This window comes from Paenibacillus sp. 2003 (assembly GCF_031455635.1).
Lineage (GTDB): Bacteria > Bacillota > Bacilli > Paenibacillales > Paenibacillaceae > Paenibacillus > Paenibacillus amylolyticus_B.
In genome coordinates this window covers 1-49414 of the sequence record NZ_JAVDTB010000016.1, presented here as the reverse complement: position 1 = coordinate 49414, position 49414 = coordinate 1, and the positions used below count along the sequence as shown (strand labels likewise).

The following is a 49414-nucleotide window of genomic DNA, read 5'->3' as shown; positions in this document are numbered from 1 at the left end:
CAGTTGATCCAAGCCAAGGCTCGTTTCAAACTTTCGCGTTCATTCTGCAAGCAGAATGTTTACTCACTCGTTGTTCAGTTTTCAAAGATCAAACTCGTTTTTTCGTCACCATTTTCTCTCAGCGGCGACTTTTATAATATATCATACTTCGTTTGTTTTGGTCAAGTGTTTTTTTGAAATTCTTTTTCGAAGTTCGTAATGAACTCCTTCATTTCATCTAAAGCATCTAACCAAGCAAGCAAAGCAACGAGATATAATGTACCATATAAATATCCCGCGAGTCAACTATCCGAACAAAGAAATTTTCAACCCTAATAATAGCCCCACACCTGGCAATCCCAAAACAGTTACAGTCCCTATCGTTGCTGGGTTCAGTGGGATGTAGGTTCCTGTAATCCAGCCCGAATAATTCACTATATATATCCCTACTGCAGCCAGCACCAGATGAATTCCGAATGACGTAAAAAACGATAAGCCTATCCGCTTTCTGAATAAAACAACGATAAGCCCAAGTAATGATATAACCAATACACTTCCTAGTATGATACTCTTCATATGTTACACCTCCGTGTTTAATGTAAACATGACTACATACTAATCCCTCGCTGTGATGTAACATCATCATTCGCTCTGGCTCGCTTTGCTCTTCTCAAGTGGATCTGGTACTTCCGCTCAGCTGCCTCTAATACATAAATGGCATAATCAATCTCATCCTGCCCCTGTGCATCTTCGAACTGTCTCATAGCCCGCTCCCATTCCTGCTTAGCCATCTGAATATCTGCATAGATCTGATCCGCCTCAAGTTCCTTCAACATTCTGTTGTGTTTCTCTACCGAGTTCCGTGTATTTCGCCACAAAAACATAAACTCTCCCCCTCCTGATCAGCACAGCATATTCTCATACTTATCAGGGAAAGGACAAACTTAGAACTCAGGCGTTCATTTTCTTCACAAAAAAAAGAGAGCCCTAAGGCTCTCTTTGCACATCGAAACTTATTTAGCATCCGAAGTTTCCAAGGAAGTTCGCTGCGTAATACAAATTGATCACACTAACGCATCTCCCTGCGCCCTTCCAACGCTTTGGAAAGGGTCACTTCATCCGCATACTCAAGATCGCCGCCTACAGGCAATCCATGCGCAATCCGGGTCACACTGATCTCAAACGGACGCACCAAGCGGGAGATATACATCGCTGTAGCCTCCCCCTCAATATTGGGGTTTGTCGCCAAGATGATCTCTTTTATACGTTCATCACTTAATCGAATCAGGAGTTCCTTCAACCGAATATCGTCCGGGCCAATTCCCTCCATAGGTGAAATCGCACCCTGTAACACATGATAGTATCCATCAAATTCCTTGGTGCGCTCCATGGCCACCAGATCTTTCGAATCCTGAACTACACAGATTACAGAGACATCCCTGGACTTATCCTGACAGATGCGACACGGGTCCGTATCAGTGATATTACAACATACAGAACAGTAATGAAGATTACGCTTCACACTTACGAGCGCTTTGGCAAAATCGATAACGTCATCTTCCTTCATGTTAAGCACATGAAAAGCTAAACGCGCTGCCGTCTTGGGACCTACACCCGGCAACCGGGTGAAGGCATCAATCAGCTTGGCTATCGGTTCGGGATAATACAATCGATTGTGTCTCCTTTGACAGGATCAATTTTTAATTAAAATAATCCCGGAATATTCATGCCGCCTGTGAACTTGCCCATATCCTTGTTGGCAATCTCATCAGCTTTGGCCATTGCATCATTAACAGCTGTCATAACGAGATCCTGCAACATTTCAACATCTTCCGGATCTACAGCTTCAGGTTTGATCGTGATAGCAAGCAATTTCTTGTGTCCGTTAACTTCAGCCGTCACTACACCGCCACCGGATGTACCTTGGACTGTTTTGTCCGCCAGTTCCTCTTGTGCTTTCAGCATTTGCTCCTGCATTTTCTTCACTTGTTTCATCATTTGGTTCATGTTGTTCATAATTGTTCATCTCCTTTGATATGGTTATCGCGCTATGCGCATTATTCTTTGATCACTACAAGGTCCTCACCAAAGAGCTGGATGGCTTCATCAATCCATGGCTGCTTGTTGCTTGAACCGCCGTCTTCATGCTCAGGTTCAAGCTTAAAGTCCTCCTTTGGCGTTTCAGAAGCTCCCTCCGTTGCTCCGGTCCAATCTTTGAGCATCATCGTCACCAATCGCGCAGGACGCCCAAGCTGCTCGGACAACACCCGCTCAATGACTTCACGGTTAGCCTGCTTCTCCGTTGTTTCACGGTGAATGTTGTTTTTAAAAGCAACCAACACATTGTCTTCAAGCAATGATACCGGCTCACCATCCACAAACCAGGCGTGAACGGTAACCCTCTCTTCCTTCACTCGTTGCAGGATCTGACTCCATTTTTTGCTAATTTCTGCGAACTCAGGGGCTCCCTTGCGCGCAACATACTGATCCAACTGTGCAGGAAGCTTCGCAGGTGAGTTGCCTCTCGATACAGGGGCTCTTGTTGCCGGACGAGAAGGAGCGCTCGATGCACCTTCTCCACCAGACAACCCACTCTTTAGTGCACGATCCAACTTCTTCTCCAACTCAGCAAGCTGCTGCTTCAAACGGTTGATCTCTCCCCCATCAGCAGGTGCTGCATGAGCTGAAGCTCCCACCTGAACAGAAGCCTCACCTTGAGCTGGAATACTACACAGTTTAAGCAATGCAACTTCGAATAATGTCTGTGGTTGTACTGCATATTTCATTTCACTCTGGTACCGATTAAGGGTGTCAATCATGTGGAACAGTTGTTCCCTGGTGAATGACTCCGCCATATCACGGAAAGCTTCCGGATTAAGTACCCGGTCCGTCAATTTGTCTGCATCAGGTACCATCTTAATCATAAGCAAATCACGGAAATAATACAGTAAATTCTCCATGCACTTGTCTGCACTCTTTCCTTCATGCATGAAACCTTCAATCATCTGCAAAATATGACCAACGTCACCCTTGAGCAGCGAAGCAGCCAGTTTGGCAAATTGCTCTGAAGCAATTCCACCCGTCATGTCCATGACCTGCTGGTACGTTACTCGTCCATCTGTAAATGAAGAGATCTGATCCAGCACACTAAGTGCATCCCTCATTCCACCGTCCGATAAACGGGCAATGTATTGGAGTGCATCCTGGTCAGCCTCCATACCTTCCTGTTCACAGATCAGTGTAAGTCTTGCTGTCTGCTCTTCCAGGGATACCCGGCGAAAATCAAATCGCTGACAGCGCGATATAATGGTAGCCGGAAGGCGGTGTGGTTCCGTTGTTGCCAAAATAAACATCACATGTGGTGGTGGCTCTTCCAATGTTTTGAGCAAAGCATTGAATGCCTCCGTTGTCAGCATGTGCACTTCATCAATAATATAGACTTTCTGCCGGACCTCGGTTGGCGCATATTTAACCTTTTCCCGAAGATCACGGATTTCTTCAACGCCCCGATTGGATGCAGCATCAATCTCCTGCACATCCATCACAGCGCCAGTCGTAATTCTGCGGCAAGCTTCACACTCGTTACAAGGTTCAGGCGCAGGCCCACGTTCGCAGTTCACAGCTTTGGCCAAAATCTTGGCGGCACTTGTCTTTCCCGTTCCTCTGGGCCCGCTAAATAAGTAGGCATGGGAAGTCCGCTGTTCACGAATCGCGTTCTGCAAGGTCTGAATAATATGCTGTTGCCCCACCATATCTTGAAACGACTGGGGACGCCAAGCCCGGTATAACGCGATATGCTCCATGATGCGTTACCTTCCTTCCACTTCGCATTCGAGTCCTTTGTCGTTCCCCTATTATACTATATTCTAGGGTGAATCCAAACTTTATCTGACTCATTCATGCGTGGTTTATTAAGACATATCAAAAAGACCTCTGCATACATACAACTGCAAAGGTCTCTACATTTAAATGGTAAGCCGTGCACCTGCTATCGATATTTGCGATCCAAGTGGCACCCCTAAACAATAGCTCGGGCTAGGCAACCCTCCGGCACAAGAGTGATCTCACTTATGGCTGCTTCCTTCCGGACCTGACCAGGTTCATGAGTACTCATTGCGGAGGACCCAACCGTCAACACCACGTTTAGGGACCAAACCTCACATCGGCAAAACCTCTAGCAGGAATTCAACCTCGCTATAGCGGATTGCGAGTTACAGGGCACCGCTACCTCCCCATCTAGCACGGTAAGAAATATTATAACGTAAGGTTGTCCAAATTGCAACCAGAGGAACGAGGAAGCGACTATGCTTACATATAACATATAAAAACCCCTGCCAGATCAGCAGGGGTGTGTTGGATGCAATTAGCAGACAACTCCAAGAATTGTCCTATTAGATTCCGTATTTCTTTTTGAAACGATCAACACGGCCGCCAGCATCGATAAACTTCTGTTTACCTGTGAAGAACGGGTGGCACGCGGAGCAAATCTCTACACGAAGTCCGTCTTTAACCGAACCTGTCTCAAAAGTATTCCCGCAAGCGCAAGATACTTGACCAATCGTGTAATTAGGATGAATTGCTTCTTTCATTACCTTTCACCTCTTTCCGCCCTGAGCCTCAAGCGGACCCAGAGTAAATGGCACAACCCTGAGATTATAACACGGCCTTGTGCCTGTTGCAATCCATTATTGTTAAGAGGTAATCAACCGTTTTGGACGTGCCATTCCAGCTGGTGGAACATGGGTGTACGATCCGATCACAACATCAGGTAACTCGTCTTCAAAAATCTCAATCATCTGCTTCATGCCCAAGATATCACCTTGAGCTGGAGGAATTAATTCAAGATAGCTCTCCGGATCAATATTGAGATTACGCATCTGAATCAAGCGTAGATCGGTTCTTCTCGCAAACTCAATCATCGCCTCAATCTCTTCTTCACGGTCTGTTACGCCAGGGAAGATCAGATAGTTAATGGACGTGTATACACCCTGCTGCGCTGCGTATTTCATCGATTTCTCAACATTGGCTAAGGTATAACCACGCGGTTTATAGTAGGCGTTATAGTGGTCATCCAGTGCGCTAATTGTACTTACGCGCATCAGATCCAATCCAGCATCTACAATACCTCTAATGTGATCGTTCAGACCAGCATTGGTATTAATGTTGATATACCCCTTGTCCGTTACGGAACGCACTTCGCGAATCGCTTCAATAATCAGCTTGGCCTGCGTGGAAGGCTCCCCTTCACAACCTTGTCCAAAACTAATGATGGACTCCGGCGTCTTCAGGTGTTCCAGCATAACCTCCACAATCTCATCCACACGTGGTCGGAAGTTCATACGTGTCTGCGGGGAAACAAAACCGCTATCATCCGGTTGCTCGGAGATACACCCGAAACAGCCCGCATTGCAAGAATAGGATACCGGTACTCCACCTTCCCAACGATTCAGGAACGTGTTCGACGAAGTTAGGCATTCATATCCGAGCGCACAATTGGACAGATGGGTATAAAGGCGGTTCTCAGGATATTGCTCCGTCAACCGTTTAACCCCGGAACGCACATCATCACGATCACAGTTCAGCGGATTCCATTGGTCAGGACTATCCGACTTCGCAGCCGTGACATAGAAACCGCCATCTTTCCAAACTACTGCGGAATAACCGAACAAAGGCAACTTATACTCTTTATCTGTCTTCACATAACCAGGGAGACACAAACGAGTGAATCCCTGTGGAAGCAGCGCACCTACAGCCTGTGTGTCCGTTGGCATTGGCAGCATCTCACCGGTATCCGGGTCCATACCAATGGGCCGGGTGCTCGGGAGTCCAACCAACGTTGCACCCTCTGGCAAAGGGATGAGTTCGTCTTCCATAATCTCAACGATCATATCTCCACTGCGGGCAAGCCCGTACAGGGAAGGATGATCAAATACATTACCTTTTTCATCTGCGTATACTAAATACATGATGTTCTCCTCACATCTAATGGGTTAAACCTAACGACGAGTGTATTGTAACATTTACAGCAATGCTGCAAAAAGAAAGTGATTAGTCCAACGACACTTACGTCGATGTACCTGACGTAGCTGTCTGTCTAGGTGAGCGACGGGTTGTTGTTGTCCCGGAATTGCTTGTCGGGCTATTACCAGCCGAATCAAATGCCGCCAAAAACTCTGCATTTGTCTTGCTGTTACGAAGTTTCTTCAGGAATCCTTCAACAAAGTCATGGGAGTCATTCATGTTTTTACGAATCGCCCAGATTGTATCCAACTCTTCCTTGCTGAGCAGCACTTCTTCACGACGTGTACCGGAACGACGAATGTCGATCGCCGGGAATATGCGGCGCTCTGCCAGACGACGGTCCAGATGGAGCTCCATGTTACCTGTACCCTTAAACTCTTCATAAATGACGTCATCCATACGTGAACCGGTATCAATTAATGCCGTTGCCAGGATGGTCAAGCTTCCGCCTTCTTCCACATTCCGGGCAGAACCGAAGAAACGTTTCGGACGATGGAATGCAGCTGGGTCAATACCACCACTAAGCGTACGACCTGATGGTGGAATAACCAGGTTATATGCACGGGCAAGACGTGTAATGCTATCCAGCAGGATAACGACATCCTTTTTGGCCTCAACCAAACGAAGCGCACGTTCAAGCACCAATTCCGCCACCTTGATATGATTCTCAGGCAGTTCATCAAATGTTGAAGCCACCACTTCCCCTTTTACCGAACGCGACATATCCGTTACTTCCTCTGGACGTTCGTCAATCAACAGGACAAACAGTTCAATTTCAGGATTGTTAGTTGAGATGCTGTTGGCAATTTCTTTGAGGAGAAGCGTTTTACCCGCTTTGGGAGGTGCTACGATCAATCCGCGCTGTCCCAATCCTACCGGGGCGAGCACATCCATAATTCGTGTGGACAAATGGTTAGGGGATGTTTCGAGAACCAGTTTTTTCTGCGGATACAGTGGGGTTAGTGCCGGGAAGTGAAGTCGCTCTGCAGCCGCCGATGGATTCTCACCATTTACAGCGTTGACTTGCAACAAACCGAAGTATCTCTCGTTTTCCTTAGGCGTTCTACACTTACCTGATACGAGGTCACCTGTTCTTAGGTCAAACTTGCGAATCTGTGAAGCTGAGATGTAGATATCTTCCGTGCTTGGCAAGTAGTTGATCGGCCGAAGAAATCCGTAACCTTCAGGTAAAATCTCGAGTACCCCTTGCATGAACATAAGGCCGCTTTGTTCAGCTTGTGCACGTAGTATAGCAAAGATTAACTCTTTCTTTTTTAACGTACCATAGTAAGGTATCTGATATTTTTTGGCCAGTTTGTAGAGGTCCGTTAGTTTCATTTCTTCCAAATCGGAAATTTGTAGATCCATATAATAACCACCTATTCAATTAATAAGTCCGTGTGAAATGGATAGTTTCGCTAGATGTTCCGGCTATAGAGAGCGGCGTCTGCCACAATCCCTTCTGTCCATTGTACGGAATGTAACCGTTATAATGCAAATACTTGTCTTTGAGTGTAAGTTTCCGGGTGGGATGGCCAACATTCGGCAAGGTCCGCTATTGTGTGAACGATGCATTGAGGCGATCAATCCGGAGAGACCGGCTATGGAGCGCAGTTCAAACAAAACCGGGGGTTGGGGATGAGAAATGATGTTCTTACAGCCATATGAAGTTTAATTCAAAAAAAGACCCTCCGGTAAAGGAAACAGAAACATTTCGTCTTATGCCGGAGAGACTGAGAACTCTATTAAAACAGGTTTACCTAATCATCGAAAAGATATGCAGTTCAGTTAAAATAAACATGTGTATGACTGAATCATGCATAATGCTTCCTATTTAATCAGTTTCCCGCCATACATCTGCACCGAGCAGGCGCAGATTAGTCACCAGATGATCATAACCGCGGTCGATATATTCGACCCCCGTCACTTCAGTCACACCTTCACTGACGGTGAGACCGGCAATCACCAGCGCTGCTCCAGCGCGAAGATCGGATGCTTTTACTTTGGCTGCGTTTAATGCACTGCCTTCAATAATCGCTGACCGTCCTTCTACTCGAATCTTTGCGCCCATCCGTACCAACTCAGGCACATGCTTGAACCGATTACTGTATACAAAGTCGCTCAGGACACTCACACCGGTTGCCTGTGTTAAAACACTGGTCATTGGTGACTGTAGATCCGTTGGGAAACCAGGATATACAAGTGCCTTCACGTCCACGTGGTTATAACTTGGTTTACCAATGACACGTATACTTTCATCCAACTCCTCAATGCCAACCCCCATCTCCAGCAGCTTTGCCGTTAAAGCCTCCAGATGTTTGGGAATCACATTGTCAATCAGAACATCTCCGCGCGTCGCCGCTGCAGCGATCATATACGTACCTGCTTGGATACGGTCCGGAATGATGGAATGACGGCAGCCTTTAAGCTCCGAGACCCCTTCAATACGGATCGTTTCGGTACCTGCACCCTTGATGCTGGCACCCATGGAATTCAGAAGTGTTGCTACATCTATAATCTCAGGCTCTTTAGCCGCGTTTTCGATAATTGTAGAGCCTTTGGCACGAGTAGCCGCCAGCATGATATTAATGGTTGCGCCGACACTGCTTACATCAAGATAGATTTTTGCTCCGCGCAGCTCTTTGGCATGCAAATGAATGGAGCCATGTTCGTTTGTTACGGTTGCGCCAAGCGCTTCAAACCCTTTGATATGTTGATCAATTGGACGAGGCTCAAAATTACAGCCCCCTGGTAAACCTATGGTCGCTTCTTTGAAACGCCCTAGTAATGCACCCATCATATAATACGAAGCGCGAAGCTTCTTCACGGGACCATTCGGCATAGGAATGGATTTGATGTCAGAAGGGTCAATCTTCATCTGACTGCCTTCCCAAGTCACACGTGCTCCGAGTTCCTCCAAAATTTCTGCATAAACCGCCACGTCACTCAAAAGCGGCAGGTTGTCCAACACGACTTCTGACTCGGCAAGCAATGCTGCAGGAATAAGCGCAATGGCGCTGTTCTTGGCGCCGCTTATAGTTACAGTTCCCTGTAACGGACGTCCGCCACTAATCATCAATTTTTCCATAAAGCTTAATGTCCCCCTACGTGTTTTGCAGCCGATGAACGGCAATACGTGCTGTTGGCTTCCGATGTAGAAATAAGGTGTGAAAATGGAAAGACACCGGCTAGGCGGTGTTTTTCCATTTCACAGTATGGAACTGGTAAAGTTAAATTACGCTTTGTTGTTAGAACCAAACTCGCGGATTTTACCTTTAACGGTTTCTTTGATTGCTTCACGGCCTGGTACGATGAATGTACGTGGATCGTAAGCATCTGGTTTAGCTGCAAGCACTTCACGAACCACTTTTGCAAAAGCAATTTGGTTCTCTGTGTTTACGTTGATTTTGGACGTACCCAAGGAAATGGCTTTGTCGATGTCGTGTTTAGGAATACCTGTACCACCGTGCAATACGAGTGGAACTTGTACCGCGTCACGAACTTCTTCCATTTCTTTGAAGCCCAGGTTAGGCTCGCCATGGTAAGGACCGTGTACGGAACCAAGAGCTGGTGCCAATGTATCGATACCTGTTTCTTTAACGATACGGATACACTCGTTCAGGTCAGCGTACATGATACCGCCGATAACGTCGTCTTCTTGTCCGCCTACAGTACCTACTTCAGCTTCTACAGAAACGCCTTTAGCGTGTGCATATTCAACAACTTTTTTAGTCATTTCGATGTTCTCATCGATGGAGTGGTGGGAACCGTCGATCATAACGGATGTGAATCCAGCATCGATCGCTTCTTTACACTTGTCGAAGCTTGAACCGTGGTCCAGGTGAATTGCAACTGGAACGGTGATTTTCATGTCGTGAATGAGTCCTTCTACCATTTTAACTACAGTGTAGAAGCCACCAATGTGACGTGCTGCGCCTTCGGATACACCCAGGATTACTGGGGATTTCTCTTCTTCAGCAGCACCAAGAATCGCTTGAGTCCACTCAAGGTTATTGATGTTGTATTGACCAACTGCATATTTTCCTTCAAGTGCTTTGTTCAACATGTCTGTCATAGATACTAATGGCATGGTTTCAATCCTCCTAGGGGTTTGGGTTGTGTCTATGGTTTTTAGCCGAAATCACATACGGGCTTATTATACCACATCCCATGTCAAATACTAAACAAGCATTTGCAAAAATGCTGTGCTTTGCAGCACAGTTTTCATAGACACCGCTTTATAACTTCCCCATTTCCAATATTCCCCGGACGAAGGAGTGAAATACCCCATTCTCCCACCAAGTACCTTCTATGTTCTCCACACGCAAAAAAATCCTGTATCAACAGGATTCAGCTGCATTTATTGGCGGTACCATTGCGAAGTTGCATATTCACAGCCACTCGCATCTCGTCGATATCAAATGGTTTCGTAAAGTGCATGAGCGCTCCGAGATCCGTGGCTTCCTTAATCATGTCCAGTTCACCATAAGCGGTCATCATGATGACCTTGATACCCGGATCAATTTCTTTAATATGCTTCAGGATTTCCAGACCGTCCATCCCAGGAATCTTCATATCGAGCAATACCAGGTCAGGCTTGTCATTATTCACAATCTCCAGAGCAACCTTGCCGTTGGGTGCTTGAAACGTGTTATACCCCTCACTGCTGAACACTTCCATTAACAGGATTCGAATACCATTCTGGTCATCAACAATCAAAACTTTTTTATCTTCCACTCTGTAACCTCCTAGAATTAGGAAAGCATGTACATCTTTGAATCTGGATAACTATCCCATAGTCGTCATGATAAGTATTCTACCTCTTCCATTAAAATCCTGCTACATTCACAAAATGACAAAAAGCATATCCATCTGCTTTTTACGCAAAAAAAAGGGATGTTCTGGCATCCGCTATGGTTGCCAGGAACATCCCCAATATCTATTACGTTAACATTAATACATTGTATTACTTCTGCGCATTCTCCAGAGAAGCTTTTACAAACTCACGGAACAATGGTTGCGGACGGTTCGGACGGGAAGTGAATTCCGGATGGAATTGTACCGCCAGGAACCATGGGTGTCCTGGAAGTTCCACGATCTCAACCAGACGTCCATCCGGGGATGTACCCGAGATAACCAGTCCTGCTTTTTCGATCGTTTCACGGTATTCATTGTTGAACTCATACCGGTGACGGTGTCTCTCATACACCAGCTCATCATCATAACAAGCCATCGCCAAAGAACCTTCCTGAAGCTTACAAGGATACAGCCCCAGACGCATCGTGCCACCCAGATTCTCGATATCTTTTTGCTCAGGCAACAGATCGATCACAGGGAATTCCGTAGCCGGATTAATCTCGGAGCTGTTCGCACCATTCAAACCAACGATGGAACGTGCATATTCAATAACGGAAACTTGCATACCCAGGCAAATACCGAAGAACGGAATTTGTTTCTCACGAGCATAACGGATTGCCGATACTTTACCTTCAATACCACGATCTCCGAATCCGCCAGGAACAAGGATACCGCCAATACCATGCAACAGGTCGCCTACATTCTCATCCGTAATATCTTCAGAAGGAACCCAGCGAATTTTCACATCAGCATTGGATGCAAATCCTGCATGAGACAACGACTCAACAACACTCAGGTATGCATCATGCAACGCTACATATTTACCAACAATAGCGATCTCAACTGTATGCTCCAACTTGTTGATCCGGTCAACCAGCCCTTCCCACTCGCTCATATCCGGTGCAGGAGTAGTCAGCTTCAGGTGGTTTACCACAATCTCATCCAAACCTTCCTCACGCAAGTTCAGAGGCACTTGGTACAATGTATCCGCATCGCGGCATTCAACCACGGCATTCTCATCAATATCACAGAAAAGTGCGATTTTGGCCTTCATGTCTTTGGACAGCTCATACTCTGTACGGCATACAATGACGTTTGGCTGAATTCCGATACTGCGTAATTCCTTAACACTATGTTGCGTTGGTTTTGTTTTCACTTCACCAGCTGCTTTGATATAAGGAATAAGTGTTACGTGGATGTACATCACATTGTCGCGACCTACATCACTCTTGATCTGACGGATAGCTTCCAGGAAAGGCAAACTCTCAATGTCGCCCACTGTTCCGCCAATTTCCGTAATAACCACATCCGAACCCGCTTCACGTCCAGCGCGGAATACACGCTCTTTGATCTCGTTCGTAATGTGTGGAATAACTTGTACCGTTCCACCCAGATATTCCCCACGCCGCTCTTTGCTGATGACGGAAGAGTATACTTTACCAGTCGTGACGTTGCTGTTTTTGGAGAGATTGATATCAATAAAACGTTCATAGTGGCCAAGGTCCAGATCCGTTTCCGCGCCATCATCCGTTACAAAAACCTCGCCGTGCTGATAAGGACTCATTGTTCCCGGGTCGATGTTAATATATGGATCAAATTTCTGGATCGTTACCTTAAGCCCTCTGTTTTTCAGCAATCTGCCCAGAGAAGCAGCCGTAATCCCTTTGCCCAGGGAGGACACAACTCCGCCCGTCACGAAAATATACTTTGTCACTGTTATTACCCTCCTAATATAAGTACAGAAATTCAGGCGATATATGGTGTTATCGTAACCTGTTTCCCAGGTAATCATCGTTAAAAAGAGCAATGGCAGAAATTCCCTGCATCTGCCGAACTGCTCTTTCTGCGAAGACGGTTTAAATAAACGTTGTGTTACAGCAAAAAATGGTGCAAACATTCCGGTAGCCATCATTCCATTTGGTGTTTTTGATATACAAAAACGGGCCACGAAATGTTGGCCGGGAGCATGCGGAAATGAAAACATTTTGCAAAATTATGCCTCTAAAAATACAAAAAAAAGTACTCCCGCAGGACGGGGCACCTTCTATAAAAAACATAAATATATTGTCGCTCATTCATAAGCCCATGCAATAGTTTACCCGTTACCCCGTCTGCTGTCAAGGCTGACTATTCCGGGGAAACGGGTAAATTATAGACGTCAAAAATGACTACCGATTATCAGAATCGTCGTCAAATTCATCCTCGTTTTCGGACTCTTCTTCGTCTTCTTCGAGGTCTTCATCTTCCAGATCGTCATCTTCAACCAGCACTTCTTCTTCGCTGTCTTCTTCGTCAAAGATGTCGTCTTCGTCTTCATCTTCTTCGTCTTCTTCTTCGTCTTTATCCGGGCTGTCGAAGTCTTCATCGCTGTTATAGCTGTCTTCTTCTTCACCGAAGTCTTCATCTTCCAGATCATCGTCTTCATCGTTGATGATACGCGGACGCTTCGCACCCGTCATGGAATCTTCTGTTCCAGCCACCGGATACCAGCGCTTCAAGCCCCACAGACTTGTACCGACGCAAGCAAAACGGCCATCGATATTAATCTCGGTATATAGCTGGGCGATAAACTCGTTGATTTCTTCATCAGTCATTCCGCGCTGCTTCGCTACCTCATTCATCAAGTCACGATAGTAATACGGCGTATTAGCCGCTTTCAGCACCATAAAGGCAAGGTCCACCAAAGGGATCTCTTTTACCTTTTCTTTATCAATTTTCAAATTGAGCGAGGTACTCACTGCAGACACTTCCTCTCACACAAAATTCACTTTTTAACCCCTACGAACTGGACTGTTACGTATAACATATCCATTAACAAACCTAAGTAAAACCTATTTAGCGTTAAAAAGCAAGTTTTTATGTACGGATGTGACGCAAATGCGGAGAGCAGCAACAATATGTCCATATATTAAACGTGAAGTGACATCGAACCCACAAGAATATTCTCTTTTGCCAAAGGGACAACTCCATAATAAAAAAGACGGAGTCCCCTCCGCCTTCTGACTGTATACCCTTGGAGGATTACTCCTCACCAGGTTCCCCGCAAGAGCCCTCTAGCTCTCCATCCATCATATGTCCCTGCGCCCGTTTTGACACGAAGAGAATGTGTTTTTGTAAAAAAAGGGCAAGTTCCCCATGCGGCGGGATGAGCGCATTCATAGAATACCTCAGCATGTTCATCCCGAAGGGGGCTGCCCATTATGGACTATACTGGTTTATTGCATCAATTGATTGACGGAATGCGACGCCCTGAACCAGAACAGGGAGGGCGATACTTGATCCGATTTGCCAAACCGCAGCAGTACGAGGCCTGTCTCGTAGAATTGTCTCGAATGCGGAATGAATTCACCGACCTTGGGGCTGTCCGTTCCTCGCGACTGGCTCGTTCCATTATCGCTCCAGTCCAACGCCCGGATGAACTATACCGCTATGGGGATGAAATTACGATTGAAGCAGACGTACCTATCTCCCTTCATGCCACCGCACTCCACAGCAAACCGAGCAATGCTCAAGGCATACCCTGGGGAGTGAAGCAGATTCGGGCGCCCAAAGTATGGTCTGTGTCTACCGGACACCGGATTAAAATCGGTGTGATTGATACAGGTGCTGATTATCACCATCCTGATCTTCGTTATTCCCTGGCACGCGGAATCAATCTGTTAAACCGCAGTCTGCTTCCTCATGATGATAACGGACACGGCACCCACATTGCAGGGACTATCGCTGCTGCCAACAGTACTGCAGGCATGATTGGTGTAGCTCCACGCTCCCTGATCTATCCGGTGAAAGCATTTGACCACAACGGATCGGCTTATGTATCCGACATTGTACTTGGCATCGACTGGTGTGTACGTAACAAGGTCGATATCATCAATATGAGCTTTGGCATGAAAACACGCAGCAAGGCGCTTCTTGACGTTGTCAATCGTGCATACCATGCTGGAATCGTCATTGTTGCTTCGTCAGGAAATGACGGCAAACGCCGCAGTATTGATTATCCGGCAAGGTATCCGCAAACCATATCCGTTGGGGCAACCGACAAAAACAGACGTATTGCGTCCTTCAGCAATCGTGGCGCATATGTGGATGTCTATGCACCCGGTGATAAGATTGTCTCCTCCTGGGTACAAGGCAAGCATCACGAGATGAGCGGCACATCCATGGCGACGTCCCATGTGAGTGGCGCTATCGCCTTGCTGCTTTCAAAACATCCGGGTTTGTCCCCCAGCGAAATCAAGACACTCGTCAAACGTGCTACGATCCCGCTGCGCGCCCGCAAGACCACCACCGCAAAAAGCAAGGTGCGAGGTGGTGAGATTGATGCCCTGAAGCTAATGCAGGAGGGCGGGGAGTGAGCCAGCTCTGCCAGCCGTCAGCAGCATTTGATTGAGGCTCGTGGCGAAACGCAGTAGCCCGACCCAGGCAGTACGCATGAGGGAGTATTACGTAGTGGCTGAGACTCTAGGTTACGCCCGCTGTGATGTCAGGGCAGGCTAGTGTACCTTGGACCAGGCATTTCGTTTTCTTCAACTCCGGGTACACAACAAAAAAAGTCTCCATGTACCACGTTGAAGACACTCAACGTGGACATGGAGACTTTTTGCCTTAGGCAGAGCGGCGGTAGGCCGCGAGCCTGGAATTTACATTTTGTCAGGAGCTGTTACGCCTACCAGACGAAGCGCCGTTGCGATAACGGTACGTACAGCACCGATCAGCGCAAGACGTGCTTGAGTTTGCTGCGCATCTTCCGTAATGACACGTTCTGCACGGTAGTAGCTGTGGAACAGGGATGCCAGCTCGTATACATAACGGATGATACGATGTGGCGCATATCCTGTTGCCGCTGCCGAGATTTCTTCAGGCAGCTCTCCCATTTTGCGGAGAAGATCATACTCGTGCTCTGTTGTCAGCTTGGACAGGTCAATCTGTGCCAGTGGCAGCAGTTCAATACCTTGTTCTTCAGCCTGACGGTATACGCTGCATACACGTGCATGCGCGTATTGTACGTAGAATACCGGATTCTCATTGGATGTCGAAATCGCAAGGTCCATGTCAAAGTCCAGATGGGAGTCCATGCTGCGCATTGTGAAGAAGTAACGAATGGCATCAATGCCGACTTCATCCATCAGGTCTTCCATCGTTACAGCTTTACCTGTACGCTTGGACATCTTCACTTTTTCACCGTTCTGGAACAAGCTCACCATCTGTGCAATCAAGACCACCAGTTTCTCAGGGTCATTACCCAGTGCTTGCATCGCGGCTTTCATCCGTGGAATATATCCATGGTGATCGGCACCCCAGATGTTGATCATCGTGTCGTATCCACGAGCATATTTGTCGCGGTGATAAGCAATATCTGGCGTCAGGTAAGTATACGTGCCATCGTTCTTGATCAATACACGTTCTTTGTCGTCACCGTACTGCATCGTTTTCAACCAAGTTGCTCCATCTTGCTCATAGATCTCATTGCGGTCACGCAATTCATCAAGTACTCGCAACACTTCTCCGTTGTCGTACAGGGAAGTTTCGCTGAACCAGATGTCAAAGTTAACACGGAAGCGATTCAAGTCACGTTTGATCTTGTCCAGTTCCTTCTCCAGGCCAAAGTCACGGAAATAAGCCGCACGGTCACCTGGATGCATGGACAGCAATTCGTCACCCTTTTCAGAAACAAGTTGCTTGGCGAATCCTTTAATATCTTCACCGTGATAACCGTCTTCAGGCATCTCAGCATCCTGACCCAGCTCTTGCAGATAACGAGCTTCAATGGAACGAGCCAGATTAAACACCTGATTACCTGCATCATTAATGTAGTATTCACGGGTTACATCATATCCTGCGTAGTCAAGGATGTTACATAGTGCATCACCTACAGCTGCTCCACGGGCATGACCCAGATGCAGGCTGCCTGTCGGGTTGGCACTGACAAACTCCATCTCGACTTTGCGTCCTTCTCCGATGTTAATTCTTCCGTAATCTTCCCCCTGCTCCTGCACAAGCGCAAGTACTGGATAAAGGTAACTCTTGTCCAATTTGAAGTTAATGAATCCTGGGCCCGCAATCTCAGCCTTCTCGATTCCGGCTTCAGCCAGATTCAGATTGGCAATGATCTCTTCAGCAATCTGACGCGGATTGCGCTTGGCAATCTTGGTCAGCTGCATGGCAGCATTGGTCGCCAAGTCCCCGTGTGTCTTCTCACGCGGCACTTCCAATGTGATGGCTGGCAATTCGTCCTGCGTAACAATTCCGGCCGCCACAATGGCGTTGCCGATGGCCGTACTTACCCGTTCGTTAATCGTATCTAGTGGATTACGTGTCATGAAATTGGTTCCTCCTGTATATGCAAACTAATCGCGAAATGTCCGGATTCTTCATCAAAGCGGTAAAAGTCGTAGCTCCACGCTGCGCGTGCGCTCAATCCCTGAATGGAAAGTTCCAGCTTCTGTGTATGCGTGGACAGGGCAAACGACATGTATGGTGATCGGTAGAAACCAGGAAGCTTCCGATTCAATTCAAAAGTCTGCTCCGATTCCACCTCACCATGACGTATAATCTTGATGGATTGTCCGCCCAGCTTCAATGTTGTACGGGTTGTGCCTCCCTCGGGTCCAACCTGCGGTTCTTCATAACGAACATAAAGAACCGACCCTTTTAACACAGCTTCACCCTGCATTTCCTGCAGCACATCTTCACCTTCATAACGGCTGTGCAGCCGGATGTGTACCGGTCGCATGTTCGACATGAATGTTAACCTCCATTATATTCGAGGCGACGCAAAATCAGGCACGGCCGGTGAGAACAGCCCTTCCCGTATTGTTGTGTCGCTATACGCGCTCATATTCCCGGATAGCTCGCTATCCTACACTCTACTGTATAACTATATCCAGTTCCCTCGCTCAATTCAAATCCAAATTCAGAGTTTTTTCCTCATCAAGCCAAAAAAGAAGAGCCGCACCTGTAAAGTGCAACTCCCTTTTGCTTCATTATAATAAGATTCGTTCATCCGATCAGGCCCATTGGGATTCATAAGGAAAAGGACATGTCGACTCACTCAGCTTCGCTCGCACCTGTACGAGACAACCACAATGCCGACAAGTTGTGCCATATTGCAATCCCGGACAGGCAGAGCAGATGGATAATCGCCGTTCATATTCCTCATCCTGTACCGTCGGACGCGAACGCGAGGCAATCTCCACAAGTCTGACCATTTTGGCATCGCTAATCTTCACATCGTACTGATCATTACAGCCCTTGCAAGGTTCCTGCCTTTTCATCATTAACCCTCAACAGCGATGACCCCAACCGATGCTGGAGGAAGAACAAAACGCAAGGTGTTATTCTCCAGTGTGAGTCCTTCCAACGCCACAGGCTGAACATGATTCGGCTGTTCAAAGGTATTGAATGCACCAAAATCAGTATGGTGCAGAATCTGCCCCGTTACTTTAGCCGCTTGAGCTGCGTCCAGCTGGCACACAACTTCCAACTCATCAGTATGACTCAGATTACAAGCTGTCACATGAATGACCCCATCCTTGTTGCGGGAGGCTGACAAGCTGAGCTGAGGAATGGTTTCTTCTCCGAAGGTATACCCAGGGCTTTCATAATTCAAATCCAGTCGCTGCGCATCCATATGAACCTGATACATATCAAATACATGATACGTAGGGGTCAGGAGCATTTTGTCCCCTTCCGTGAGCACAAGCGATTGAAGTACATTGACGATCTGCGCAAGATTTGCCATGTGTACCCGTTTATTATGTTGGTTGAAAATATTCAGGTTAACACCTGCAAGCACAGCGTCCCGCATCGTGTTCTGTTGATACAGGAATCCTGGATTGGTTCCCGGCTCAACGTTATACCACGTACCCCATTCATCCACAATAATGCCAACTCTGCCCTCTGGATCATATTTGTCCATAATCTCGGAGTGCTTCACCAGTAATTCATCCATATGGAGCGTCTTTTTCAAGGTGGTGAACCATTCAGCCTCACCAAATCCTGTAGCTGCACCTTTATCATTCCACTCTCCTGTAGGGATGGTGTAATAATGAAGACTAATCCCATCCATAAAGCGAGCAGCCTCCCGCATCAGGACTTCCATCCATTCATAGTTGCCTTCGTTGGGCCCACAAGCGATTTTATAAATCTCGTTCCCGGAATAGTTACGTACATATGTAGCATACCGGCGATATTCATCCGCATAATATTCAGGACGCATATTGCCGCCGCATCCCCAGTTCTCATTTCCCACGCCAAAATACTTCATTTTCCACGGTTCTTCCCTACCGTTACTCTTACGCCAGTTCGCCATCGGGGATTCGCCGTCAAACGTGATGTACTCCACCCATTCCTGCATCTCTTGCACTGTACCGCTACCCAGGTTGCCACTAATATATGGCTCCGTGCCGAGCAACTCACATAATCTCATGAATTCATGTGTACCAAAGTGATTGTTCTCTTCCACACCGCCCCAGTGTGTATTAATCATACGAGCACGCTCACTCTTCGGACCTACACCATCTTTCCAGTGATATTCATCGGCAAAACAACCGCCTGGCCAGCGAAGTACTGGAATATTAAGCTTCTGCAAGGCCGTCAATACATCATTTCGAATCCCATCCGTATTCGGAATGGGTGAATCTTCTCCTACCCACAGCCCCTCATAAATACAACGTCCCAAGTGTTCGGAAAAGTGACCATATATATTGCGATTTATTAATCCTTGATCTGAATCTGCCTTTAAAATAACATCAACCATGATTTCAACCCCCATAAATTTTATTGTTATCGCTTACAATAACTCGTTTTGGAGTAGGTTTCAACCGTTTTTATTTCTACACAAACAAGCCTCTTCCTGTGTAATTGATTAGGAAGAGGCTTGTTTGTTATAGAAATTCATGCAGAGGCATACCAAATTGATTTTTATTCATTTCTAATTTGGATTTGCTCGATTGTTATTTCAGAATAACAGGCTACTTAATCCTGCTCTGAAGGCAACAACATTTTTTGCGTCCACGTCGTTCCACCATCTGTAGTCTGATAGATCGCAGGAGAGTTATCACTTGTTACCACGAGCCAACCCGTCTTGGCCGATGGGAACGAGATACGAGAACTGTATCCCGGATCTTTCAGGTCAATATTTTTCCACGTGGAACCTTTATCATAAGAACGTCCAATACCCACTTTGCCAGCTGCGGGTGAACCTGCAGACAGATAAGCCGTCTGATTACCAATCAACGCCATGTTGCCGGGATGACCACCCGGGTTGGCTGGCCCGTTCCCTTTGCCCGTACTGTTTGTACCTGGTGCAGGACCTCCCCCTGCTGTGGATTGCGCAAATACTTGGGTCCAGTTCTTGCCTTGATTACCGCTCGCATAGAGGGAGTAGGATTGTTGGGACATGCCTGCATCACCATACAGAAGGGCCCATACTTGCTGGCCATGTGCATACAGATCCGCTCCGCTCCATGTGTCTGAGACAACTCGAAGAGAGGTGGTCCAGTTTTTGCCGCCATCACTCGTTTGCTTCAGATGATATCCCGATCCAGGTACAACCACGACGGCATACCCTTGTTTCTCTGTTGCAAAGGCAGCTGCACGCGTGTTGGCAGGTGTATTCATTTTACTCCAGGTTACCCCGCCATCCTTCGTCTGATATGCACCATTATAGGTGTAACCAAAACCTACATCTTTATTGCGAAAATCGATTCGCTTGAATTGAATGCCCGGTGTATCAATCCGCGTCCAGTGCGATCCCCCATCATTGGTACGGACCAGATAGGTTGCAGGTGAATCCTTCACTCGCGCCAGCGCATATCCGTTCATATTATTCGGAAAATCAAGCTGTGTGAATTGCCATTGGCCGGTATATATGGACTGCCACGTACATCCTGCATTCGAGGTGCCGATCAGGAAGCCCTCACCCCCAGCTCGTCCAGTCGTATCATTAAGAAAATCAATGTCCGTAAATTGCAGGTGTTGCTCTTCCACACCGCTACCCTTTTTCAATGTAGCAGATAGTCCATGATCTCCCTTTCCACATGCCTGTGAGGATGCGGCGTTAGCACCTGATAGCGTATGTACCGTACCCATCCCCCAAGCCAGCGTTAACGATAATGCGAGTGCACCAATCCGTTTCCATGTCATCGTACTCTTGGTTGTCATCGTAACACCTCCTTTTATGGTTTTACCCAAATATGATGGTTCTAACGTAACAATCTGATTAACCCCGATGACAATTTCGCAAGAAAAAAACCACCTTTACCCATGATTGGATCATGTAGGCAAGGGTGGTTCATCACCAAACATTGTGTACTCTAAGTTAAATGGGATACGTCACCACAGCAAGAATAACAAAACTGATACTTAATAAAAGGCATAAACTAAAATATATTTTGTTGTATTTATATTCACGAATACTATATGCAGCAAAAAGCATGGCCAGATCAGCCACTATCAACGTGAAGTTGAGAAATATCGTCACTGCTAATACAAAATTGATGACAAACACTATAAAAACTGCAGTTAGCCACTTGGGATACATACTCAATTGAGCCCGAATCACACGCATACACATTCACCTTCCTCTATTTCCATATTATACATAAATATTAAGATAGAGTCATACCAAGGCACGATATCTGCGTAAGAGGAGAGTCCATACTAACACATGAAATAAATGGTAGAGTCAGGGGAACATACGTGCTATAATTAATGTTATGGACTTTTGAATATCGGTGGATGTTTTCCCGACCACGGCGCAGCTTCCCGAAAAGGGGTGACGTCGATGGTCAAACTTGTGGCGTTGCTTGATGTAATCCGATGGATTGCTGCGATCCTCAGTATTGTACTGAGTGGGCGAAAGCTTTACCGTTGGTTGCGCAAAAAGTTTCGTAGCAAGCGAAAACCCACCTCATAAGGTTGGACGCCTGACGGTGGGTTTCGCTTGAATTGCATTATTTAGTTCATGCGCGCCGTGGCAATCCACAGCCTTTCGGGTCCTAAGAGTTTTTACCGTTGACGCGGTGAAGACTCTTTTTTAGTATATGACCGAACCCGATCACCATATACTTCACGAATGTAATATATCAATTAATATACTACTGAATACTTATGTAGTCAGTATAGCACAGCTCTGTCCAAAAGTTAACAATACAAAAACGCCCTCCCCTGCGCAAATCTGAAACCGCGCAGACAGAGAGCGTTATAATTATCGATTATTCTGTGATTATTTCACGAATCCAAGCAGCATTTCACGGATCAGCTTCGCAGCTACAATCTGTGTCTGTTGTGTTGGATCATAGATTGGTGCAACTTCAACCAAGTCACAACCAACTACATTTACATCAGATCCCGCGATCATATGAATGGCTTCAAGCAGTTCCTTGGACGTAATACCGCCCGCCTCTGCTGTACCTGTTCCTGGTGCTGCTGACGGATCAAGCACATCAATGTCGATGGTCACATACACCGGACGGTTGCCCATCTTCGGAAGAGCTTCCTTCATCGGAGCTGCCACTTCAAATGGATAGAAGTTGATGTTCTCGCGACCATACTGGAACTCCTCACGGGAACCGGAACGGATACCGAACTGATAGATGTTTTGGCCACCCATCAACTCAGCTGCTTTACGCACTGGTGTGGAGTGGGACAATGGCTCGCCTTCATAGTTTTCACGAAGGTCAGCGTGTGCATCAATATGAATCAGGATAAGATCCGGGTATTTCTTGTACATCTGTTGGATGACTGGCCAAGTAACCAGATGCTCACCACCGAGACCAACTGGGAATTTGTCGTCAGCAAGCAGACTTCCGATGTATTCATGAATTACCTCAAGGCTGCGTCCCGCGTTACCGAAAGGCAAAAGCAGGTCTCCAGCGTCAAAGTATGTCATGTCTACAATGCTTTTGTCGAGATATGGGCTGTACTCTTCAAGTCCAACCGATGCCTGACGGATATGAGATGGGCCGAAACGGGAACCCGGACGGAAGCTGACAGTGTAATCCATCGGCATGCCATAGATAACCGCTTTGGAGTTCTCATAATCCTCAGAGCTGCAAATAAATACGTTTCCTGAATAAGCTTGATCCAGTTTCATTAATGATTTCCCCTTTTATTTCGTTAAATCTTCCACGAATTTAGGAAGTACAAATGCTGCTTTGTGCAGACGCGGAGAGTAATACTTGGTATCCATCTCCGGGATTTGAGTCTCATCCACTTCGAGCGGGTCATGTTTCTTGCTGCCCATAGTGAATGTCCACAAACCACTTGGATAGGTTGGAATATTACAGCCGTACACATGTACGATCGGGAAGATTTCTTTGACGTCTTTGTTCACCTTCTGGATCAGATCCGCCTTGAACCAAGGGTTGTCCGTTTGGGCAACGAAGATTCCGTCTTCTTTCAATGCTTCGTAGATGCCTTGATAGAACCCACGCTCAAATAATGGCGCAGCCGGGCCTACAGGCTCCGTAGAGTCTACGATGATCACATCGTATTCATTTTTATGTTCAATAATATGCATGTAGCCGTCGTTTACGAGCACTTCAACATTAGGCTCGTCCAACTTGCCGGCGATTTCAGGCAAATATTTTTTGGAGTATTCAATAACTTTACCGTCAATTTCGACGAGAACTGCTTTTTCTACAGCAGCATGTTTAATGACTTCACGAATGACTCCGCCATCGCCGCCACCGACAACCAGAACTTTTTTCGGATTCGGGTGAGTGTTCAGCGCAGGGTGTGCCGCCATTTCGTGATATACGAATTCGTCTTTTACAGTCGTCATCACCATGCCATCAAGAAGCAACATGTTACCGAATTCTTCGGTCTCTACCATGGCCAAATCTTGAAAATCCGTTTTCTCTGTAACATAGGTCTGCTTAATCTTCGCGGTGATCCCGAATACCGGGGTCTGTTTCTCCGTAAACCACAATTCCATAATCTCTACCTTCTTTCCGTAAAGTTAATGATCAGCCATACCCGACCAAGTGTTGTGCACTATAATCGGTTCGCCCAAGCACGTCCAGCGTTCGGCGCCATATCGCATTATCATTGCTGGCCTGCGGGAAAGGTCCGCGGTTCACTTCATTATATAGATTAAATTGACCTGAGCGTGCAGAGCGTCTGACTAATCAATGAATCAATGACTATTCGCCTGTTCGTCCTTACGCGCTTTAGTATCTTGTGCCGAATCTTACCTTTTCATTACCCTTTTGCATTATACGCGATTGACGTTTATACTGCAAAACGGTTTTTCCGACGAAAATGCTACATTTTGATTGCTTATGCACCCGATTGAATATCCCTGCCAATCAAGTCCCATACTGGAAGAAAAGAGAGGAGCCCGTTCCATGACCAAGCCAAATCAAAAGACCCGCAAACGCGGGTTCCGTGTACGTAAATTGTTTAAAAACCTGTCTCTGCTCGCCGTGCTCGCCATACTTGCTACCGCTGCAGGATTGGTCTATCTATACGCAACCAGCCTGCCCCTAGCAGACTCTGATCGGAATTCCAGATTACTGGACAGTCAAGGTGAAGTCATCGCTACCTTCTCTGCAGGTGGCAAAGACTCTGTACCCGTTCAACTGGAGGATATCGCTCCAGATCTGGTCAATGCCACTCTGGCTGTAGAGGACCGCAAATTCTATAATCACTACGGGTTCGACGTGCAAGGGATGGGACGGGCTGTGCTCGTTAACCTCGAACATATGCAGATGTCGCAGGGTGCGAGTACATTGACTCAACAGCTGGCGCGTAACCTGTATCTGTCTCATGAGAAAACATGGACTCGCAAAGCCAAGGAAGCCATGTACACGGCGCAATTGGAGATGAAATACAGCAAAGATGAAATTTTGCAGATGTATCTGAACGAAATCTATTATGGGCATGGTGCGTACGGAATCGAAGCGGCTTCACGAATGTATTTTGGCAAATCAGCCAAACAGTTGGATCTTGCAGAGAGTGCCATGTTGGCAGGAATCCCGAAAGGACCTACCTACTATTCACCCTATAACCATATGAAGAATGCCAAAGACCGACAGAAGATTGTGCTGAATGCCATGGCTGATATCGGCAAGATCACCCAGGCCGAAGCGGATAAGGCCTATGAGAAAATGCTATCGTTCAAACCGGAAAGCGAGCGTAAAACGGTGGAAAGCGCCCCTTATTTCCGTGACTATATCCGGAATCTGGCGATCAAAGAGTTGGGAATCAGTGAAGCGATGCTGGATCATGGGGGATTGAACATCTACACCACCCTGGATCTGCGTGTTCAAAAAGCAGCTGAAGACGCCATAGCGAAGGGTATGGATGCCAAAAGTGAGCTGGAGACGGCTCTGGTGTCCATCGACCCTCGGACGGGCTACATCAAAGCCATGGTGGGCGGCAAGAATTATCGCACCAATCAGATTAACCATGTTCTGGCGACAACGCGCCAGCCAGGTTCGGCGTTTAAACCGATTATGTATCTGGCAGCCCTGGAATCCAAGCAGCTCACCAGTGCATCCATATTTAACAGTGAACCTACCCTGTTTCACTATGACAATGACCGCAAAACCTATAAACCCGGCAACTTTGGAGACAAGTATCTGGGTGAGATTGATCTAAGGCAAGCGATCGCCGCTTCAGACAACATCTATGCGGTGAACACCATTATGCAGATCGGTCCTGAGCAGGTTGTGAGTATGGCAAAAAACCTCGGCATTACAAGCAACCTGAGCGCCGTACCTTCTCTTGCACTGGGAACGTCACCTGTCAGCCCGTTGGAGATGGCGTCGGCCTTTTCCGTCATTGCTGCTGGTGGACAACGGACGCCACCTGTCGCCATTCTGCAAGTGACGGATGCCGCAGGACGTGTGCTCTATGAATCGCCTCAAACCAAGGCTGAGACCGTTGTGGAACCTGCAGCAGCTTATGTCCTGACTCGTTTAATGGAAAGTGTCTTCGAAAATGGAGGAACGGGCAACCGGGTGTCTAAGGCGATTAAACGTCCGGTAGCCGGAAAAACTGGCACAACCAATACAGATGCCTGGTTGGTTGGATTCACACCGGAGCTCTCCACCGCGGTATGGGTTGGTTACGACCAAGGCAAAGCCATCTCCACTTCGGATGGCCGCCGGGCTGCGCCGATCTTTGCCCAGTTCACAGAGCAGGCACTTGCGAGCGTACCACCCAAAATCTTCACCGTGCCTGATCATGTCGTAAGTGTATATATTGACCCGGAATCCGGCAAGCTGGCAGGCAACGGTTGCGAAGAGAAACGATTGGAAGTTTTTATTGATGGTACTGAACCGACAGAGGTATGTCATGGTACGAAGGATGATTCGGATTCTGGAGAAGATGAGAAGACCCGTCAGGTACAGAATCAACAAGGCATACAGGAAGAGAAACATTCCTGGTGGGGAGATTTCAAACGTTGGTGGGTAGAATGACGCAAATACGCGATGACTTAGTTACGTCACCTATGACCCCTGGTTATATTAAGCATTTGGAAATTCACTTCGGATGAAAACTCATAATTATTCAGATCGTTGAATACGATTAATGCACAAGCAAAAGACCCCCAACCGAACTTTCCGGTCGAGGGGCCTTTTGTTTTTTTCTTTTATACTGTGTTGAATGATCTGCCTTAGGCGAGTGCTTCTTTCAATTCATCTGGAGAAGCATTCCACCATTCTTCGTTGTGTGAGATCAACAGTGTCTTAAGTGCAGCTCGAGCTTCGGGTCCAAGCTCATCCAGCATGAAGCGACGCTTCAAGGCATAATCCATGCGATTCACATGTTCCGCCAGCAGTTTCCATCCACGTCTTGCTTCCGTATCAATCCACATCTCACATGCCGTTGCTCCACCATACAGTTGGCCTTCCTCCGTGCGATCGACAGCTACCCACACCAGCCATACCTGGCGTCCGTTGGGCACATCTTCACGATTGGTAGAGAACTTGATATTGCGTTCCACCTTGCTCTTCGCATGCATCGCACCGATATCGATTTTGGCCTCTCCATTATCAATAATGACCGGGGAAAGGTTATTCAGATCAATGGAGCCTGCACCGAAGCCTTTATGCTTGCTTTTTGCACTAACGATATTCAAGGCAATCTGTTTTTTGCCGTTTTGCTCGTTTTGGTCCATGTTTATAACCTCCAAGGGTTGATACAAATATTTTAACTAATAATTGTCCCATTGCAAACATATACATGCTTTAGATGCTTGTCAACGGGAGGTATTTAACGATGATTCCACGACGCGCCAAGAGCTGGCTCACTGCATCCCTGGCCCTGTGTGTACTTGCCGGAGGGATATGGATCACTCTGGGTTATAATCGCTCAACTCATTCCGAATTGCCAGTACTCGCCCCCGAATCGGGCAAGCCCAAGGCAATAGCTCCAACCCCAGCACCTCCAGAAAGTGTACAGACCCCTACAGCCGAAGTGTACAGCAACCGTGTTGTGGAATATCACATGGATGTGAAGCTGGTCGATGGAAACGTATTGAAAGGGACTCAGACGATCACCTGGACTCATCCAGGCAAAAAAACCGTCAGCGAGCTTTACTTTCATATGTATCCCAACGCTTTCTCTTCTGCTGACACCACCTTTATGAAGGAATCCGGTGGAAAGCTTCGGGGTGATGTCATGCCTACCAATGGTTATGGTTCCATGAACATTACCGAAATGAAAACGGAGGACGGGCTCTCTCTGCTGCACCGGATGCAGTATGTGCAACCAGATGACGGAAATATCAAGGACACCACCCTCATTAAAGTACGCCTGCCCAAACCCGTCAAAGGCGGGGAAAGTATCACACTCCACACCCGATTTGAAGTGAATCTGCCAAAGATTTTTGCCCGGATGGGAACTGCTGATCATTTTGTCATGGCAGGTCAATGGTTTCCCAAATTAAGTGCCTATGAACCTGTGGGCAGACGTGGACGAACAACGGAAGGCTGGAATCTGCACCAGTACCATGGCAATTCAGAGTTTTACGCTGACTTCGGTATATATAGTGTACGTATTCGGGTGCCTGAAACATACAAAGTGGCTGCTACCGGATTTCCAACGCAGCAAGCTGTGGTGAAGAATGGAGAAAAGGTCTATCAATTCTATGCCGATGATGTACATGATTTTGCCTGGGCAGCTTCACCGGATTTTGTCTACGCCGAGGAACCCTTCTCTGCACCCAATGTGCCTGGTGTACGAATCAAGTTATATTTGGACCCTGCTCATCAGGATCTAAAAGAACGTTATTTCCATGCCGCGAAGGCCGCACTAGCCAATTATAGCAAATGGTTTGGCCCATATCCTTACGCTACCTTATCCATCGTTGTTCCACCCAAAGCGGGGAACGGTGCTGGAGGTATGGAATACCCTACGCTAGTTACGGCCTTTGGAGCCGATGATACTACCCCAGGTTATGACCTGGAACGTACCGTAGTCCACGAGATTGGACACCAGTACTTCTACGGCATGGTTGCCAGCAACGAATTCGAAGAAGCCTGGCTGGATGAGGGATTCACCTCATATGCAGAAGACAAACTGATGGAGCAGGAATACGGATTGATTCCGAATCTGCCGGTACAATCGGGACTGATTACGTCTCCTTCATCCTTAACACAAGAATCCTGGAAGTTCGATTCACAGAATGAGTATGCAGCCAATGTCTATACACGTGGCAAGCTTGTATTGCTTGGTATCGAACATCAAGTCGGCACAAAAAAGATGGAACGCATTCTCTCTACCTATGTGAAGAAGTACCGCTTCAAACATCCCACTTCGGCTGATTTTCAAAACGTTGTGGAACAAGTGACCCGCACTTCCTGGTCTGATTATTTTGACCAATACGTCTATGGTAACGGAATGGCTGACTTTGCTGTAGAGAAGATTCGTGTTACGCCTGTACAGAAAGACGGCCAAACATTGTACGAGTCATCCGTGACGATCGCAAAAAGAGGGAGTGATTACAACGCCGTTCCTGTTCGAATTGCTTTTGAAGATGGACATATCCTCACCAAGCAATGGGATGGCAAAGAAGACCGCATTACCTATAAATTAACTCACACATCCCCCGTATCCTGGGCCATGACCGATCCCCTGTACACGATCGTGCTGGAGAACCGCCATATGAACAATTTCCTGAAATCCGGACTGGATGAGCGGGCGAAGTCCCGCTGGAGCATGAGTGTAACCAAACTAATAGAAGCCATATTCGGAGGTCTGTCATGGTGAGGTGGAAACGGTGAAAGCGAAAATACGTGAAGGCTGGTTTCTCGTCCGTCAGCATATGTTCATTGCCGCACTCTTATTTCTCTATCAACTCATTTGGGGATATTTCTTCTATCGAATGGTACAATCGGCTGTCATCCCACTGCTCCTGCGCTATCCAGATGCTGATGCAGGGGAGCTGAGTACACTTTTGTTCAAAATGGAAAGTCAACTTAACCTGTCTACCCATCCGGAGGTTCATCGTTATCTATGGATTCTAGGGGGCATGCTGCTGGTTCGCATGTTGATCAGCCCCCTCATTCAGGCAGGACTGCTCTACTCACTTCAGCACTTTAATTCTACAGAAGAGCGCATCCCCTTTGTCCGCGGAATCAAAAATCTGTGGAAACCGATGCTGCTGCTCCACACCATACGTACTTTATTGATACTTCTGCCCGCCTACTGGCTCATACCGAAGCTCTACTCGATTCTCATGGACGGATTTCATTCCCTTCAATTACTTTTGCCTGGTATACCTTATGTTGCTGCCTGGATTGTATATGGTTGGATCATCCACCATGCCATACTCTACATGCAGTTCGGTGTGTCGGCACCAGAAGGAGAAGGCGGGGCTCACGGTACTCTCAAAGCACTCTGGATTGCACTGCGTCATCTCACCGCTGTAATCGGCATTGCACTCCTGCTGGGCGGAGTACACCTGCTCGTCTTTGGGGCATTCACTTCAGCCTCATGGTTATTAACGGGACTTACCGGACTTATACTACAACAGACGTATCCACTTGCCAGATGTCTATTAAGTCTGTGGAAAATATGCAGCCATTTCCGATTATGGCAGTCCAAAATATCCAAAGGTGAGAGCACATAGTTTAAAAATTGTTACCATCACATGTTAAACTCATGGCCTAATATGTACTTATAAATAGGCAAACCTCAACCTTTCCCCGTCAAAGGTCGAGGTTTTTTTTGCTAAATTTGTTGCTAAACGTTGCCAAAGCCGTACTCCTCTGTTACAATAATCGCAGTGAGTTTTTAGTAACAACTTTGTAATCTTTACATTCATATTTGTAACTACTTAAAATTAAATCGTCATTTCTTGATTTCGCAGGTGCATAACTAGCATAGCCAAATTCCTGGCACCTGGGAAGCGGGGGAACCAGTTATGGGTGAATTGATCTTGCTACAGAGGGATCATAGGGGACCTTCAACCGAATCCTTAAGCTAACCTCGCAGGCGTTGGAAGGGGAATATCTCTTGTTCAAGAAGAAATTAACCGCAGCTGTACTTAGCATCACATTCGCTTTATCGCTTGGTGCAGGTAGCGCATTCGCAGATTCAAAGATGGACACAGTAATTGATTCAGCAATGGGAACTACATACAAAAGTGGGGGAACAACGCTTAACGGCTTTGACTGCTCCGGATTTACACGGTATGTATTCGACAAGTTGGGTATTGATTTGGCACGCCAATCCAGTTCCCAATTCGACATGGGCGATTCCGTATCCCGCATGGAAATGAGAGCTGGCGATCTGGTGTTCTTTAATACAACAGGTAAAGGCGTATCCCATGTAGGAATCTTTGTAGGGGATGGAAAGTTCGCACACTCCTCTTCTTCCAAAGGCGTTACGATCAGTGCATTGAGTGAAAACTATTGGGCCAATCGTTATGTTGGCGCGAAACGGATTATGAGCACGGACGCATATGAATCACTGGCCCTTGACTAGGGACAAGCTGAGCAACATGATGCTGTAACCATTAACCATACTGGAACGAAGCAAGAAGCATAACAGAACCGCCCGGTACATTCTCCGCAGGAATGTATCCGGCGGTTTTTTTGTGCTTCAATCCTTATTTATATTACAAGTTATACTCGGGGTATATCCTGCGACATCAGCAAGTCCATTTTGCGTTCGTTTGTCCGTGCCCTTATGATGTTTTTACCCATCCCGTTATAATATAAACGGAATTACCGGAACTTTTGTTTCATTTTTTTTCTTGGGAAGGAAGACTTGCTAAATGAACATCTCTTTTGTAGAGTGGACAAAGAGTTCTGTTTCAAGGAAAGGAGCATGCAGGTGTATGAAGGAAACCCCTGTGACGTTTCACGTTGTACCCATGCGAGAAGAACATGCGGAGCTTATCTGCAGTTGGCAGTATGACCCGCCTTACAATATCTACAGCTGGCTCCCCTGGGAGCAGATGAAAGCTCTGGAAGTGGAATTCGGAGATGCACAGCTGCGGCAAGAGCAATATGCGATCGTCCTGGATCAGAACGATCGTATATGTGGGTTTGCTCAATACTTCCCACTTCAAGGGGTAACCCGGATTGGCCTTGGCATGCATCCAGAGCTGTGTGGTCAGGGTCAAGGCACAGCTTTTGTCACGGCCATTGTACAGGAAGCCATTCGCCGAAATCCGAAGAATGAGATCGATCTGGAAGTGCTCACTTGGAATGCTCGTGCCATTCAAGTCTATCTGAAGAGTGGATTTGTCACCCAGGATACATACGAGCGACAGACCCCAAGCGGCTTAAAGCCCTTTCACTGTATGGTTTATGAAGGGCCTCGTGATTAAAATCCATTGCAAAACAACCAAATTTGCGCCTTGTTATGTGATTAGTTCAAAAATTTCCCACAAAATGCTATGATGTCAGTACAGGTTCCGTTATAATGATATGGATAGTTTCAGGTTAGATGATCTTTCATTCTGGAGGGGACATAAGGGATGCACAAATGGATCATGAGCGGAGTATTTTTTGCAGCATGCGCTTTAGCTATTGTTTTAATGTTTACGCTTCCAGGGAAAGAAGAAGTGGCTGAAGAAGCCAAGCCAACCATGCCGGAAGTAACATTGGATGCCGGACAGGCTGAAGCACTGGTCAAAGCCAATTGTATCTCCTGTCACGGGGATCAGCTTCAAGGTGGCGTAGGACCTGCTCTGGCAAACATCGGTAGTCAGGATGATCTGGAGAAGATCTACACTACGATTGTCAAAGGTAAAGGCGGTATGCCTTCCTTCAAGGGCAAACTGCAGGATGAAGAGATTGCCAATATCGCCATGTGGCTGTCAGAGAAGAAATAATCTCTGCACACGCATAACAAAGAGGCGCTTAATCCCCTTTTGGGAGAATAAGAGCCTCTTTGTTATATCAATTATTAAGCCTCTGCGGCATGCTCAGCCAGAAAGGCCTCAACTTCACGTGCGGACGGCATCCCGGACTGGGCGCCGAGCTTTGTCACGGATAACGCGGCCGCACCCATGGCGAAGCCTACGGCCGCGTCCAACGTCTCACCGCGCGCGAGGGCTACCGCCAGCGCGCCGTTGAAGCAATCGCCAGCGCCGGTCGTATCGACGGCGCTTACGGCGTAGCCGGGCGCACGGCACGCGCCGGCACGCCCTGCTTGTACGCGGCCGCCAGGTGCCGCCGCGTACACAGCCCCCTCGGGGCCGAGTGTCGTGACGACAGCGGCCCCGAGGGATGCAGCGAGCTCTGCGACCGCCGCATCCAGGTCTTCCGGCCGGAGATGATCCCGGCCGGTAAGCACGGCAAGCTCACTGCGGTTCGGCGTGACAACGTCGACGCACCGCAGGAGCTCCTGGGGCAGACCCGGCACCGCGGGAGCCGGGTTGAGCACCACCAGTGCGCTGCCTTCAGCCGCCAGTTGGGCGGCGCGGGTAACCGCTGGCAGCGGGATCTCCAGCTGCAGCAGCACCGCTGCGGCTGCAGTCAGGCTTTTTACCGTATCCGCCTCTTCCAGCATCGCAGGCACCACCTGCCCATTCGCACCAGGAATAACGATAATCCGGTTGTCTCCCCGAGAGAGCCAGATGGAAGCCGTCCCTGTAACCGTGTCTTCCAATATGCGAACCTGCGAGGCATCTGCCCCACTTTCCGTCAGACTGTGCAGCAGACGTTCGCCAAAACCGTCCGATCCCACCGCACCAATCATCGTAGTCTGTCCACCCAGACGCGCAGCGGCAACAGCCTGGTTCGCCCCTTTGCCACCAGCGAGATAATGCAGCTCCTCACCACTCACCGTCTCTCCCTCTTCCGGAATCGTGTCTGTCTTCACCACGAGATCCATATTGAGACTGCCTACGACAGCAATAAGAGGTTGTTTCTGATTATAGTCTGACATGTATGGTTCACTCACTTCTGGCCGCGCGATAATAACTGACCTCGTTATTCCGACCTCATTTTGTCATAAGCTTCGTTATATTGCCCTGCTTCCTTGATATCTACAGATGTGATACCACCCGCATCCCATGACGTGAGACGCAGCGTAACCGTTGTATAATCAATCGTAATAAAAGGATGATGATTGAATGCTTCCGAGATCGCAGCGACCTCATCCACAAATGCAATCCCTTTCATGTAGTTGGAGAACACGAATTTACGTACAATCCACCGTCCCTCTTCCAGTTCCCAGCCTTCCAGCCTTCCCAGATGAGCTTCGACTTCCTCTTGCGAAAAAACCATGCGTTATCTTCCTCCCCATAGGATGGTACATTACAGACTTGAGTCCGTATAACCACCGACACCTTCGGCGCTATCAACAGCAACCTCAAAGGCCAGGCTCACCGCCATTCGGTTGGCCCATTTCACGACTAACATCTTACCACGGACAAGCTTCAAAATCCAATCAACTACATGGCATAGAACCACTAACCATAAGGCTTTGAGGGCAATTCCAGTTCCATTCATACCCTTGAAAATGCATGTAAACGCACTAAATTAAAGGTACAAACGTCAACTCTTCTTCCCCGATCAAAATATGAATGCGGTGCTGTTCCTTATCATGGATGACCACGCCACTTCCAACCGGAATAACAGACTCCTCGCCCAGCGCATAGAACAAATCCTCCGCCAACGCCTCATCCACTTCAAGTTGGTCAGATGCAGCCAGTCTCTCCCACTCTTCCGCGTCCATTTCAAAGAAAACATACCGATCCGGTATGCGTCCGATTGCCGTTGTCAGATCTGTCAAAATTCCTTCATAATCCCGTCCATGCTTTACGCCCATTGGCTTTTCACTCCTATTCGGCCCCTAAGGAGCGGATTTGATCTTATTATACCTGAAAATAGCCCTTAAAAAAAAAGGCCTTCTGGTCGATAAATACATATATGACCGTTTTAACTGTTTTAGCAACCGTAAGGAATGCCTAACATTGAACGGATTGCGGCCAAAAATTCGTCCGGAAGCCCGAATACAGCCGCTTGAAAGGATTCAATTTTATCTCATGGATGAGGTGTATGATGAACATTTCAACGATTATTGGACTAGTTTTTGGACTGGTCTCCCTTGTACTCGGTATGTTCCTGAAGGGTGCGCCCTTAATCAACCTGGTTAACAATCCGGCAGCCTACGTTATTATCTTTGTTGGTACAGCAGGAACTATCTTTATCGCATTTCCAATGTCTGAAGTTAAGAAAATCCCTAAGCTTTTCGGGATTATTTTCAAAAATCAAGTACTTATTGATCGAGTGTCTCTGATCGGCACGTTTATGGATTGGGCTTCCACTACCCGTCGTGAAGGTTTGCTTGCACTGGAATCAAAAGTAGAAGAGATTGACGATCAGTTCCTTCGTGGCGGTATGCGTATGATTATCGACGGCAACGATCAGGAATTTGTAAGTGATGTACTGATGGAAGATATTCATGCTACAGAAGAGCGCCACCGTGGCGGTGCTTTGATCTTCGCTCAGGCGGGGATGTACGCGCCAACGCTCGGGGTTCTCGGGGCCGTTGTAGGTCTCATCGCAGCACTTGCCGATCTCAGTGACATGGAGAAACTCTCCCATGCGATTGCGGCAGCATTTATCGCAACACTCCTTGGTATATTTAGTGGTTACGTGTTATGGCACCCGATGTCTAACAAGCTGAAGCGGATGTCCAAGCAAGAAATGGAGATCAAGCTGATGATGGTTGAAGGATTGTTATCCATACAGTCTGGTGTATCCACCATTGCCATCAACCAAAAGTTATCCGTATTCCTGACACCTTCCGAACGTAAACAACTGGAAGAGAAGGAGGGATCATCAGGTGAAAAAGGCTAAAAAGCACGAACCACATGAAGAACATATAGACGAGAGCTGGTTGCTTCCCTATTCTGACTTGATGACCTTGTTGCTTGCCCTGTTTATCACGTTGTTCTCCATGAGTTCACTCGATGCAGCCAAGTTCGAGCAGATGGCTTCCGCACTAAGCAGTGCATTGAATGGAGGCTCCGGTGTTCTGGATCATACGTCCATGAATCCGGATACGCCAGGTGCCGATCTGGGTAAGAACAAACAGGAACCTACAGAAATCACCAAGAAAACACCAGCTCAGATAACGGATGCACAGATGGCTCAAAAAGAGCAGGAAGATCTGGAGAAGCTCAAGAAACGGCTTGACCAGTATATCTCGAAGAACGGACTTTCGGACCAGCTGAACACCAAGCTGAATCAGTCTGAATTGAAGATCACCATCAGTGATAACGCCCTGTTCTCCTCAGGCCGAGCAGATGTGAAGCCTGAATCACGATCCCTGGCCAAAGCAATCTCAAGCATGCTGCAGGAGTTCCCTGAATATGAAGTGGTTGTATCCGGTCATACCGATAATATTCCCATTTCGAACAACCAATATAAGGATAACTGGGATCTAAGTGCAGATCGTGCGCTCAACTTCCTGAAAATCCTGTTGCTGAACTCGCAATTGGACCCTTCCAAATTCACACCAAGTGGTTATGGAGAGTATCACCCGATTGCCAGCAATGACACCAATAACGGACGGGCACAGAATCGCCGTGTAGAGGTATCTATCATTCGGAAGTATCAAAGTAACAATACAAATGTAAAAGCCGTTGGCGAAGGAAACTAGAGGCCTGCAGCGATTCATTAACCAAAGACCGTTCTCCAGGTACAAGGAGAACGGTCTTTTGGGTTTATATAAAGCTTATGCTTGGTTTATCTCTACATTTTTTCACACTATTTCGGAAGATTCACCTGTCAACTATTCCAGTGAATAGTCCAACAGACCGCCCAACTCTGCTTTTTCAGCAGCGGTAAGCTCTCTCCAAGAACCTGTCGCCATTTCTCCAAGATGAATGTTCATGATCCGAATACGCTTCAACTTACGAACCTCGTAGCCAAAGGCACTACACATCCGCCGAATCTGACGGTTCTTTCCTTCAGTCAGGATGATACGGAATACTCGATCCGTCATCCGGGTCACTGTACAAGGCAGGGTCATTTCACCCAGGATCTTCACCCCAGTGCTCATACCTCTATGGAAACTCGGGGTTACAGATCGATCAACAGTAACGATATACTCTTTCTCATGGCGTCCTTCTGATCTAAGAATCCGGTTAACGATATCACCATCATTGGTCATCAGGATCAAACCTTCTGAGTCCTTATCCAAGCGCCCAATTGGAAAGATACGTTCATCGTGCCCGACAAAATCAACGATATTCCCCTGAATATGCTGCTCAGTTGTGCTTGTGATCCCGATCGGTTTATTCAACGCAATATATACGTGTTTTCTCTTTTCCTTGATCGGTTTGCCATTAATTCGTACATCGTCGCCTTCTTCTGCCTGACTGCCCAGTTCAGCCTTAACTCCATTAATAGTTACCTGACCACTATCCACCAACTTGTCGGCTTCACGCCGGGAGCAATAACCTGTTTCACTAATAAATTTATTAATACGCAAAAGGTAATCTCACCTCATCTATCTCTCTTCATCTGTAATTGGTTCATCCGTTACCTGATCTGCCTCAATAACTTCCGGTTGTTGCTCGGATGCAGGCAGTTCAATGATAACCGTTGTTCCCTTGTTCATGACGCTTTTAATATCCATCATGCCCTTATGTGATTGAATAATGCGCTGACTGACCATCAGGCCAAGCCCTGTTCCAGACTCTTTATTCGTAAAGAAGGGCTCCCCAAGCTTGGGCATCATCTCTTCCGGGATACCGATCCCTTCATCCCTGATCTCAATTCTGACGCGTTTCGACTGTTCGTCATGCTTGAGCTTGATATGGATGCTTCCTCCATTTGGCATGGCCTCCATACCATTTTTCAGCAAATTGATGAATACCTGCTTCAGCTGGTTCTCTTCACAGTGTACCATAGCCGAATCGGATGAGGCACGCAGTACAAATTCTACACCATGCAGATGCGCCTGACTATCCAGTAACGAGATGACATCGCCAAGAATAAAACGAATATCCCGATTCTGAAAATGAACCGCCTGCGGTTTGGCCAAAATCAGAAATTCACCAACAATAAGGTTGATGCGATCCAGCTCTGATAACATCAGATCCAGATGACGATGATTCAGCTTGTTGCTCTCTTGCTGTAACTGTAGGAATCCGCGCAGCGTGGTCAGTGGATTACGAATCTCATGTGCCACACCTGCTGCAAGCTGGCCCACGGTTGTTAGCTTCTCAGACCGTCTGAGCAGCTCTTCCATCCGATTACGACTTGTAATGTCCCTGGAGACACTAATGAGCGCGGTGATCTCTCCAGCCTCGTCTCGCACCGGAGCCGTACTGACACTGACCTCTACTCGGGTCCCGTCTTTCTTCATCCAGGTGGTTTCGTTGGACGTAATGGACATTCCCTCAACGAGTTGGGCATGCTGACGTTTCATTTCTTCTTCTGCCTCTGGCGGGATGATCTTCAGATTACGACCTTCCACCTCACGACTTCGAAAGCCATATAATTGTTCAAATGCCCGGTTAACCCGCAGCACTTTTCCTTCAAGATCCGTAATGTGAATGGCATCCGCTGTCTGATTGATAATGGACTCCAGATGTTCTTTCACCGCCCGATTCTCTTCATACATCTGTTTCAGACGGCTCGTATAATGGCCCAGATTACGAATCATGGCATTAATACGATTGGCCAGTTGGCCAAGTTCATCCTTCCTCCGGACTTTCAGACGGAAATCAAAGTGCCCATCCGCTACTTCATTCACTTTGCCCAATATGGATTGGATCGGACGTGTGATATACCCTGCGAGCAGATAGCTGCCAAAGATGACGATCTCCAGCAAAACCAACGATATGGAGGCATGGCTCACCAACTGCTCAGATACCATGGAGGATATTTGCTTATAATCCATGACAATACTGATCACATAGGAAGACTGATTGGGTGTGAAAATCGGAATAAAACTCTTCAGTACCTTCTGTTCGTGCGTTTCACTGACAAAAGATACATTTTGCCCTGTTCGAATGGCGCGCACCACAGCACGATGATCCTCATCCGTAGAACCATACTGGTATGTACCAAAACGAATCGGTCTGTTATTCAACTTGCTAAAGTTCGAATCTCTTCCGTCATCACCCATGTTCGGGCTGCCAAAAGTCAACGGATTGATGCCTGTAATCTCCAGAATGGAGGGATTGACCTCACGAATTTTATTCAAAATCTCATCCGGACTAGAGATTTTCACATAGTCATCAACTTCCGTATTATTATAGAAGGGATTGATTATGTAGTTTCTCTTTCCATCATGGTAGTAACCCCAGATATCAATATCCGAAGGACTGGATGTAGAATATTCGAATCCATCTGACCAGAAATGCTCCAACTTCTGCCCTTGGGGAATCGTCACCTGTTGTTTTTCAAACAACTGCTTAAAGGCCTGATACCAATAAGTCATGGATTTGGTGGACAGTCCGATTTCTCTCGGATCTGAGGAGCGGCTAACTACAATATCATCATCCGTCTGCTCCATTAACGAAATATGCGAAACGCCGACCTTTTGGCTCAAGCGTACAAGTTCTTCATTTGTGATATTATTAATATCCGGGTCCAATTCTTCCGCTGCCATGACAGCAGCAAGCCACAGATTGTTTCCAATCTGCCGTTTTACATAATCCGAACTGTATTGATTCTGTTCGACAGCAACTGCAATCTGCTTTGCAGTGAGCACCATCTTGGTTTCACTGTCCTGCCTCAGATTCTCTTCTGTAGTATAATAACTCAGTGCGATATTCAACACTAAAATAACGAGCACTGAGCACGACATAATCATGGATAATTTCGTTTTAATAGACAAGTTTTTTTGTTCACCTCTCGGCTTGTACCCTCTGGCGATATATGGCAAAACCTATCTCCATCATAACGCTTGTATGTCTTTTTGAAAAGGATAATTGACCTGTGTCCAAAAGTTACCGAATGACTGAAAAGCTCGAAATTCGTTGTTTTTTGCATTTTCGAACTCTACAATGAAATTAATCACTATATTTATCCACATACCCACAGGCTTGTGGATAGTTTGTTTATAACTATGTGAGCAACTATACGGTTATCCACATTTCTATACACAACATGTTAACAACCCGAATGCTTGTTCGCTGAATAAACGATTTTGGAAGGAGTTATATAGTAATGACTGACCATTTTCTTCAGACCGATCTTGCGCATTTATCTGAGGAAGCTCAGCATGAGCACTGGATGCGGGAGGCCATTGCCGAGGCCTACAAAGCTGAGGCTCTTGGGGAAGTACCGATTGGAGCTGTAATCGTACAAAATAACCAAATTATTGGTCGGGGATACAATCTGCGTGAAACTACACTGGATTCCACCGCCCATGCAGAGATGGTGGCTATTCGTCAGGCCAGCGAGACCATCGGAGCTTGGCGTTTGTTGGATTGTTCTCTGTACGTCACATTGGAACCTTGTCCAATGTGTGCAGGTGCAATTGTACAATCCAGGGTCCCCCGCGTAATCTATGGTACGGCTGATCCCAAGGCAGGCTGTGCAGGTACACTCATGAACCTGCTACAGGAGCCTCGTTTTAACCATCGCACCGAGGTGATCCCGGATATCCTTCAGCCCGAATGCTCCACGATGCTAACTCAATTTTTCAGAAGTCTGCGCCAAAAGTTAAAGTAGCACCGACTACGAACATCCCAATTAGAAAGGAAGTGTGCTGTAATGGCACTAACACTCTATGACACAGCCAATGGCATAAGCCTTCGGTTGCTCACACCCCAAGATACACAGTCATATCTTGACCTGATTCAGATCACACGCGTCCCATACCAGTCTGTAGAACCCGTGCGAGACGATGAATTCTATACACTGGGTGCTCAGACTCGGCGGATTGAGGATCGGGTCAAGGCAGCAGAAGAAGGTACAGGATATCAATTTGGAATCTATACCATTAAAGACAGCCTGTTGATTGGACAAGTAAGTATCAATAATGTCGTATTGGGCGTTGCCAATTATGCTGATATGGGTTACTTTATCCATCCAGATTATCAGGGCGGCGGACGAATGACAGCAGCGGTTAAACTGGCTGTAGCTTATGGCTTCCGTGCACTGAAGTTAAATCGGGTTCAGGCTGCGGTACTACCCACCAACAAAGGTTCGCAGCGCGTATTAGAGAAGAATGGATTCCAGTTTGAAGGTACTGCTCGCAAATATCTCAAGATCAACGGCAAATATCAGGATCATCAGATCTATGCTGTACTTGCTGAAGACCTGGGCGAACTTGCGAATTAATTAATTTAGAAGTTCCCACACAAAGCTGTCTGTATTTCCAATTCAACAATATACAAATTTAATATTCAAGACCGCACTACCCTAGTTATGTAGGAAAGTGCGGTTTTATTTGTATAGATCACCAGCCACGATTCAAATTCAAAGATCAATTATTTTGCGGATACCGCCTCATACGCTGTGTAACAAAAAAACCGCCTGTATCCAAGCGGAAGGAGATTATCCTTCACTTGAATCACAGACGGTTTGAACTCAGCCAGATTAGTATCCGTATGAAGCGTTCATCAATTCTTCGAACTCTTGCATAGTAATTACGTCATCGCCAGTAGGGATGTTGATTTTGAATGCTGCTTTTTCATTAATCTTGGTGTACGTATTGGAACCGGTAAACGCCAATTTCACTTCGTCTTTTGTATCTTCTGGCTTGATCAGCACATCAGCGACCATCTTTTGATATACAGGGAAGTCGTTTTTGTCCAATGCGAAATCGATGTTGAATTGGTTAATTGTCAGAACATCTTTCAATTTATCCAAGTCTTTAGCCATTTCAGCCTGATCTGCTTCAGTGATCTTCAGATCTTCCTTAGCTTTGTCGATATCAGCCTGATCCATTTGCAGCATTTCACGATATTCCTCTTTGGACAGAATATCTAATACTTTAGGCATAGCTTTTGTTACCAGTACAGTAACTGCTTCTTTAACATTGTCATTATTCACCGAGAATTGTACAACCTGCTTCGCATCTACACCTTCAGGAAGTTGTGCATCTTTGGTGTCTAGGTTTTTGAAGAATTTAGCTTGATCGTACTCGCTCAGCACTGCGTCCATGACTTCGTTGCTCAGCTTTTGCGTTTTGGCTGCATCCATAGCATCCGGGTTCCATTCCGTACCCTCTTGCTCAGCCAGTTCTTTCAGGTCAAGTTCCAGGAATTTGCCTACAACGTTCTCCGGAATCGGGAAGAATGGAATGTTCGGCACTTTCACATAGAGTTTCTCTGCCGTCATCACCATTGGAATGTTAAAGGTCATACCCATGTCGCCTTTAAGCTCGATGCCAAGAGTCATCTCTGTCTGCATTGGCTCACTTTGGTATACACCTGTTACATTCAACTGAGCATCCTTCAGCATGCTCATAAACTGAGTCATAGTAGGATCAGTTTGTGAAGTATCCCCAGGTTTATAGCTCAATTCATTAATTGTAAAGTTGGAACTCATCTCATACGAAGTTAATTTGGAAGCATTGGCTGCAGCCGTCTTCAATGCCTCTTTTGGTTCCTGCTTGCTGCTACATGCTGTCAATGCCATAGATACGGTCAACAGCAACGTAAGAAGAAGCGCCCCCATACGTTTAGTCATTTGTTTCTCTCCTCTCGTGATAACCCCAAAAAAAGTAATTCAATATCAATGATATACCATATCGCCAGATACCGAAACCTAATTTGGGAAAAATGTGATCTTTCCTCTTTAAAATGGCTACAAAGACCTATGTCAGCTTTGGGAATAACCATGCGCCTGTCTTTATATATGTATGAATACGCAAAAGCCCCCTGTTAGGTAACAAGGGACTTTTGCGTGAATCTGTTTCTTCTATTAACCTTGGGGATTCAAATGATCCACATGATTTTGATTTTTTACCTTTTTGGAACCGGATAATGGTTCCTGCATGGAAGAGCGTTTGGATGAATGACGATGCTGTTCGGATGCTTGCGCTTCCGGTACGGGAATTGTTTTTGGTTTGCTCATATTATTGCCCCCTCATCATTGTTAGGAATGGGATGGGTCCCTGTCTTCCGTTTTGTCATGATTCAGTGCATCCTGATGACGGCGATCATTAATATCTTGCTGAATTTGCTGGGCATGATGACTGTTTACGGCAGGTTGCTCCAGATCATCGACTACATTTTGCAGGTTTTTGTCTACTCCCGCTTTGGCTTTAGTCAATTGAGTTCACTCCTTCAGAATCAGGCTATTGTCTCGTTTGGGATTGTAACGACTGGGCGCATTCATGAATGTGCCGTGTATAATCGTGAGCCAGTTCCTGAATCGGTTCTGTACGCTCATCCGTCGTTCGTCCATCCCGTTCCACATCAATCAGCTGTACGCTGACTTCACGGGAATCGACATATGCACATTTGAAATCAAAAGAGTACATCTCGTGCCCTGCTGTAGCAATGTGTATCCGAATCGCCTGCTGATCGGCTTCATCGGCCATTACCTGAGCCTGGTCTCCAACATTCAGGACTTGAGGCAAACGTTCTTGCCAAGCCCCTACAAGCTCTGTCTGATCGATGTTTAACTCGCGGTTCATCTTACCACCTCCACTCCTATAAAGTGCGGCGATGAAGATGTTTTTATACATATTAACCTTATTCAAAATATAACGTTGTACTGTGCAACGTATACATCGGTCACCAACCTGTATGCTCACTACGTTTAACAAACTCACAACGCAAAAAAGGACCCGAGCGAGATCGCTCGAGTCCTTGTTATAAGTGTAGTATGGCGGAGAGGGTGGGATTCGAACCCACGTGGAGTTGCCCCCTAACGGTTTTCAAGACCGCCCCGTTATGACCGCTTCGGTACCTCTCCAGGGAATTAACTTTTATAAACTTGCCACGAAAAGTATCATACCACATCTCGACATTATAATGCAACCTTTTTATATTAAAAATGATGATCCCGTATCAGACAACTGCTTTCAGTTATACAAAACACTCCAATCCGCCATTCCAAAATGACGGATTAAGTGTGTACTCCTCTTGATGAGGATGGTTAACTAACTCTTAAGAGCGACGTGCAATCACACTGGTGCCGCCCATATAAGGACGCAATGCTTCAGGAATAACAACCGTACCATCTTCCTGTTGATAGTTCTCCAGGATTGCGGCTACCGTCCGTCCAACGGCCAATCCTGACCCGTTCAATGTATGAACAAATTCAGGTTTCGCTTTTGGCTCTCTGCGGAAACGGATATTGGCACGACGTGCTTGGAAGTCCTCACAGTTGGAGCACGAAGAAATCTCACGATAGGTATTGCTCTCAGGCAACCATACTTCAATATCATACGTTTTAGCTGAAGTGAAGCCCATATCTGCGGTACACAATGTCAGAACACGATACGGCAAGCCCAACAATTGAAGCACACGCTCCGCATTTTGAGTCATTTGCTCCAGCTCTTCATACGAAGTCTCTGGAGTAGAGAGCTTGAGCAGCTCTACTTTGTTGAATTGATGCTGACGAATCAAGCCGCGTGTATCCCGTCCAGCCGAACCGGCTTCAGAACGGAAACAAGAGCTGTATGCCACAAAGTGTTTAGGCAATTGATCTACATTCAGAATCTCTTCGCGATGATAGTTCGTTACTGGAACTTCAGCAGTAGGAATCAGATAATATTCGGTATCTTTCAACTTGAACAGGTCTTCTTCGAACTTAGGCAGTTGACCTGTTCCAAACAAGCTGTCCCGATTAACGATGTATGGAGGCAGAATCTCTTCATATCCATGTTGATCGCTGTGCAGATCCATCATGAAGTTGATCAATGCACGTTCCAGACGCGCACCCAGACCTTTATAAAAGGTAAAACGGGAACCTGTTACTTTGGCAGCCGCTTCAAAATCAAGAATATCGAGATCCTGCGCAATTTCCCAGTGTGCTTTTGGTGCAAAAGTAAATGACTTCGGCTCTTCCCAACGACGAATCTCAACATTGTCGTCTTCAGAAGCTCCAATAGGTACACTTTCGTTAGGAATGTTCGGAATCGCCATTGTGAGATCATTGATCTTCACTTCCAGTTCCCGAACTTCTTCGTCCATTGCTTTGATTCGATCAGACACTTCGCGCATCTCCACAATCAGATCATCAGCATTCTCACGATTCTTCTTCAGTCTAGCAACTTCCGCGGAGACCGTATTCCGACGACTCTTCAGCGTTTCACTCTCTTGAAGCAATTCCCGACGCTTGGCATCCATTTCGGTAAATCCAGCGATAAGATCCAGCGATTTGCCACGTTTAGTCAATGCTTCTTCTACACGCGCATACTCATTCCGCAATATTTTCACATCAAGCACGATATACCCCTCCTAAATAACCTCACAACGTGAAGCCTTATGTTAAATCCATTCTCAAAACTCTACTGTATATACCTTACTATATACTTATCGGAACCTGTAACCCAAAAAACAACCTATATCCCCGGTGTCACCCTCCGCTGCGATTCCCGCTTTGAAGCAGATACAGGCAACATCAGGCATCCGTTCAGATGCAACTGCCATCCAGCGGCCTTACAAGGCTTCTGGGGAAGTGATCCGATGACCGGGAGATCATAGGTTGTACATCATGCATTATTTAGAGTCTACCGTGTGTTTGTAGGATCTCGCCATGTCTACAAAATAAGTATGCAGACGATAGTCATCCGTCAACTCCGGATGGTAGGAGCAAGCCAGCAAATGCCCCTGACGAGCGGTAACAATCTCATCCTTGTATGTGGAGAGAACTTCGACTTGGTCTCCGACACTCTCGATCAAGGGCGCCCGTATAAACACAGCCCTTACCGTTTCCTCAATGCCTTTGACTGGCAAATCCGTCTCAAAACTTTCTCTCTGCCGTCCAAATGCATTTCGGGATACAGTCATATCCATTAGCTCCAAATGAGCTTCTTCCTGTCCTGCAATGTGTTTAGCCATAACGATCAAGCCAGCACAGGTACCAAATACCGGTTTGCCCTCAGCAGCAAACGCGCGAATGGCATCCATAAACCCATACTTGCGCATCAGTTTACCGATCGTCGTGCTTTCCCCGCCAGGGAGGATAAGACCATCCAAGTCCTCCAATTGCTGAACCTGTTTGATAGCTATACCTTCTGCTCCAGCACGTTCAATACTTCGAATATGCTCTGTGACAGCTCCTTGAAGTGCTAAAACGCCGATCTTCATACGCTCATTCCCCTTCTCTTACCAGCCACGATCTTGCATATTGGTAAACGAACATTGTACTTTTTTACTTCATCATACATGAATTCTAACTTGATATTTTACCGGAAAAATTGTAAATATACAATCCACCGGGTCGGAATAACTTGTATTTTGTCAATGATATGACCATGTAAACATTAAAATCAAGATCATACTCTTTCCATGAAGTTTGCTAAGGGTTAGAACAGGTTTTTGATCCCGTCAAAGAGATCCACGAAGAAATCCTTCACGGCACGGAAGAACAAACGGAACCATCCGCCTTTTTCCGCCTCTTCCGCAGTGATCAAGTTCACTGTTTTTTCCTGTGGCTCAATTCCATCTGCTTTATACGTGTACGTTACTGTACCAACCTTTGTACCTGCCTTGATTGGTGCTACCAACTTGTCAGCCTCAGTTACGTTGGCTTTGAACGTCACATCCAGGTTCTGAGTACCTTTGGGAACAACGAAACTTACCGCATTATCTGTTACAACAGGAACGGTTGTTTCTTTCCCTTTTTTCAAAGGTACCGCTTCCCAGCCCGTCACTTTGGTTTTGCCTGCGACTGCCTGTTTCACTTCAAAGTTGTTAAATCCATAGTCCAATACCTTTTTAGTTTCTCTGAAACGTGCAGATTCCGAATCTGTGCCCATAACAACACTAATTAGACGCATACCGTTACGTTCTGCTGTACCTGTAAAGTTATTACCTGCGTTCGTGGTATGGCCTGTTTTCATTCCATCCAGACCTTCATAGGCATAGCTTTTGAAATTGGTTATATTTTTATTCGCTTCCAGCATCCAGTTGTAGTTGATAATTGGAGCTTTATCATTTGGACGGAACTTATAGGATTGAATAGTTGTAAAATCTTTGTAGTCCGGGTGATCCATGATGATATATCTGCACAGAATCGCTGCATCCAGTGCGGACATTACTGTTTCTTTATCTTCCGCTGGACGGAAGTCGGCAGGCATATCTGCTCGATCAAGACCGGAAGAGTTAATGAAGAACGTATCCTTCATGCCCATACGCTTCGCTTCATCATTCATCATTTTCACGAAAGCTTCTTCCGAACCGGCAACATGTTCAGCCAAAGCAACCGTAGCATCATTGGCAGAGCCAACAGCCATAGCAATATAGAGATCCTTAACTGTGTGCTGGTCACCTTCCGCGAGGAAAATTCGCGACCCGATACTTTGTGCAGCATTCTTTTTGACAGTTACAATATCGTCCCAGCCGAATTTACCTTGTTTGACCTGTTCTGCGACAATGTACTCTGTCATCATCTTGGTCATACTTGCAGGTGGCATCGCTTTATCCGCATCGACATTTAGTAGAATCTGTCCCGTTGAGGCTTCCATAAGCACTGCTGATCTAACCTCAAGCCCAAGTGAGTCTACCCCAGGCACCTGTACGGCTTTCTCTGTCTTCGTTGTTGTTGCCGCAGCAGTCAGAACCTGACCGGAGTTATCCGCAGCAGCCATGACCGGCATTACTGCAGACATGCAAAGCATGTTAATTAGCATTACCGAGGCTACGCTCTTTTTGAGCATTTGGCGTTTCTTTTTATTCATGTGTTTGGCTTCCAATTGATGAATACTCCCTTCGATCCAAAGCATTATTAATTGCTTCAGTGCAGCTTATGCTGCGATTTTCTGTTCCCTAACCTGCGTGTTTGATGTATGAGATGTGTACTATATGCGCTGTATCGAACGAGCAATATTATTGCTCCTAAAGTTCGTTATCGATTGTCACTTAGTCCGCATTGTGCAAATGCTTATGTAAAAGGACGTCCGCGCTTCTGTTTAACTGGCAGCCTTTTCTGGCACTGCACTTGCTTTTCAAAACCATATTCATAGATTCACGTCAAATAGCCGCCGCAACGCCTTAATCCACCCATGGATCGTCACCGCTTGTTCTATTCTATCACAGGGGTATCTGCAAAAAAAGACAGACCCGGTGAAAATCACCGAGCCTGTCCTGGAAATGATTAACTCTCTTCAGATTACAACGAGTAGTTAGGTGCTTCTTTGGTAATCTGTACATCATGGGGATGACTTTCGCGCAGTCCCGCACCTGTAATTCGGATAAAGCCTGTATCGTTACGAAGTTGCTCCAAGTTACTTGTACCACAGTATCCCATACCCGAACGCAGACCACCAATCAGTTGGTGGATCGTATCAGACAATGGTCCTTTGTAAGCGACACGACCTTCGATTCCTTCCGGAACCAGTTTCTTGTCATCATCTTGGAAGTAACGATCTTTACTACCTTGTTTCATTGCAGCCATTGAACCCATACCGCGGTATACTTTGTAGCTACGTCCTTGGAAGATTTCTGTTTCTCCCGGGCTTTCCGCTGTGCCTGCAAACAAACTTCCCAGCATCACCGCGTGTGCACCTGCAGCCAATGCCTTCGTAATTTCACCAGAATATTTAATTCCGCCATCCGCGATAATCGGAACTCCATATTCGCGTGCAACTGTTGCACAATCGTACACTGCAGTTACTTGAGGTACACCAATACCAGCGATAACACGTGTTGTACAAATCGAACCTGGACCAATACCCACTTTGACTACCGAAGCTCCTGCTTCAATCAGGTCACGAGTGGCTGCGCCAGTAGCGACGTTACCTGCAACGATGGTCAGGCTAGGGAAACGTTCACGAAGCTGACGTACAGCTTCAATGATATTGATATGGTGTCCGTGAGCCGAGTCTACCGTAATCAGGTCAACACCAGCTTGTACCAAAGCATCTGCACGTTCGAATGTATCTTTGGAAATACCAATCGCTGCACCAACCAACAAACGGCCTTGAGCGTCTTTGGCTGCATGAGGGAATTGAATGGCTTTCTCAATATCTTTAATCGTGATAAGACCTTTCAATGTGTTCGTCTCATCAACTAATGGAAGTTTCTCAATCTTGTGCTTCTGAAGGATACCTTCAGCTTCTTGCAGTGTAGTGCCTACAGGAGCGGTAACCAGATTCTCACGAGTCATGACTTCGCTAATTTTGATTCCGTAATCATGGATAAAACGCAAATCGCGGTTGGTCAAAATACCAACCAGCTTCTGATCTCCTTCAATAATAGGTACACCGGAGATCCGGTATTTCGCCATTACTGCTTCCGCATCAGATACCAGATGATCTGCCGTCAGTGAGAATGGATTCGTAATAACACCACTCTCCGAGCGTTTAACACGATCTACTTCTTCTGCCTGTTGTTCAACCGACATATTTTTATGGATAATACCGATACCGCCTTCACGTGCAATGGCAATAGCCAATGTCGCTTCAGTTACCGTATCCATACCCGCACTGATCAAAGGAATATTTAGTTTTACACTATCGCTCAAACGAATAGATACATCTACTTCTTTAGGCAGTGTCTCGGATTTCCGTGGCACTAGCAATACATCATCAAAGGTGAGGCCTTCCTTACCAAATTTATCTTCCCACACGCAAGTGTTCCTCCTTATGTTTGCTCAGCTTTACGGTCCAAAACCCGAAGATTCCAGGCTGTATTTTACGCCGAAAATACGTTTTCTGAAAAATTTATTATTGCCATCTTAGCAAAGCGATATTTAGACTGTCAAGGAAAAGTACTTGGTTATATCAGGTGTATTGCCTGATGAACACAACTGTTTTTCCAGAGCGGACAAGTCTAGTTATTACACAAAAAAACGTCAATTCGTATCGAATCACGTTACATTAATACATCCTATTGTGCTGATAAATCACCAAATTCAATCTGTATTTTAATCCCAAACTGCTTAATATAACTATATAATAAAAACCACCACCGAATAACATCGGCAGTGGTTCTTTGCTTGGCGGCGTCCTACTCTCCCAGGACCCTGCGGTCCAAGTACCATCGGCGCTA

The 49414-nt window shown here is 46.6% G+C and carries 46 protein-coding genes, 1 tRNA gene, 1 other RNA gene and 1 riboswitch; of the genes, 12 read left to right on the top strand and 36 right to left on the bottom strand.

What is annotated here, in order from left to right; genetic code table 11:
• Positions 1-285: 285 nt before the first annotated feature.
• The 14 genes from J2X75_RS29905 to rpoE all read right to left on the bottom strand — a co-directional run bounded on the left by J2X75_RS29905 (position 286) and on the right by rpoE (position 13595).
• Positions 286-555 (bottom strand): pro-sigmaK processing inhibitor BofA family protein, encoded by a 270-nt coding sequence (locus tag J2X75_RS29905; protein ID WP_074092952.1) that lies wholly within the window; start codon positions 553-555, stop codon positions 286-288.
• A 32-nt stretch (positions 556-587) separates the two neighbouring features.
• Positions 588-815: a DUF2508 family protein gene (locus tag J2X75_RS29900; protein ID WP_083657421.1), complete on the bottom strand. Its 228-nt coding sequence runs from the start codon at positions 813-815 to the stop codon at positions 588-590.
• Positions 816-1048: 233 nt separating this feature from the next.
• Positions 1049-1648 (bottom strand): recombination mediator RecR, encoded by a 600-nt coding sequence (recR, locus tag J2X75_RS29895; protein ID WP_062838113.1) that lies wholly within the window; start codon positions 1646-1648, stop codon positions 1049-1051.
• Between the two features lie 35 nt (positions 1649-1683).
• On the bottom strand, positions 1684-1995 hold the full coding sequence (locus tag J2X75_RS29890; RefSeq protein WP_036607248.1) for a YbaB/EbfC family nucleoid-associated protein: 312 nt from the start codon (positions 1993-1995) through the stop codon (positions 1684-1686).
• Positions 1996-2036: 41 nt separating this feature from the next.
• Positions 2037-3782, bottom strand: coding sequence for a DNA polymerase III subunit gamma/tau (gene dnaX / locus J2X75_RS29885; protein ID WP_310343221.1), 1746 nt, complete (start codon positions 3780-3782; stop codon positions 2037-2039).
• A gap of 174 nt (positions 3783-3956) precedes the next feature.
• Positions 3957-4224: signal recognition particle sRNA large type (gene ffs / locus J2X75_RS29880), an RNA gene on the bottom strand.
• A gap of 146 nt (positions 4225-4370) precedes the next feature.
• On the bottom strand, positions 4371-4568 hold the full coding sequence (gene rpmE, locus J2X75_RS29875) for a 50S ribosomal protein L31 (protein ID WP_036607255.1): 198 nt from the start codon (positions 4566-4568) through the stop codon (positions 4371-4373).
• Between the two features lie 102 nt (positions 4569-4670).
• On the bottom strand, positions 4671-5945 hold the full coding sequence (locus J2X75_RS29870; protein WP_310343216.1) for a radical SAM family protein: 1275 nt from the start codon (positions 5943-5945) through the stop codon (positions 4671-4673).
• A gap of 97 nt (positions 5946-6042) precedes the next feature.
• Positions 6043-7368 (bottom strand): transcription termination factor Rho, encoded by a 1326-nt coding sequence (gene rho / locus J2X75_RS29865; RefSeq protein ID WP_036607258.1) that lies wholly within the window; start codon positions 7366-7368, stop codon positions 6043-6045.
• Positions 7369-7834: 466 nt separating this feature from the next.
• On the bottom strand, positions 7835-9088 hold the full coding sequence (locus J2X75_RS29860) for a UDP-N-acetylglucosamine 1-carboxyvinyltransferase (RefSeq protein ID WP_017691290.1): 1254 nt from the start codon (positions 9086-9088) through the stop codon (positions 7835-7837).
• Between the two features lie 147 nt (positions 9089-9235).
• Positions 9236-10090, bottom strand: coding sequence for a class II fructose-1,6-bisphosphate aldolase (gene fba / locus J2X75_RS29855; RefSeq protein ID WP_307540789.1), 855 nt, complete (start codon positions 10088-10090; stop codon positions 9236-9238).
• A 260-nt stretch (positions 10091-10350) separates the two neighbouring features.
• Positions 10351-10737, bottom strand: coding sequence for a response regulator (locus tag J2X75_RS29850; RefSeq protein WP_017691292.1), 387 nt, complete (start codon positions 10735-10737; stop codon positions 10351-10353).
• 229 nt (positions 10738-10966) lie between these two features.
• A complete protein-coding gene (locus tag J2X75_RS29845; protein WP_076217010.1) occupies positions 10967-12571 on the bottom strand; it encodes a CTP synthase in 1605 nt (534 codons plus the stop codon).
• Positions 12572-13025: 454 nt separating this feature from the next.
• Positions 13026-13595, bottom strand: a complete 570-nt coding sequence (gene rpoE / locus J2X75_RS29840) for a DNA-directed RNA polymerase subunit delta (RefSeq protein ID WP_307540792.1) — start codon at positions 13593-13595, stop codon at positions 13026-13028.
• Positions 13596-14057: 462 nt separating this feature from the next.
• Between rpoE and J2X75_RS29835 the strand changes: the two genes are divergently transcribed.
• Entirely contained in the window at positions 14058-15212 is a 1155-nt protein-coding gene (locus J2X75_RS29835) for a S8 family peptidase (protein ID WP_310343204.1), read from the top strand.
• Between the two features lie 285 nt (positions 15213-15497).
• Here J2X75_RS29835 and argS read toward each other — a convergent pair whose 3' ends face one another.
• From argS to J2X75_RS29810, 5 genes are all read right to left on the bottom strand, one after another.
• Complete coding sequence (gene argS / locus J2X75_RS29830) at positions 15498-17177, bottom strand: arginine--tRNA ligase (RefSeq protein WP_310343201.1); 1680 nt, start codon at positions 17175-17177, stop codon at positions 15498-15500.
• On the bottom strand, positions 17174-17599 hold the full coding sequence (locus tag J2X75_RS29825; RefSeq protein WP_017691299.1) for a YwiB family protein: 426 nt from the start codon (positions 17597-17599) through the stop codon (positions 17174-17176). The genes argS and J2X75_RS29825 overlap by 4 nt, the downstream gene beginning before the upstream one ends.
• Before the next feature lie 265 nt (positions 17600-17864).
• Positions 17865-18134, bottom strand: a complete 270-nt coding sequence (locus tag J2X75_RS29820; RefSeq protein ID WP_310343196.1) for a DUF6171 family protein — start codon at positions 18132-18134, stop codon at positions 17865-17867.
• On the bottom strand, positions 18134-19615 hold the full coding sequence (locus J2X75_RS29815; protein WP_310343193.1) for an alpha-N-arabinofuranosidase: 1482 nt from the start codon (positions 19613-19615) through the stop codon (positions 18134-18136). Before J2X75_RS29815 ends, J2X75_RS29820 begins: the two co-directional genes overlap by 1 nt.
• Positions 19616-19833: 218 nt before the next feature.
• The gene (locus tag J2X75_RS29810) at positions 19834-21021 is read right to left on the bottom strand and encodes a WD40/YVTN/BNR-like repeat-containing protein (protein WP_310343190.1); all 1188 of its coding nucleotides are present in this window, start codon (positions 21019-21021) and stop codon (positions 19834-19836) included.
• Positions 21022-21643: 622 nt separating this feature from the next.
• Between J2X75_RS29810 and J2X75_RS29805 the strand changes: the two genes are divergently transcribed.
• Positions 21644-21775, top strand: coding sequence for a hypothetical protein (locus J2X75_RS29805; protein WP_017691304.1), 132 nt, complete (start codon positions 21644-21646; stop codon positions 21773-21775).
• Positions 21776-22084: 309 nt separating this feature from the next.
• Here the strand turns inward: J2X75_RS29805 and speB are convergent, their stop codons facing one another.
• Together speB and speE are read right to left on the bottom strand one after the other, a co-directional pair.
• A complete protein-coding gene (speB, locus tag J2X75_RS29800) occupies positions 22085-22954 on the bottom strand; it encodes an agmatinase (protein ID WP_017691305.1) in 870 nt (289 codons plus the stop codon).
• Between the two features lie 15 nt (positions 22955-22969).
• The gene (gene speE, locus J2X75_RS29795; protein ID WP_017691306.1) at positions 22970-23797 is read right to left on the bottom strand and encodes a polyamine aminopropyltransferase; all 828 of its coding nucleotides are present in this window, start codon (positions 23795-23797) and stop codon (positions 22970-22972) included.
• Between the two features lie 412 nt (positions 23798-24209).
• Here speE and J2X75_RS29790 point away from each other — a divergent pair, with 412 nt between their 5' ends.
• Positions 24210-26288: a transglycosylase domain-containing protein gene (locus J2X75_RS29790; protein ID WP_310343184.1), complete on the top strand. Its 2079-nt coding sequence runs from the start codon at positions 24210-24212 to the stop codon at positions 26286-26288.
• Positions 26289-26485: 197 nt separating this feature from the next.
• Here the strand turns inward: J2X75_RS29790 and J2X75_RS29785 are convergent, their stop codons facing one another.
• On the bottom strand, positions 26486-26989 hold the full coding sequence (locus J2X75_RS29785; protein ID WP_124118860.1) for a YwhD family protein: 504 nt from the start codon (positions 26987-26989) through the stop codon (positions 26486-26488).
• A 101-nt stretch (positions 26990-27090) separates the two neighbouring features.
• Between J2X75_RS29785 and J2X75_RS29780 the strand changes: the two genes are divergently transcribed.
• The 5 genes from J2X75_RS29780 to J2X75_RS29760 all read left to right on the top strand — a co-directional run bounded on the left by J2X75_RS29780 (position 27091) and on the right by J2X75_RS29760 (position 32158).
• The gene (locus J2X75_RS29780; protein ID WP_310343180.1) at positions 27091-29082 is read left to right on the top strand and encodes a M1 family metallopeptidase; all 1992 of its coding nucleotides are present in this window, start codon (positions 27091-27093) and stop codon (positions 29080-29082) included.
• 10 nt (positions 29083-29092) lie between these two features.
• Positions 29093-29944, top strand: a complete 852-nt coding sequence (locus tag J2X75_RS29775) for a hypothetical protein (protein ID WP_307540811.1) — start codon at positions 29093-29095, stop codon at positions 29942-29944.
• A gap of 245 nt (positions 29945-30189) precedes the next feature.
• Positions 30190-30327: riboswitch (cyclic di-AMP (ydaO/yuaA leader) on the top strand.
• Between the two features lie 3 nt (positions 30328-30330).
• Positions 30331-30801, top strand: coding sequence for a C40 family peptidase (locus tag J2X75_RS29770; RefSeq protein ID WP_036607285.1), 471 nt, complete (start codon positions 30331-30333; stop codon positions 30799-30801).
• 355 nt (positions 30802-31156) lie between these two features.
• Positions 31157-31651 carry a GNAT family N-acetyltransferase gene (locus J2X75_RS29765; RefSeq protein WP_124118857.1) on the top strand — a complete coding sequence of 165 codons (495 nt, stop codon included), beginning with the start codon at positions 31157-31159 and terminating at the stop codon, positions 31649-31651.
• 150 nt (positions 31652-31801) lie between these two features.
• Positions 31802-32158, top strand: a complete 357-nt coding sequence (locus J2X75_RS29760; protein ID WP_124118856.1) for a c-type cytochrome — start codon at positions 31802-31804, stop codon at positions 32156-32158.
• 74 nt (positions 32159-32232) lie between these two features.
• On the opposite strand, the gene rbsK is transcribed toward J2X75_RS29760, so the two are convergent.
• The 3 genes from rbsK to J2X75_RS29745 all read right to left on the bottom strand — a co-directional run bounded on the left by rbsK (position 32233) and on the right by J2X75_RS29745 (position 34101).
• On the bottom strand, positions 32233-33216 hold the full coding sequence (rbsK, locus tag J2X75_RS29755) for a ribokinase (protein ID WP_310343171.1): 984 nt from the start codon (positions 33214-33216) through the stop codon (positions 32233-32235).
• Positions 33217-33260: 44 nt separating this feature from the next.
• Positions 33261-33557 carry a 4a-hydroxytetrahydrobiopterin dehydratase gene (locus tag J2X75_RS29750; protein WP_062838136.1) on the bottom strand — a complete coding sequence of 99 codons (297 nt, stop codon included), beginning with the start codon at positions 33555-33557 and terminating at the stop codon, positions 33261-33263.
• Positions 33558-33807: 250 nt separating this feature from the next.
• Positions 33808-34101, bottom strand: a complete 294-nt coding sequence (locus J2X75_RS29745) for a hypothetical protein (RefSeq protein ID WP_074092938.1) — start codon at positions 34099-34101, stop codon at positions 33808-33810.
• 233 nt (positions 34102-34334) lie between these two features.
• Between J2X75_RS29745 and motA the strand changes: the two genes are divergently transcribed.
• Together motA and motB are read left to right on the top strand one after the other, a co-directional pair.
• Positions 34335-35135 (top strand): flagellar motor stator protein MotA, encoded by an 801-nt coding sequence (gene motA, locus J2X75_RS29740; RefSeq protein WP_017691317.1) that lies wholly within the window; start codon positions 34335-34337, stop codon positions 35133-35135.
• The gene (gene motB / locus J2X75_RS29735; RefSeq protein WP_310343168.1) at positions 35122-35940 is read left to right on the top strand and encodes a flagellar motor protein MotB; all 819 of its coding nucleotides are present in this window, start codon (positions 35122-35124) and stop codon (positions 35938-35940) included. The genes motA and motB overlap by 14 nt, the downstream gene beginning before the upstream one ends.
• Positions 35941-36072: 132 nt before the next feature.
• Here motB and J2X75_RS29730 read toward each other — a convergent pair whose 3' ends face one another.
• Together J2X75_RS29730 and J2X75_RS29725 are read right to left on the bottom strand one after the other, a co-directional pair.
• Positions 36073-36774: a pseudouridine synthase gene (locus tag J2X75_RS29730; RefSeq protein WP_310343165.1), complete on the bottom strand. Its 702-nt coding sequence runs from the start codon at positions 36772-36774 to the stop codon at positions 36073-36075.
• 18 nt (positions 36775-36792) lie between these two features.
• The gene (locus J2X75_RS29725; RefSeq protein ID WP_307540826.1) at positions 36793-39132 is read right to left on the bottom strand and encodes an ATP-binding protein; all 2340 of its coding nucleotides are present in this window, start codon (positions 39130-39132) and stop codon (positions 36793-36795) included.
• 332 nt (positions 39133-39464) lie between these two features.
• Here J2X75_RS29725 and tadA point away from each other — a divergent pair, with 332 nt between their 5' ends.
• Together tadA and J2X75_RS29715 are read left to right on the top strand one after the other, a co-directional pair.
• Positions 39465-39971, top strand: coding sequence for a tRNA adenosine(34) deaminase TadA (gene tadA, locus J2X75_RS29720; protein ID WP_017691321.1), 507 nt, complete (start codon positions 39465-39467; stop codon positions 39969-39971).
• A gap of 42 nt (positions 39972-40013) precedes the next feature.
• A complete protein-coding gene (locus J2X75_RS29715) occupies positions 40014-40583 on the top strand; it encodes a GNAT family N-acetyltransferase (RefSeq protein ID WP_307540830.1) in 570 nt (189 codons plus the stop codon).
• 258 nt (positions 40584-40841) lie between these two features.
• Here J2X75_RS29715 and J2X75_RS29710 read toward each other — a convergent pair whose 3' ends face one another.
• The 9 genes from J2X75_RS29710 to guaB form a co-directional block, all read right to left on the bottom strand.
• Positions 40842-41936, bottom strand: a complete 1095-nt coding sequence (locus tag J2X75_RS29710; protein ID WP_150364088.1) for a hypothetical protein — start codon at positions 41934-41936, stop codon at positions 40842-40844.
• Between the two features lie 234 nt (positions 41937-42170).
• The gene (locus J2X75_RS29705; RefSeq protein ID WP_036607296.1) at positions 42171-42323 is read right to left on the bottom strand and encodes a small acid-soluble spore protein P; all 153 of its coding nucleotides are present in this window, start codon (positions 42321-42323) and stop codon (positions 42171-42173) included.
• A 21-nt stretch (positions 42324-42344) separates the two neighbouring features.
• The gene (locus J2X75_RS29700; protein ID WP_017691325.1) at positions 42345-42521 is read right to left on the bottom strand and encodes a hypothetical protein; all 177 of its coding nucleotides are present in this window, start codon (positions 42519-42521) and stop codon (positions 42345-42347) included.
• A 25-nt stretch (positions 42522-42546) separates the two neighbouring features.
• A complete protein-coding gene (locus J2X75_RS29695; protein ID WP_124118848.1) occupies positions 42547-42888 on the bottom strand; it encodes a hypothetical protein in 342 nt (113 codons plus the stop codon).
• Positions 42889-43080: 192 nt separating this feature from the next.
• Positions 43081-43169 (bottom strand) — tRNA-Ser (locus J2X75_RS29690).
• Between the two features lie 194 nt (positions 43170-43363).
• The gene (gene serS, locus J2X75_RS29685) at positions 43364-44647 is read right to left on the bottom strand and encodes a serine--tRNA ligase (RefSeq protein ID WP_076216992.1); all 1284 of its coding nucleotides are present in this window, start codon (positions 44645-44647) and stop codon (positions 43364-43366) included.
• A 273-nt stretch (positions 44648-44920) separates the two neighbouring features.
• Positions 44921-45511 carry a pyridoxal 5'-phosphate synthase glutaminase subunit PdxT gene (gene pdxT / locus J2X75_RS29680; RefSeq protein ID WP_036671585.1) on the bottom strand — a complete coding sequence of 197 codons (591 nt, stop codon included), beginning with the start codon at positions 45509-45511 and terminating at the stop codon, positions 44921-44923.
• Positions 45512-45729: 218 nt separating this feature from the next.
• Complete coding sequence (locus J2X75_RS29675) at positions 45730-47103, bottom strand: D-alanyl-D-alanine carboxypeptidase family protein (protein ID WP_310343145.1); 1374 nt, start codon at positions 47101-47103, stop codon at positions 45730-45732.
• A 431-nt stretch (positions 47104-47534) separates the two neighbouring features.
• Positions 47535-48992: an IMP dehydrogenase gene (gene guaB / locus J2X75_RS29670; RefSeq protein ID WP_062838151.1), complete on the bottom strand. Its 1458-nt coding sequence runs from the start codon at positions 48990-48992 to the stop codon at positions 47535-47537.
• Positions 48993-49414: the final 422 nt, after the last annotated feature.

Bases quoted from the DNA above. Each gene is read 5' to 3' on its own strand.
- J2X75_RS29780 (WP_310343180.1), top strand. From the start codon at position 27,091: ATGATTCCACGACGCGCCAAGAGCTGGCTCACTGCATCCCTGGCCCTG.
- motA (WP_017691317.1), top strand. From the start codon at position 34,335: ATGAACATTTCAACGATTATTGGACTAGTTTTTGGACTGGTCTCCCTT.
- fba (WP_307540789.1), bottom strand. From the start codon at position 10,090: ATGCCATTAGTATCTATGACAGACATGTTGAACAAAGCACTTGAAGGA.
- J2X75_RS29825 (WP_017691299.1), bottom strand. From the start codon at position 17,599: ATGTCGAACATGCGACCGGTACACATCCGGCTGCACAGCCGTTATGAA.
- J2X75_RS29900 (WP_083657421.1), bottom strand. From the start codon at position 815: ATGTTGAAGGAACTTGAGGCGGATCAGATCTATGCAGATATTCAGATG.
- J2X75_RS29765 (WP_124118857.1), top strand. From the start codon at position 31,157: ATGAAGGAAACCCCTGTGACGTTTCACGTTGTACCCATGCGAGAAGAA.
- pdxT (WP_036671585.1), bottom strand. From the start codon at position 45,511: ATGAAGATCGGCGTTTTAGCACTTCAAGGAGCTGTCACAGAGCATATT.
- J2X75_RS29750 (WP_062838136.1), bottom strand. From the start codon at position 33,557: ATGGTTTTTTCGCAAGAGGAAGTCGAAGCTCATCTGGGAAGGCTGGAA.
- speB (WP_017691305.1), bottom strand. From the start codon at position 22,954: ATGAAACTGGATCAAGCTTATTCAGGAAACGTATTTATTTGCAGCTCT.
- tadA (WP_017691321.1), top strand. From the start codon at position 39,465: ATGACTGACCATTTTCTTCAGACCGATCTTGCGCATTTATCTGAGGAA.
- J2X75_RS29805 (WP_017691304.1), top strand. From the start codon at position 21,644: ATGGTCAAACTTGTGGCGTTGCTTGATGTAATCCGATGGATTGCTGCG.
- J2X75_RS29790 (WP_310343184.1), top strand. From the start codon at position 24,210: ATGACCAAGCCAAATCAAAAGACCCGCAAACGCGGGTTCCGTGTACGT.
- argS (WP_310343201.1), bottom strand. From the start codon at position 17,177: ATGACACGTAATCCACTAGATACGATTAACGAACGGGTAAGTACGGCC.
- J2X75_RS29890 (WP_036607248.1), bottom strand. From the start codon at position 1,995: ATGAACAACATGAACCAAATGATGAAACAAGTGAAGAAAATGCAGGAG.
- J2X75_RS29810 (WP_310343190.1), bottom strand. From the start codon at position 21,021: ATGACAACCAAGAGTACGATGACATGGAAACGGATTGGTGCACTCGCA.
- J2X75_RS29760 (WP_124118856.1), top strand. From the start codon at position 31,802: ATGCACAAATGGATCATGAGCGGAGTATTTTTTGCAGCATGCGCTTTA.
- J2X75_RS29745 (WP_074092938.1), bottom strand. From the start codon at position 34,101: ATGGGCGTAAAGCATGGACGGGATTATGAAGGAATTTTGACAGATCTG.
- J2X75_RS29870 (WP_310343216.1), bottom strand. From the start codon at position 5,945: ATGTATTTAGTATACGCAGATGAAAAAGGTAATGTATTTGATCATCCT.
- J2X75_RS29905 (WP_074092952.1), bottom strand. From the start codon at position 555: ATGAAGAGTATCATACTAGGAAGTGTATTGGTTATATCATTACTTGGG.
- rbsK (WP_310343171.1), bottom strand. From the start codon at position 33,216: ATGTCAGACTATAATCAGAAACAACCTCTTATTGCTGTCGTAGGCAGT.
- J2X75_RS29695 (WP_124118848.1), bottom strand. From the start codon at position 42,888: ATGAACCGCGAGTTAAACATCGATCAGACAGAGCTTGTAGGGGCTTGG.
- dnaX (WP_310343221.1), bottom strand. From the start codon at position 3,782: ATGGAGCATATCGCGTTATACCGGGCTTGGCGTCCCCAGTCGTTTCAA.
- J2X75_RS29785 (WP_124118860.1), bottom strand. From the start codon at position 26,989: ATGGACCAAAACGAGCAAAACGGCAAAAAACAGATTGCCTTGAATATC.
- J2X75_RS29835 (WP_310343204.1), top strand. From the start codon at position 14,058: ATGGACTATACTGGTTTATTGCATCAATTGATTGACGGAATGCGACGC.
- J2X75_RS29820 (WP_310343196.1), bottom strand. From the start codon at position 18,134: ATGATGAAAAGGCAGGAACCTTGCAAGGGCTGTAATGATCAGTACGAT.
- J2X75_RS29815 (WP_310343193.1), bottom strand. From the start codon at position 19,615: ATGGTTGATGTTATTTTAAAGGCAGATTCAGATCAAGGATTAATAAAT.
- J2X75_RS29860 (WP_017691290.1), bottom strand. From the start codon at position 9,088: ATGGAAAAATTGATGATTAGTGGCGGACGTCCGTTACAGGGAACTGTA.
- J2X75_RS29675 (WP_310343145.1), bottom strand. From the start codon at position 47,103: ATGAATAAAAAGAAACGCCAAATGCTCAAAAAGAGCGTAGCCTCGGTA.
- J2X75_RS29705 (WP_036607296.1), bottom strand. From the start codon at position 42,323: ATGAGCAAACCAAAAACAATTCCCGTACCGGAAGCGCAAGCATCCGAA.
- speE (WP_017691306.1), bottom strand. From the start codon at position 23,797: ATGGAATTGTGGTTTACGGAGAAACAGACCCCGGTATTCGGGATCACC.
- rho (WP_036607258.1), bottom strand. From the start codon at position 7,368: ATGGATCTACAAATTTCCGATTTGGAAGAAATGAAACTAACGGACCTC.
- rpmE (WP_036607255.1), bottom strand. From the start codon at position 4,568: ATGAAAGAAGCAATTCATCCTAATTACACGATTGGTCAAGTATCTTGC.
- J2X75_RS29710 (WP_150364088.1), bottom strand. From the start codon at position 41,936: ATGACTAAACGTATGGGGGCGCTTCTTCTTACGTTGCTGTTGACCGTA.
- J2X75_RS29715 (WP_307540830.1), top strand. From the start codon at position 40,014: ATGGCACTAACACTCTATGACACAGCCAATGGCATAAGCCTTCGGTTG.